The organism is Prosthecobacter fluviatilis, assembly GCF_042655725.1.
Taxonomy (GTDB): Bacteria; Verrucomicrobiota; Verrucomicrobiia; order Verrucomicrobiales; family Verrucomicrobiaceae; genus Prosthecobacter; species Prosthecobacter fluviatilis.
Map to the genome: position 1 here is coordinate 113,372 of NZ_JBHSMQ010000002.1, position 57,671 is coordinate 171,042.

At 61.3% G+C, this 57,671-nt stretch carries 43 protein-coding genes (2 of these 43 running past the window's edge); 23 read left to right on the plus strand and 20 right to left on the minus strand.

Annotated elements, in window-relative coordinates:
• Positions 1-1,638, minus strand: the 5' portion of a protein-coding gene (locus tag ACFQDI_RS05680; protein WP_377164324.1) for a protein kinase domain-containing protein. Its footprint begins 855 nt before the window's first position; the window shows 1,638 of its 2,493 coding nt (coding positions 1-1,638); it begins with the start codon at positions 1,636-1,638; its stop codon lies off the left edge, out of view.
• A 142-nt stretch (positions 1,639-1,780) separates the two neighbouring features.
• Here ACFQDI_RS05680 and ACFQDI_RS05685 point away from each other — a divergent pair, with 142 nt between their 5' ends.
• From ACFQDI_RS05685 to rpsF, 4 genes are read left to right on the plus strand one after another with little or no spacing between them, the layout of a single operon-like run.
• Complete coding sequence (locus ACFQDI_RS05685; protein WP_377164326.1) at positions 1,781-2,719, plus strand: ribose-phosphate diphosphokinase; 939 nt, start codon at positions 1,781-1,783, stop codon at positions 2,717-2,719.
• 60 nt (positions 2,720-2,779) lie between these two features.
• Positions 2,780-3,442 (plus strand): 50S ribosomal protein L25, encoded by a 663-nt coding sequence (locus tag ACFQDI_RS05690; RefSeq protein WP_377164328.1) that lies wholly within the window; start codon positions 2,780-2,782, stop codon positions 3,440-3,442.
• 54 nt (positions 3,443-3,496) lie between these two features.
• A complete protein-coding gene (gene pth / locus ACFQDI_RS05695; protein ID WP_377164330.1) occupies positions 3,497-4,078 on the plus strand; it encodes an aminoacyl-tRNA hydrolase in 582 nt (193 codons plus the stop codon).
• A gap of 18 nt (positions 4,079-4,096) precedes the next feature.
• Positions 4,097-4,387, plus strand: a complete 291-nt coding sequence (gene rpsF / locus ACFQDI_RS05700) for a 30S ribosomal protein S6 (protein ID WP_377164332.1) — start codon at positions 4,097-4,099, stop codon at positions 4,385-4,387.
• 596 nt (positions 4,388-4,983) lie between these two features.
• On the opposite strand, the gene ACFQDI_RS05705 is transcribed toward rpsF, so the two are convergent.
• The 12 genes from ACFQDI_RS05705 to ACFQDI_RS05760 all read right to left on the minus strand — a co-directional run bounded on the left by ACFQDI_RS05705 (position 4,984) and on the right by ACFQDI_RS05760 (position 16,957).
• Positions 4,984-6,207 (minus strand): aspartate kinase, encoded by a 1,224-nt coding sequence (locus ACFQDI_RS05705; RefSeq protein WP_377164334.1) that lies wholly within the window; start codon positions 6,205-6,207, stop codon positions 4,984-4,986.
• A gap of 157 nt (positions 6,208-6,364) precedes the next feature.
• On the minus strand, positions 6,365-6,949 hold the full coding sequence (locus ACFQDI_RS05710) for a pseudouridine synthase (protein ID WP_377164336.1): 585 nt from the start codon (positions 6,947-6,949) through the stop codon (positions 6,365-6,367).
• Positions 6,949-7,368: a hypothetical protein gene (locus ACFQDI_RS05715; RefSeq protein ID WP_377164338.1), complete on the minus strand. Its 420-nt coding sequence runs from the start codon at positions 7,366-7,368 to the stop codon at positions 6,949-6,951. Before ACFQDI_RS05715 ends, ACFQDI_RS05710 begins: the two co-directional genes overlap by 1 nt.
• 111 nt (positions 7,369-7,479) lie before the next feature.
• Positions 7,480-8,139 (minus strand): lysophospholipid acyltransferase family protein, encoded by a 660-nt coding sequence (locus ACFQDI_RS05720; RefSeq protein ID WP_377164340.1) that lies wholly within the window; start codon positions 8,137-8,139, stop codon positions 7,480-7,482.
• Positions 8,140-8,265: 126 nt separating this feature from the next.
• Positions 8,266-8,709: a DUF3592 domain-containing protein gene (locus tag ACFQDI_RS05725; protein WP_377164342.1), complete on the minus strand. Its 444-nt coding sequence runs from the start codon at positions 8,707-8,709 to the stop codon at positions 8,266-8,268.
• A 78-nt stretch (positions 8,710-8,787) separates the two neighbouring features.
• Complete coding sequence (locus ACFQDI_RS05730) at positions 8,788-10,455, minus strand: ATP-binding SpoIIE family protein phosphatase (protein WP_377164344.1); 1,668 nt, start codon at positions 10,453-10,455, stop codon at positions 8,788-8,790.
• Complete coding sequence (locus ACFQDI_RS05735) at positions 10,448-11,659, minus strand: MlaD family protein (protein ID WP_377164346.1); 1,212 nt, start codon at positions 11,657-11,659, stop codon at positions 10,448-10,450. The genes ACFQDI_RS05730 and ACFQDI_RS05735 overlap by 8 nt, the downstream gene beginning before the upstream one ends.
• On the minus strand, positions 11,656-12,540 hold the full coding sequence (locus tag ACFQDI_RS05740; RefSeq protein ID WP_377164348.1) for an ABC transporter ATP-binding protein: 885 nt from the start codon (positions 12,538-12,540) through the stop codon (positions 11,656-11,658). The genes ACFQDI_RS05735 and ACFQDI_RS05740 overlap by 4 nt, the downstream gene beginning before the upstream one ends.
• A complete protein-coding gene (locus tag ACFQDI_RS05745; RefSeq protein WP_377164350.1) occupies positions 12,540-13,286 on the minus strand; it encodes an MlaE family ABC transporter permease in 747 nt (248 codons plus the stop codon). Before ACFQDI_RS05745 ends, ACFQDI_RS05740 begins: the two co-directional genes overlap by 1 nt.
• Positions 13,287-13,302: 16 nt before the next feature.
• Complete coding sequence (locus ACFQDI_RS05750) at positions 13,303-13,653, minus strand: STAS domain-containing protein (RefSeq protein WP_377164352.1); 351 nt, start codon at positions 13,651-13,653, stop codon at positions 13,303-13,305.
• Between the two features lie 15 nt (positions 13,654-13,668).
• Positions 13,669-15,171 (minus strand): xylulokinase, encoded by a 1,503-nt coding sequence (xylB, locus tag ACFQDI_RS05755; RefSeq protein ID WP_377164354.1) that lies wholly within the window; start codon positions 15,169-15,171, stop codon positions 13,669-13,671.
• A 118-nt stretch (positions 15,172-15,289) separates the two neighbouring features.
• Complete coding sequence (locus tag ACFQDI_RS05760) at positions 15,290-16,957, minus strand: ABC1 kinase family protein (protein WP_377164356.1); 1,668 nt, start codon at positions 16,955-16,957, stop codon at positions 15,290-15,292.
• A 92-nt stretch (positions 16,958-17,049) separates the two neighbouring features.
• Here ACFQDI_RS05760 and ACFQDI_RS05765 point away from each other — a divergent pair, with 92 nt between their 5' ends.
• Positions 17,050-17,631 (plus strand): NADPH-dependent FMN reductase, encoded by a 582-nt coding sequence (locus tag ACFQDI_RS05765; protein WP_377164358.1) that lies wholly within the window; start codon positions 17,050-17,052, stop codon positions 17,629-17,631.
• Between the two features lie 52 nt (positions 17,632-17,683).
• Here ACFQDI_RS05765 and ACFQDI_RS05770 read toward each other — a convergent pair whose 3' ends face one another.
• Entirely contained in the window at positions 17,684-19,225 is a 1,542-nt protein-coding gene (locus tag ACFQDI_RS05770) for an FHA domain-containing protein (RefSeq protein WP_377164360.1), read from the minus strand.
• Positions 19,226-19,324: 99 nt separating this feature from the next.
• Entirely contained in the window at positions 19,325-20,248 is a 924-nt protein-coding gene (locus ACFQDI_RS05775) for an FHA domain-containing protein (RefSeq protein ID WP_377164362.1), read from the minus strand.
• A gap of 101 nt (positions 20,249-20,349) precedes the next feature.
• Between ACFQDI_RS05775 and ACFQDI_RS05780 the strand changes: the two genes are divergently transcribed.
• Together ACFQDI_RS05780 and ACFQDI_RS05785 are read left to right on the plus strand one after the other, a co-directional pair.
• On the plus strand, positions 20,350-20,964 hold the full coding sequence (locus ACFQDI_RS05780; protein WP_377164364.1) for a DNA-3-methyladenine glycosylase family protein: 615 nt from the start codon (positions 20,350-20,352) through the stop codon (positions 20,962-20,964).
• A 60-nt stretch (positions 20,965-21,024) separates the two neighbouring features.
• On the plus strand, positions 21,025-22,512 hold the full coding sequence (locus ACFQDI_RS05785; protein WP_377164366.1) for a DEAD/DEAH box helicase: 1,488 nt from the start codon (positions 21,025-21,027) through the stop codon (positions 22,510-22,512).
• Between the two features lie 14 nt (positions 22,513-22,526).
• Here the strand turns inward: ACFQDI_RS05785 and ACFQDI_RS05790 are convergent, their stop codons facing one another.
• Entirely contained in the window at positions 22,527-23,783 is a 1,257-nt protein-coding gene (locus tag ACFQDI_RS05790) for a hypothetical protein (RefSeq protein ID WP_377164368.1), read from the minus strand.
• A gap of 202 nt (positions 23,784-23,985) precedes the next feature.
• On the opposite strand from ACFQDI_RS05790, the gene ACFQDI_RS05795 reads away from it, so the two are divergent.
• The 5 genes from ACFQDI_RS05795 (at position 23,986) to treY (ending at position 34,805) form a co-directional block, all read left to right on the plus strand.
• Positions 23,986-25,257 (plus strand): MFS transporter, encoded by a 1,272-nt coding sequence (locus ACFQDI_RS05795; RefSeq protein WP_377164370.1) that lies wholly within the window; start codon positions 23,986-23,988, stop codon positions 25,255-25,257.
• 99 nt (positions 25,258-25,356) lie between these two features.
• Positions 25,357-26,667 carry a xylose isomerase gene (gene xylA / locus ACFQDI_RS05800; protein ID WP_377164372.1) on the plus strand — a complete coding sequence of 437 codons (1,311 nt, stop codon included), beginning with the start codon at positions 25,357-25,359 and terminating at the stop codon, positions 26,665-26,667.
• Between the two features lie 199 nt (positions 26,668-26,866).
• Positions 26,867-30,151: a maltose alpha-D-glucosyltransferase gene (treS, locus tag ACFQDI_RS05805; RefSeq protein ID WP_377164374.1), complete on the plus strand. Its 3,285-nt coding sequence runs from the start codon at positions 26,867-26,869 to the stop codon at positions 30,149-30,151.
• Complete coding sequence (treZ, locus tag ACFQDI_RS05810; protein WP_377164376.1) at positions 30,148-31,971, plus strand: malto-oligosyltrehalose trehalohydrolase; 1,824 nt, start codon at positions 30,148-30,150, stop codon at positions 31,969-31,971. Before treS ends, treZ begins: the two co-directional genes overlap by 4 nt.
• Positions 31,968-34,805, plus strand: coding sequence for a malto-oligosyltrehalose synthase (gene treY, locus ACFQDI_RS05815; RefSeq protein WP_377164378.1), 2,838 nt, complete (start codon positions 31,968-31,970; stop codon positions 34,803-34,805). The genes treZ and treY overlap by 4 nt, the downstream gene beginning before the upstream one ends.
• 3 nt (positions 34,806-34,808) lie before the next feature.
• Here the strand turns inward: treY and ACFQDI_RS05820 are convergent, their stop codons facing one another.
• Positions 34,809-37,133 (minus strand): M1 family metallopeptidase, encoded by a 2,325-nt coding sequence (locus ACFQDI_RS05820; protein WP_377164380.1) that lies wholly within the window; start codon positions 37,131-37,133, stop codon positions 34,809-34,811.
• Positions 37,134-37,254: 121 nt separating this feature from the next.
• Between ACFQDI_RS05820 and ACFQDI_RS05825 the strand changes: the two genes are divergently transcribed.
• The 6 genes from ACFQDI_RS05825 to ACFQDI_RS05850 all read left to right on the plus strand — a co-directional run bounded on the left by ACFQDI_RS05825 (position 37,255) and on the right by ACFQDI_RS05850 (position 42,936).
• Positions 37,255-38,265: a sugar phosphate isomerase/epimerase family protein gene (locus ACFQDI_RS05825; RefSeq protein ID WP_377164382.1), complete on the plus strand. Its 1,011-nt coding sequence runs from the start codon at positions 37,255-37,257 to the stop codon at positions 38,263-38,265.
• Positions 38,262-39,014, plus strand: a complete 753-nt coding sequence (locus ACFQDI_RS05830; RefSeq protein ID WP_377164384.1) for a TSUP family transporter — start codon at positions 38,262-38,264, stop codon at positions 39,012-39,014. Before ACFQDI_RS05825 ends, ACFQDI_RS05830 begins: the two co-directional genes overlap by 4 nt.
• Positions 39,015-39,098: 84 nt before the next feature.
• On the plus strand, positions 39,099-40,268 hold the full coding sequence (locus ACFQDI_RS05835; RefSeq protein WP_377164386.1) for a M29 family metallopeptidase: 1,170 nt from the start codon (positions 39,099-39,101) through the stop codon (positions 40,266-40,268).
• A 9-nt stretch (positions 40,269-40,277) separates the two neighbouring features.
• Positions 40,278-41,021, plus strand: a complete 744-nt coding sequence (locus ACFQDI_RS05840) for a putative 4-mercaptohistidine N1-methyltransferase (protein ID WP_377164388.1) — start codon at positions 40,278-40,280, stop codon at positions 41,019-41,021.
• Positions 41,022-41,069: 48 nt separating this feature from the next.
• The gene (locus ACFQDI_RS05845; RefSeq protein ID WP_377164390.1) at positions 41,070-42,254 is read left to right on the plus strand and encodes an FG-GAP repeat domain-containing protein; all 1,185 of its coding nucleotides are present in this window, start codon (positions 41,070-41,072) and stop codon (positions 42,252-42,254) included.
• A gap of 193 nt (positions 42,255-42,447) precedes the next feature.
• On the plus strand, positions 42,448-42,936 hold the full coding sequence (locus ACFQDI_RS05850; protein WP_377164392.1) for a L,D-transpeptidase family protein: 489 nt from the start codon (positions 42,448-42,450) through the stop codon (positions 42,934-42,936).
• 59 nt (positions 42,937-42,995) lie between these two features.
• Here the strand turns inward: ACFQDI_RS05850 and ACFQDI_RS05855 are convergent, their stop codons facing one another.
• Positions 42,996-44,087 (minus strand): glycosyltransferase family 4 protein, encoded by a 1,092-nt coding sequence (locus tag ACFQDI_RS05855; RefSeq protein ID WP_377164394.1) that lies wholly within the window; start codon positions 44,085-44,087, stop codon positions 42,996-42,998.
• Positions 44,088-44,185: 98 nt separating this feature from the next.
• Positions 44,186-46,090: an asparagine synthase (glutamine-hydrolyzing) gene (gene asnB / locus ACFQDI_RS05860; RefSeq protein ID WP_377164396.1), complete on the minus strand. Its 1,905-nt coding sequence runs from the start codon at positions 46,088-46,090 to the stop codon at positions 44,186-44,188.
• Positions 46,091-46,222: 132 nt separating this feature from the next.
• Between asnB and ACFQDI_RS05865 the strand changes: the two genes are divergently transcribed.
• From ACFQDI_RS05865 to ACFQDI_RS05880, 4 genes are all read left to right on the plus strand, one after another.
• Positions 46,223-47,557, plus strand: a complete 1,335-nt coding sequence (locus tag ACFQDI_RS05865) for a hypothetical protein (protein ID WP_377164398.1) — start codon at positions 46,223-46,225, stop codon at positions 47,555-47,557.
• Positions 47,558-47,809: 252 nt separating this feature from the next.
• Positions 47,810-51,088 carry a carbamoyl-phosphate synthase large subunit gene (gene carB, locus ACFQDI_RS05870; RefSeq protein ID WP_377164400.1) on the plus strand — a complete coding sequence of 1,093 codons (3,279 nt, stop codon included), beginning with the start codon at positions 47,810-47,812 and terminating at the stop codon, positions 51,086-51,088.
• 94 nt (positions 51,089-51,182) lie between these two features.
• A complete protein-coding gene (locus ACFQDI_RS05875) occupies positions 51,183-51,560 on the plus strand; it encodes a hypothetical protein (protein ID WP_377164402.1) in 378 nt (125 codons plus the stop codon).
• A gap of 125 nt (positions 51,561-51,685) precedes the next feature.
• Positions 51,686-54,202, plus strand: coding sequence for a DUF7133 domain-containing protein (locus ACFQDI_RS05880; RefSeq protein WP_377164404.1), 2,517 nt, complete (start codon positions 51,686-51,688; stop codon positions 54,200-54,202).
• Positions 54,203-54,310: 108 nt separating this feature from the next.
• Here the strand turns inward: ACFQDI_RS05880 and ACFQDI_RS05885 are convergent, their stop codons facing one another.
• Positions 54,311-55,189, minus strand: a complete 879-nt coding sequence (locus tag ACFQDI_RS05885) for a sugar phosphate isomerase/epimerase family protein (protein WP_377164406.1) — start codon at positions 55,187-55,189, stop codon at positions 54,311-54,313.
• 340 nt (positions 55,190-55,529) lie between these two features.
• On the opposite strand from ACFQDI_RS05885, the gene ACFQDI_RS05890 reads away from it, so the two are divergent.
• Positions 55,530-57,671 carry the 5' portion of a beta strand repeat-containing protein gene (locus ACFQDI_RS05890; RefSeq protein WP_377164408.1) on the plus strand. It continues 1,134 nt past the right edge of the window, so 2,142 of the gene's 3,276 nt are visible here — the first part of the coding sequence; its start codon is at positions 55,530-55,532; its stop codon lies beyond the right edge, outside the window.

Genomic DNA, 57,671 nt, shown 5'->3' on the forward strand with positions numbered 1-57,671 from the left:
GAGACTGACCACGGACTTGTGCAGGCTGGCAGGGTCAATGGAGGGCATGAACTTATGCGTGGTGAAGCGCTGCTTTTCTTCACGCAAAGCCAGTGTTTCATCGAGCCGCCCGGCTTTGCTGGCGTCCAGCATGGCGCGATCGAGCGCGGTGGAATAACCTGAGCCTAAAGTGTTGAGCTGATCGGTGTAAGCGGCGTTGACGTCGCGCTCAAAAGCGGTCTGGAACTGGGACTCAAGCTGGGCCAGGCGCAGGACGATGGGCTCGTTGACAGAGGGCGCTGGGGTTGGAGGGGCGGGCCTGACGGTGACTGGTGGCGTGGCCGGGACCATGGCCGGTGGTGTGACCACGACAGGTGTGGGGGCGGGAGGTGCGGGCCTGACCTGAGGCGGTGTGACCGTGGGGGTAGTCTGCGGCGGTTTGGGCTTAGGCTGGGTGGACGGGGACGGGGTGATTTTAGGCGTGGGGACCGGTGGAGATGGCGGGGTGATTTCTGCTGTCTCGAAAGGATTGGGCGGGACTGAGGGGGAATGACGATTCACGACGAACCAGCCGCCGACGCCGAGCATGAGCAGGGCGGCGAGGACGTAGGGCATCGTGGATGCTGGCTTGGCTTTGGACGGAGGCGGTGGCTGATAAGGGTCCTGTCTGGACGGGGTGCGCTGCTGCGTGGAGCCGGGGTTGCGTGAGGAGGGGACCACGGTCCTGCCGTGAGTGTTTGGCTGCTGCCTGGGCAGCACGGCGCTGGATTCCTGACCGGAGATGGCGCGCGGGGTGGTCAAAATCACGTCCAGGGCCTGACGCAGCTCGTGGCTGCTCTGGTAGCGGTCCTCGCGGTCGTGCTCCAAAGCGCGGCGAACGATGGCGTCGAAGCGGGGGTCGATGCTCTGAAATTTCTGCGAGGGCATCTTGAACATGCCGCGAGGGATGTCTCCCGTGAGCATCTGATACAGCATGACGCCGACGGCGTAGATGTCTGCGCGGCCGTCCACGTCCGAGCCGAGCATGAGCGTTTCCGGAGCCACGTAGTCGGGGGTGCCCATGGCCATGCCGGTCTGGGTGAGGCCGGAGTTCTGATTTTTGTCCGAAAGTTTTGCAAGGCCGAAGTCTGCGACTTTGACGCGGCCTTCGACGTCGATGAGGACGTTGGAGGGCTTGATGTCGCGGTGGACGATGCCCTGCTTGTGGGCGTAGCCGAGGGCGTCGCACAAATGGGCGGTGATGGCGAGGGCGTGCTCCGGAGGGAGCTTTCCTTCGCGGGCGATCATGCGCTGGACGTCGGTGCCGTCGACGTACTCCATGACGAAGTAGAGCAGGCCGTCTGCCGTGCTGCCAAAGTCATAGACACTGACGATGGCGGGATGATTCATGCGGCCCATGAGGCGGGCCTCGTTTTTGAAGCGTTCGGCAAAAGCGAGATCCTGCCGATCCATGGCGGGAGGGAGCAGCTTGATGGCCACGGTGCGCTCAAGACTGAGCTGAGTGCCTTTATAGACGGCCCCCATGCCGCCCCTGCCGATGAGCATGTGGACCTGGTAATGGGGCAAAATTTTCTGCAGCTCCGCCGGAGAGGGCGGCTCCCAGCGCCAGCCGCCGCCGGTGGTCTTCGGCGGGGGAGGTGGCATGAAGGAATCACTCATGGCAGATCTAGGTAAGGGGTGGGTAATTTAGCAGCAGATTTACCGCCAGGGCTACGGAAATTTAACCCGAAGCACAAGCATTGAGAGACGGAATGATGCGATGGGTTGATTTCTGTGACAGGCTCGCCTAACTCCGCGCCCCATGAATGAAAGTCTGAAGATTTTAAGCGGCTCCGCGCATCCGACGCTGGCGAAGTCGATTGCCCAAAACCTGAACATCGAGCTTTGCGCCGCTGAGCTGACCACTTTCCCAGATGGAGAGACTTTCGTGCAGATCCACGAGAACATCCGCGGTGGTGATGTCTTCATCGTGCAGCCGACGTGCCCGCCGACGAATCAGAATCTGATGGAGCTGCTGATCATGGTGGATGCCGTGCGCCGTGCGAGCGCCAACCGCATCACGGCCGTGCTGCCGTTTTTCGGGTATGCCAGGCAGGACCGCAAAGACCGCCCGCGGGTGCCGATCACGGCAAAGCTGGTGGCGAACCTGCTGGTGGCCGCCGGGGTGAACCGGGTGCTGACGGTGGACCTGCACGCGGGGCAGATTCAGGGCTTTTTTGACATTCCGGTGGATCACCTCTACGCCGCGCCGGTGCTGATGAAGACGATCCGCGAGCGCGAGATCGGAGACCTGGTGGTGGTCTCTCCCGATGTGGGAGGCATCAAGATGACGCATGCCTTTGCCAAGGCGCTGGGTGCGCCGATGGCGATCGTGGCGAAAAACCGGGTGAGCGCCGAAGAGGTGGAGGCGCACAGCGTGATCGGAGACGTGGCCGGGAAAAATGTGCTGCTGGTGGACGACCTGACGGAAACCGCCGGTACGCTGACCGCAGCTTCAGAGCTTCTGCTGAAGCATGGGGCGAAGAAAATTTACGCCGGGGTCTCCCATGCAGTGCTGGGCGACAAGGGGCGGGAGCGCATCGCCAAATCGCCGATTGTGGAGCTGCTGGCCACGAACTCGACGCCGCAGGCGACGGGGGAAAAAGTCACCGCTTTGGACATCGCCCCCCTGCTGGCGCAGGCGATTGCCCGCATTCACGGGAACGAGTCTGTCACATCCCTGTTTGACACGCGGGGATAGGCGTGTATTCTCCGCGCCCTTTTTCCAAAACTTAATCTCCTCCCCTGAGGAACCCCGACCATGGCCAAAATTCTCGATCTCCAGGCAGAAGTCCGCACCCAGTCCGGTACCGGCGCCGTCAAACGCATGCGCAAAGCAGGCAACATTCCCGCCGCCCTCTATGGTCGCAAGGTGAAGCCTTCCAGCATTCAGGTGCATGGCAAAACCTTCTCGAAGCTTCTCGAAGGCAGCGCCTCGGACAACATTCTCGTCTCGCTGAAGATCGCCGGAGAAGAGCAGCTGGCGCTGGTGCAGGAAGTGCAGCACGACTACCTGCGCGGCGGCATCCTACACATTGACTTCCACGCTGTGGCCGCTGACGAAGAAATCCATGCCAACGTGCCTGTGACGATCGTTGGCGAGGCCAAGGGACAGAAGCAGGGCGGCATGGTGGAAGCCATCCACCACGAAATCGAAGTGCGCTGCCTGCCGAAGGATCTTCCTGAGAGCATTCAGATCGACGTCACCAGCCTTGAAGTCGGCAAAGGCATCCACGTGGGTGAAATCAACTTCCCTGCCGGTGTCACTCCCCGTCTGGGTGGTGATGTCGTCATCGTCATGTGCGAAGAGCCCAAGGTGGAAGCGGAGCCTGAGCCCGCTGCCGCAGCCCCTGCCGCTGGTGCGAAGCCAGCCGCCGGAGCCGCAGCCCCTGCCGCTGCTGCAAAGCCAGCCGCCAAGAAGTAATTTCCGCCCTTTTTCCACGATGTGGCTTCCGGTGCGGATACAAAGAGCAGCGGCGTGAACGCGCCGCGACTCATTGTAGGCCTCGGCAATCCCGGAGAAACCTACCGCGACACACGCCACAACATCGGATTTATGGTGCTGGACGAAATCGCACGACGCCTGGGAGCCGCTTTCCGCGAGGAAAAGCGCTGGGCTGGCATGGTGGCCAAGTTTGCAGGCGGGTATCTGCTCAAGCCGCTGACGTTTATGAACGACAGCGGCCGCTCCGTGCAATCTGTGGGCCACTTTTACAAAGCCACGCCCGAGCAAACGCTTGTGGTTTACGACGATGTCGATCTGCCACTGGGGCGTCTGCGCTTTCGCACGAACGGCTCTGCGGCCGGGCACAACGGAATCCGTTCTCTTATCTCCTCTCTGGGTACGCAGGAGTTTCCGCGCCTGAAAGTGGGAATCTCTCCGGCAGATGGCCGGCCAGCCGGTGACCGCATGGTGGGACACGTGCTGGGAAAATTCCGCCCCGAGGAGCAGGCTGAACTGCAGACGGTGATCCAGCGTGCTGCTGACGCCGTGCTTTCTGCGGTTGATCGCGGGCTGGAAACCGCCATGAATGTCTTCAACCGACAATCCGAATCTTAACCCCGAACCACACCACCTATGAACCGCAAATACGAGGCACTCATCGTGCTCGACACCAAAGGCAAAGAAGAAACCGTTGACTCCCTCGTCAGCACCATCAGCAAGGACATGGAAAAGTCCGGACTGAAGCTTGAGCAGATCGACAACATGGGCAAACGCAAGTTCCCCTTCAACCCACGCCACGTCGAAGGCGGGCACTTCATCAACATCCAGTTCAACGGCGAGCCTGCCGCCCTGGACAGCCTGCGCGCGAAGCTGAAGCTGAACGAGAACGTGTACCAGCAGTATTACCTGAAGCGCAGCGCGTAGTCTGACGCGCCGGTGTTTTTTCATCACCCCGGTTTCGCATGTGAGTGCGGGCCGGGGTTTTGTGTTTTTTTTGGATGATGGCTGGTGCTGGTTGTTCGCTTGATGGTGCGTGGCGAACCGTGGCTTGGTCGAGCCACCCGCAGCCTAGAGAACTGCGTGCGCATCCAGTCTTGCGGTAACGTGGCAGCGGTGTCTGCCAGGTGAGGATTGCAGCGGCTGATAAGGATTGATACCCTGAAGCGATGAAAACGGGTCTGAAGGTGGAGGCGCGAGCCGACGGAGGGGATCATCTTGATCCTCCCACCTGCAGCGTGTTCGCGGATGTGCTATGGCGCTGGATGAAGCGGGGGGCTGGGCTTTGTGGTGACGTGAGAATTCAGGGGCTATGCGGGAGCGTGAGGGATCGGGACGATTCCTCTCCGCCAGAGTGCTGGCTGGCCTCATGGGATGCTGGATTCCATCCATGAGACCCGTCTTCAGGTCTGCGTGGTATGAGTTCCTGCCTCATTGCATTGGGGGCAGAAAAAAGCGTCCCATCTTGGAGCAAGATGGGACGCTCGAATCGCAGGCAGGAGTGCCTGCATCACTTATGATTTTCAGGCGTCGAGGCCGAAGGCGGTGTGCACGACGCGGGCGGCGTTTTCGACTTCGGCTTCGTCCACGATGACGGCGGTCTTGATCTCGCTGGTGGAGATCATCTGGATGTTGATCTTGGCGTCTGCGAGGGCCTTGAACATCTTGGCGGCGACGCCACTGTGGCTGCGCATGCCGATGCCGACGACGCTGACCTTGGCGATGCTGCTCTGGGTGCGAAGCTTGGCCTTGTCTCCAAGGGTGGGCAGGACTGCATTGAGAACGGCCTCGGCCTTGGCGAGGTCTGCCCCGCTGAGGGTGAAGGAGATGTCGGTGATGCCATCAAAGCTGACGTTCTGGACGATCATGTCGATCGTGACATTGGCCGTGGCGATGGCGCCAAAGATGGCGGCGCTGATGCCTGGACGGTCTGCGACGTCGTCGATGGTGACTTTGGCCTGGTTGCGCTCGAGGCTGACGCCGCGGACGACGACGGACTCCATGCCGGGGGATTCTTCTTTCACGATGGTACCGGGGTTGTTGTTCATGCTGTTGCGCACTTCAAAGCGCACACCAAATTTGTTGGCAAACTCGACGCTGCGGCTCTGCATCACCTTGGAGCCGGAGGAGGCCATTTCGAGCATCTCTTCGTAGCTGATCTCGTTGATCTTCTGGGCGGTCTTCACCACGCGTGGGTCGCAGGTGTAGACGCCGTCCACGTCGGTGTAGATCTGGCAGAGGTCGGCCTTGATGGCGGCGGCCATGGCGATGGCGGTGAGGTCGCTGCCGCCACGGCCAAGGGTGGTGATTTCGCCGCTGGCGGTCTCGCCCTGGAAACCGGCGAGCATGACGATGTTGCCTTCGTCGAGCATCTTTTTCACGGCATCCGGGGTGATGTTGACGATGCGTGCCTTGGTGTGGACGCGGTCGGTGGAGATGCCTGCCTGGGCACCGGTGAGGGAGACGGCCTTGCCACCGAGGGCATTGATGGCCATGGCGGTGAGGGCGATGGTGGTCTGCTCTCCGGTGGCGAGGAGGACGTCCATCTCGCGCTCGATGGGTTCACGCTCGGGGGAGACTTCTTTGGCGAGCCTGATGAGATTGTCCGTAACACCGGACATGGCGGAGACAACGGCGACGACCTGATTGCCGGCGCGCTGGGTTTCCAGAATGCGTCGTGCGCAATTGCGGATTCGCTCGGGGGTGCCGACGGAGGTGCCGCCGTATTTCTGGACGATGAGGGCCATGCTAGGGTTGGGGAAAGGGCGCGGAAAATGGCATGGTGGCGCGGGTGTGCAAGGGGGGATTTGGGGCGGCGGAGGGGGGGACAGTGGTTGGCGGGTGTTTCCGGAGGATTGACGATTGTCGAACCATCGATTTTCGATTTCTGAACGCTCGGAGGGCTTAAGCCTGCTTTGAGGTGGGGAGGACTCGGTGCTGTTCTTCGGAGGTCAATCCGCGCCAATGGCCTGCGCTCAGGCCCAGATCCTGAAGGGTGAGGCTGCCGATGGAGACGCGGATGAGGCGGAGGGTGGGGTGGCCGACGGCGGCGGTCATGCGGCGGACCTGGCGGTTTTTGCCTTCGGTGAGGGTGAGCTCGAGCCAGGAGGTGGGGATGTTTTTGCGGACGCGGATGGGGGGAGTGCGCGGCGGGTGAGGGGGCTCGGTTTCGAGGCGGCGGGCTTTGCAGGGGAGGGAGTGGAAGTCTTTGAGGTCGATTCCGGAGCGGAGCTTTTTCAAAGCTTCTTCGGTGACGGTGCCGTCCACTTGGGCGTGGTAAGTGCGGGGGTGGGCGTGGCGGGGATTGAGGAGGCGGTCGTTCCAGCGGGCTTCATCGCTGAGGAGGAGGAGGCCTTCGGAGTCGCGGTCGAGGCGGCCGATGGCATAGACGTGCGGAGGGAAGCCGAACTCGGCGAGGGTGCGGTGGGAGGGATGCTCCTGGGTGAACTGGGAGAGGACGTCGAAGGGCTTGTAGAAGGCGATGAGCATTACTTTTGTTTTAACGCTTCCAACTGGCGCTCCAGTGCTTCACGGCGTTCCCGATATTTGGAATGAGTGGTGTTTTCCTTCAGGACACTGCGCAAGGAAGAAATGGAAATGATGATCCCGAATACGCCCATGCCGAGTGGGACAATGGTGAAAATGCCTGCACCTGCTTTGGAGAAGCCTGTGGCCATGAGAATGCAGACAACGGTGAAAAAGACTCCAAACATGGAGCCCATGATTTTTGAGGCTGGTCCCGAGGCGTCCTTTTTTGCGTCGAGCATGTGATCCATGCCCAGCTCGCGATCCAGTTTCTCAATTTCATTTTGCAGAGCGATGACCTCCAGGCTCTCGGCCATCTTGCCGGTATTTGCGGCGATCCTGGCGACTTCTTCGGTGAAGATGGAGTTGTCCGTGCGCTTCACCTCGAGGCTGCTGTGGCAGAACTGGCAGGTGACGAAGCGTGTGGTGTCGGAGACTTGCAGAGGGGCGCCACAGTGGTTGCAACGGACGGAGAGCGTGTCCATGCCGTGAGGCTAGCGGGAGCGCTGGAGATTTTCAAGGGTGGTTCCAAAACGCATGACATCTTCCAATGCGAGGCGCTTTTGCTCGAACTCCTCCTCGGTCATGCGGCGGGGGATGTGATGGGGCTTGTCGAAGACGAGGGTGACTTTGGAGAAGGGCAGGGGCAGGAGGAATTCATCCCAGGTCTTGAACTGGATGGCGTGGCTGTAGTGCATGTGCACTGGGATGATGGGCACGCCGGTGAGCTGGGCGAGCTTGACGATGCCTGGCTGTACACGGTGCAGTGGGCCGCGCGGGCCATCGGGAGTGATGCCGATCTCGTAGCCTTCGCGTGCCTTGGCCGCGAGGGCGATGAGGGCGCTCATGCCTTTCTCGGGCTTGGAACTGGAGCCGCGCTCGGCCTCGATGCCGAAGCTGGCGCAGACATCGGCGATGATCTGGCCGTCTCCGCTGGGGCTGGTGAGGATGGTGCCGGGGACGTTGGCGAACCACTCATGGTGCAGCCAGGGGATGAGGAACATGCGGTTGTGCCAGAAGGACCAGATCCAGCCTTTGCGCGTGGCGTCAAAAACTCCGGCGTCATCGCGCACTTCCCAGCGCAGGGTGGTGCCGATGCAGCGCATGATTCCTGCGATGATTTTGCCGGCTGACTTGATGCGGATTTTGGCCATGGGAGGGAAGTCACTGCATGGCGGTGTTCTGATCTGTGGTCAAGGTGCGGGATGTTTCTTCCGGGCATGAAAAAGGCGGGAGAAACCTCCCGCCGTGGCAGATGAGATGGGCCAATGCAGGCGCAGCTACTTCTTGAAGAAGAACATGCCAATCGAAGTACACAAGCCGATGGCGAAGGCCCCGATGCCTACACCGAACATGGCTGTCATGTCCGTGGAGCCGCCGACGACAATGGCGCTGTCCTGGATGGCAGAGGGAAGATAGCGTACTTTGACCGCAGGATCGGTGACCGCGGTGTCGCTGGCGTGAGCGGAGAAAAAGTTGGAGGTGACCTGGAAGGTCTGCTTCACCGGGGAGGCATTCTGCGGGGTGTAGGAGACATCAAACTTGTAGCTGCTGGAGCGCCGCCCTTTTTTCCACTCTCCTCCCTCGATAATGCCATCCACCGTGACGCCGTCCTTGTCGAGCGCGGCCAGGCGTTCCTTGTCCTTGTGGCCGTTGTAGGTGAGGATGGGACCTGCAATGATGGCAATGACTGCGAGCAGTTTGATTTTGGTCGGTGTTTCCATGTGATTTTGTGGAATTAGGCTGCCGTTTTATCCAAATCAAACGCAGGGGTCAATACGATTACCGCTATATGCAATTTCTTACAAATGCTTGACCAGCTCGATGACGGAGCGCCCTTCCTCACGGCGGAAATCCACGCGGTCGAAGATCTCGCTGATGACGTGAAGGCCAAGGCCGCCGATGCGGCATTCGATGGAGGGCGGTGCCACGAGCTTCTGAAAATCCTCATTGGTGATGCCTGCGCCGTAATGCTCAATGAGGATGCGAACAGCGCCAGCGGACGACTCCATGCGGCAGGCTGCCGTGCGTTCGGAGCTGGAGGAGCAGTAGGCATATTTGCAGATGTTGCTCATCACCTCGTCACAGCCGAGCACGAGGAGGCCGGTGAATTCGTCGTTGAGGCCATGGTAGGCGGACCAGGTCTCGATGAACTGGCGGACGAGGCGCAGGGTGTCGGGGTGGCAGGAGAGGGCGAGTTCATCCGGTGCGGGCGGGGAGTGGTCAGTGATGGCAAGAATGGTGGCGTCATCCTGGTAGCTGGAGCCTCTGGCGAAAGTGAGCCACTGACTGACGAGGTGTGGCAAAAAGCCCTCACCGCCGCCGGCTTCCTGCAGGGTGGCGGCGAAGGCCCTGTCCTCAAAGTATTCGCCTGCGCTGTTCTGGACTTCGAGAATGCCGTCGGTGTAGAGCATCCACTGACGGCCGGTGCTGAGAGGGAGCGAAGTCTCCGAGTAGCGTGCGGCGCAGGAGATGCCGAGGGGGGCATTGCCTGGAGTGGCGACTTCCCGCCAGGCTTTGCCATCGAACACCTGAGCGCCGGGCAGGCCTGCACAGCAGAGCCACACGCGGCGAGACTTTGGGCACACGAGCATGGCGTTGATGGCGATGAAGCGGCCCGCCTTCATGACGCCGCAGAGGCGCTTGTTCAAAGTCGCCATCCATTCGGCGAGGTTCATCGTGGCACACAGGTGGGCAGTGGAGGCGATGAGGGTGGTGCCGCGCGCCATGTCGAGTGCGGCGGGCAGGCCCTTGCCGCAGACGTCGCCGACGCCGAGAAGGATCTTGCCGTCATCAATCTGATGCCAGAAATAGAAGTCGCCGCCGACTTCGCTGGCGGGCTCGTAGAAAGTCTCGACTGCGACCTCTCCGAGGCGCACCTGGGGAGAGGGGAGAAATGAGTTTTGGATTTCCGAGGCGAGGGAGAGCTGCTGCCGGGTTTCAGCTTCCTGGATGGCTTTTTTCTGTGATTCGAGCCGCATCAAGGTCACGGCAATGAGGCTGCCGAAAGTCTCGAACATCTCGACGTCCTGAGGGGTAAAGGATGAGCCGTGATTGGGATTGATCGCCTGCATGACACCGAGGCAGCGGTCGCCATCGAGAAGGGGGATGGTGACCATGGCACGGGTGACGAGGTCTGACTGATCGGAGGCCGGTCTGAAGTGACGAGGGTCGCTGAGGGCGTCTTCGATGTTGACGGCTTTTTTGGTGGAAAAGACGTCTCCGGCGATGCCCTTGCCCTTGGGGACACGGACCTCCATGGCATTGATGGGGTCAAGGGTTGAGCGGATGAGGAGGTCTTCGCTGGGGCCGTCTGGGAGGAGGACAGAGCAGACTTCACAGTCCATGACCTCGCGGGAGCGCTGGAGGATATGATCGACGAGCTCGACGAGGTTCTGTGTGCTGCTGAGACGGCGTGCCACGTCGAGCAGGACGCTCTGGCGTGAGGCGATGGGCTGGGGGTTACTCATTGCGTTTGAAGAAGTTGAGAAGTCCTTTCTTCTTGTCTTCAGGGGAGGCGCTCTCTGGGGGCATGGGGCCGGAGGCGGCGGGTTTGGATTTTGAGTCGAGTTCTTTGATACGGACGGGGTAGGGGGTGTGGGTGCGGCGCATGTGCTCGATGATCTGCTCCTTGGTGGGGACTTCGTTTTCCTTGCTGCCAAAGATCAGGCGGCTGGGTTTTCCCGCGAGAGTGCCGGTGATGTACTCGCCCCAGACGACGAGGGCGTTCATTTCTTCGACGAGGGTGTTGATCTTGCGCATGGTGGTGTCGAGGTGCTTTTCGAGCCCCGGGCCGGAGGCGTCTTCACCGCCGCCGAGCATTTTGTGGAGATCGGTGGTGATGTCATCCAGGCGTGTTTTCAGGCCGGGCCTGCCGTCCGGTGTGCCAGCGATGGTCTGATGGAGCTCCTTGGAAAAGCTTTCGAGGTTGGCAAGGATGGTGTCTGCGCGGCTGGCGAGGCCTTTGTCTGCCGCGCCCTTGGGGCCTTTGACGAGTTCCTGGATGCCTGTGGCGGTTTCTTCGAGCTTGTCGGCCACGGCATGGATCTTCTGGCCGAAGCCGGGTGTTTTGCCGTCGCCCGCGAAGGTGGTTTTCAGCTGCTGGGTGAAGGCTTCGATGTTGGCCAGCGAGTCGGTGATTTTTTGAGAGGCGTCTCCCTGTCCAAGAGGGCCGGTGATTTTTTTGAGGTCGGCGGTGATGTCCCTGAGATTGGCAAAAATGGCGTCGCCGCCGGGCAGCATCATTTCCAGCATGCTGCCGAGGCTGGTGGAGGTGAGCTGGGCACCGTCTGCCAGCAGACCCTCTTCGTCGTCCTGGCGAATGAGGGCGATGTGCTTTTCACCGAGGATGGATTCGGCGCTGATGATGACTTTGAGCCTGGAGGGAATGGGGGCGGGTTTGAAGACTTCGATGTGAACGCGAACGGTGTTGCTCTGAAGAATGCGGTCTGCGGGGGGCAGGTGTTCGATGCGTTCAACGACGCCGATTTTGTCGCCTGCGAAGAGGACGGTGGTGTTGCGATGAATGCCGGTGACGTCGGCAAAATCGACGGAAAAATGGAGGCGGGGTTTGCGCCAGGGATCGCCCGAGACTGCGAAGACCAGCGCGCCGAGCAGGATCAGGGAGCACAGCATGACCAGGGTGGCCACGGCGGCATCTTGCTTGTTTTTCATGGCTTGGAGGAGTGGATGGCAGAACGTGAATACATGCCGGTATCATTGAGGCCCAGGAGGGCGTCGCGGTAGAGGACCTCGCCTGAGTCGTCGCCGCTGTGGCCCTGGGGATCTCCGTTGATGAACTGCTGAACGGCGGGGTGAGGATGTGCGCGAATTTCTGCGGGGGTGCCTGCGGCAAGGATCTTTCCCTGATGTGCGCCGGTGCCGAGCATGATGATGCGGGTGCCGATACGGAAGACGCTGTTCATGTCGTGGGTGACGACGACGACGGTGGCGCCGATTTTCTGAGTGAGCCGCTGGGTGAGCTCATCGACGACGGCGGTCATGACGGGGTCGAGTCCGGCAGTGGGCTCGTCGCTGAAGACAAGGGGCGGGTCCAAGGCGAGAGCGCGGGCGAGGGCGGCGCGCTTTTTCATGCCGCCGCTGATCTCGGAGGGTTTTTTGTGGCCGTGGCCGGTGAGACCGACCTGCTCGAGCTTCATTTTGACGACGGTGTCGATGAGGCCGGCGTCGAGCTGCGTGTGTTCATGCAGAGGCAGTGCGACGTTTTCTGCGACAGTGAGAGACTGAAGGAGAGCGCCGGACTGGAAGAGCATGCCGTAGCGGCCGCGGAGCTTGTGCATTGCGTCCGGGTGCATGGAGGTGATCTCCTGGCCGAAGATTTTGATGCTGCCGGAGGTGGGCTTTTCGGTGCCGATGAGGTGGCGCAGGAGGGTGCTCTTGCCGCAGCCGCTGCCGCCCATGATGATGAAGGTGTCCCCGGCGTAAACTTTGAAGCTGACGCCGTCGAGAACCTTTTGCCGACCGAAATAGCGCACGAGCGAATCGACCTCGATGATCGGTTCGCCGCCGGAGGGATCTGGAGGAACGGCGTGCATCAGAAAAAGAACAGCGCGGTGAGGAGGGCGTTGGCGATGAAAACGCTGAGCAGAGAGATGACGACAGAGCGCGTGGTGGCGAGGCCGACGCCCTCGGCCCCGCCGGAGACATTGAGGCCGATGCTGCTGGCGATGGTGACGATGAGGATGCCGAAGACGCCGCTTTTGAGCATGCTGATGCCTACATCGCGCAAAGCGATGTAATGCAGAGCATGATTCACGAAGTAGGCGGTGGACATGTGAAGGGAGAAGTGGCCGATGAGCCAGCCACCGGCGAGCCCGACGTAGATGCTGAAGACGGTGAGCAATGGGAGCATGATGACCATGGCGAGGAAACGCGGGACAATGAGCCAGGACATGGGAGAGATGGCCATGACCTCGAGAGCCTCGATCTCCTCCGAGACCTTCATGGTGCCAAGCTCTGCGGTGACTGCGGAGCCGCTGCGACCGATGACGATGACCGCGGTGACGAGGGGGGCGAGCTCGCGCACGAGGCTGGAGGACACGAGGCCGGGAACGAAAACCGTGGCGCCCATCTTGGCAAGCTGGGCTGCCGACTGCATGGCGAGCACCACGCCGATGGTCAGGGCGGTGAGCGCAGACATGGGGACGGCGTGCACGCCGATGCGCACGAGCTGGGCAAAGGTATGACCGATACGCCAGCCCCTGCCTCGAAACGGGGCGATGAACAGCCAGTAGAGCAGGCTTCCGCACAGTCCGAAGTATTGGCGGAACGCTTCGTTCATGGGCGGGGGAGAGGGACTAACGTTTGCTTGTCAGGTCAGCGGCGTCGAGAGCGGCCTCCACGGTGGGCAGGTGGGTGATGAAGTCGCCCAGGCGAACGATTTTGAAAGAGGCATCCACACGGCCCTGGATGCCGGTCAGTGCAAATTCCGTGCCTGCGCTGCTGGCGTGCTGAAAGTACTCCACCACAACCGCCCAGACGGGGGTGTTGACGAAGGTGACCTTGGCGAAGTCAATGATGAGCCGCCTGACGCCGGCCTTCATCTGCTCGCGCACGACTTTCTGGAATTCGGGGACGGTCGCCAGATCGGCCTCGCCCTCAAGTTCGATGACGACGGCGTTTGGGTGTGTGCGGACGGTTGGTTTCATGAAGAAGTCAGGCGTTTAGAGCCAGCCGGTTTGGTTGAGACGGCCGGTGAGCTCCATCTGGCGCTCAAGCTGTGCGGCATAGAGAGCGGCATTTTCGGGGTTGGGTTTGCAGCGTGTGGACTCATCCAGAGTGACGAGCCGCGCGCAGAGCTGCTCGTAGCTGATGCGTTCAGCGCCGCCCTGGTTGGAGTGGGCGTAGGCGGCCTGGATGGCTCCGCCGAGGGCGGCACCTTCGCTGGTGCTGAGGGTGACGACTTCGGCATTGAAGCAGTCTGCGGCGATCTGACGCCAGACGCTGCTTTTGCTGCCGCCGCCGGTGAGGCGGATTTCGGTCGGGTTCATGCCGAGATCGCGGAAGCGCTTGAGACCGTAGGCGAGGCCGAGGGTGGCGCCCTCAACGGCGGCACGGGCGATGTTTGCCGGGGCCATGTTGGTGGGACGGAGGCCATGGATGACGCCGGTGCCATTGGGGAGGTTGGGGGTGCGCTCGCCGTTGAGGTAAGGCAGGAACATGACGCCATCGGCACCGACGGGGGCGGTTTTGACGGCGGCCTCGAGCTGGCTCAGATCCCATTGGAACATCTCGCGCACCTGCTCGGTGACGACGGTGACGTTCATGGTGCAGACGAGCGGGAGCCATTGATCTGTGCTGTCGCAGAAGGCGGCGACTTCGCCCTGACCATCGACGACGGGAGAGCCGGCCACTCCGTAGAGGGTGCCGCTGGTGCCGAAGCTGGCGGTGACGACGCCGGGCTTGATGTTGCCTGTGCCGATGGCGCCCATCATGTTGTCGCCGCCGCCGGCGCTGATGATGACATCGGAGTTCAGGCCCCACTTGACGGCGAGGTCCTTGCGGATGGTGCCGTGGACGGATTTGGAAGAGCCGAGCGGAGGCAGCATGGCGCGCACGGAGGGATCGATGTAATCACAGATTTCATAGGCCCACTGGCGGGTGTTCACGTTGAGGATGCCCATGCCGGAGGCGTCTCCGTATTCCATGCGCTTCACGCCGCTGAGCCAGAAGTTGATGTAATCGTGGGGGAGCAGGATGGTCTTCGTCTTTGCGAAGTTCTCCGGTTCGTTTTGCTTGAGCCAGAGCAGCTTGGGGATGGTGTAACCGGGCAGCATGGCATTGCCGGCGAGGGCGATGACGCCGGGCTGGCCGCCGAACTGATGGGCGATCTCGGCGCACTGAGCCTGGGTGGAGGTGTCACACCAGAGCTTGGCGGGACGCACGGGCCTGTCGTCCGCCCCCAGTGGCACGAGTCCATGCTGCTGGCCGCTGACGCCGATGCCGGCGATCTTGGTCCTGTCCTTGCCGATCTGCTCCAGGCACTGCTGCACGGAGGCGTCCACCGCGTCGATCCATGACTGCGGGTCCTGCTCCAGATGGCCTGGGGGCAGGCCGTCAATCAATTCATAGGAGCTGTGGCCGGCGGCCACGATTTTGCCCGAGTCGAGGTCGAGGACGATGGCCTTGGTGCTTTGCGTGCCGCTGTCGATGCCGAGGAAATACATGGGTGGGGGAGCTAGGTTGGAGTCGGCGAAAGGTTTACGGTGGGGACGGAGGGCAGGTCAAGAGGGCAAGCTGTCAAGAATCGGTCATAATTCGTGAAGATTCAGACATGCATGAAATTCAGTCCTTGGATTGAATGTTCCCCGATTTCTTGATGGCGCGAAGGAGACGCCAGCCAAGGAAGAGAGACAGAGCATAACCGAGGGCGCCAAAGATGGAAATGCCGTAGAGCAGCGGCGCGGCCTGGCGGCTCCACAGTTCACTGGAGCCGAGGAAGATGGCTGCGGTGAGGATGCCGAGGACGAGGCGGTTGACGATGGGGTCGAGGTGGCGGTGGTCGATGTGAACGGTGAAGGAGCCGTCGCGGAAACGGGCGAGCAGGTCGGTGAGATCACGTGGGAGGGCGGTGAGGAGACGATTCCAGACGCGGAAGGAGCGGCGGGCGCGCTTGGCGATGCGGCCTGGGGAAAACCGGCGCAGCAGGAGGCGCGTGCAGTAGGGCTGCATGAGCTCGGCCAGGCTCACGTCCGGGCTGAAGCGCCGGGAGGTGCCTTCCAGCACAATGAGGGTCTTCAGCAGCATCGCGAGCGAGGGGGGGAGGACGATGTGATGGCTGCGGATGATTTCGACGAGATGACTCAAGGCCGCACCGACCTGGATGTCATTGAGAGGATGGCCGGTGTAGTCCTCCATGAACTCCTGGAGGTCTGCGCGCAGTTTGTCACGAGCGCAGTCCGGTGGTACGGAGCCCAGGCGGAGGACCTGCTCTGCGACGAGCTCGGAGTCGTTTTCCACGATGCCGAGCAGGAGGGCCTCGACCTCGTCGCGGAGGTCTTCGTCGATACGGCCGACCATGCCGCAGTCGATGACGCCGACGATGTTTCCTGGGAGGAGGATGAGGTTTCCGGGATGAGGGTCAGCGTGGTAGAAGCCGTCGCGGAAGACCATTTCGAGGTACATGTTGGCGCCGCGTTTGGCGAATTTGCCGAGATCCACGCCGGACTGCTGCAGGGCCTCGATGTCTGTGCCGACGATGCCATCCAGGCGCTGCATGGTGACGACCTGGTGGGAGCAGAGCTCGCCGAAGAGTTCGGGGATGCAGACGGTCGGGTCGTCGGCGAAATTGCGTGCAAACTCCTCCTGATTTTGCCGCTCGTAGGTGAGGTCGAGTTCGCGAAGCAGGGTGCGGCGGAACTGGCGCACAACAGCCAGCGGCTGGTAGGAGCGCAGGGCAGGGGAGTGCTTTTCCAGAAGCTCGGCGAGGGCCTGGACGATCTCCACATCCGTGGCGGCCTGTTCGGCGACGCCCGCGCGGCGCACTTTGACTACGACGCTATGGCCGGTGTGAAGGCGTGCGGCATGCACCTGGGCCACGGAGGCGGCGGCGAGAGGGGTGTCGTCAAAGGAGGCAAAGAGCTGCTCAATAGGCAGGCCGAGCTCAGCCTCAATCGTCGCGCGAGCGACGGCAGCGGTGTCTGCGGGCACATTGGCCTGGAGCTGGGAGAGCTCCTCGGTCAGGTCCGCGCCGAGGAGGTCTGCGCGGGTGCTGAGCATCTGGCCGAGCTTGATGAAGGTGGTGCCGAGCTCTGTGAGGGCCATGCGCACGCGGGCCGCCTGAGTCACGCCGGTGGTGAGAGACTGGCCGTCAGCGCTTTTGAGGCGGTCCTGAAGCCAGGAGTGTTTGAAGCCCCCGAACAGGTCCGCGAGCCCATATTTGCCGAGAACGGCGGCTATTTCCGCGATGCGTTTAGCGTAACGTTCGAGGCGGGCCAGGGCGTCAATCTTCATTATGGGGCCAACCTTCACAGAAAAGAGGTGCCTGACAACGCTGAAAGCTCACTCTTGGCTGGCGGTTTTGGCGTGTGCAGGTATCCATGGGAATGAGCACTCCCAAAGTCCTTGCGTTTGCAGGCAGCACCCGCGCAGCATCCTACAACAAGAAGCTGGTCCGCCACGCCGCCGAGGCGGCTCGTGCGGCCGGTGCCGAGGTCACGCTGCTGGATCTGCGAGACTACCCGCTGCCACTGTTTGACGGTGATCTGGAAGATGAGCAAGGGCTGCCTGAGAATGCGAAAAAATTGAAGGCGATCTTTCGTGAGCATGATGCGCTGCTGATTTCATCGCCTGAATACAACAGCTCAGTCACCGCCGTGCTCAAGAACACCCTGGACTGGGTGTCGCGAGCTGAGACGGATGAGGAGCCTGCTCTGGCGGCCTTTCGCGGAAAAGCGGCTGCCCTGATGAGCGCCTCTCCAGGGGCGCTCGGCGGGCTGAGGGGGCTGGTGCACCTGCGTGCGATTCTGGGCAACATCGGTGTCATCGTGCTGCCGGACCAGGTGGCCGTGCCCAAGGCGCATGAAGTCTTTGATGAGAGCGGCGCACTGAAGGATGAACGTGCGGCCAAGCAGGTGACGCACGTGGCGCAAGGCCTCGTGGGGTTTCTGAAAAAGCACCTGGGGTGATGTGTGACTGACGCGGAGCTGGCCCTGGTGAAGGTGTGAGCTGCTGGCCGGCTCAGGCGCGCGCGGCGGCTTTTTGGGTGCCAGGGCCCCGGGTGCGCTCTGACTTGATCGGGACCGGGGCAAGGCGGATCGTCTCGACGTGGACCACAACGGGGGGCGCAGCACCGGAAGCCTGCTGTGCCGCTGGGTCTGCAGGACCTGCGGCGAGAGGGCGCAGAGATGCGATCTTCGCCTCGAGTTCAGCGAGTTCGCGGCGTGCGGCTTCGACCTGGGAGGTGAGCACGGTGTTTTCTGGTTCGGCAGGAGTGGCCGCATCCTGGGCGGGCTGGCGTTTCGGGGCGGCGATTTGCGAGCTGCCTGCCTGTGCGTCGCGGTAGCGCTGCTCGACAGCCGCGAGACGCAGTCTGGCGTCTGAGAGCTGCTGCTTTGCGGTGGCGAGGTCCTGATTGAGCTGATCCAATTCGACGCGCTTGGTTCTGGCTTCTTCGTGACGGCTGGTTTCAGCTGCGAGCGCGGCGGTGCATGCCGCGAGCTCTGCGGAGCGAGAGGCCAGCTGTTTTTCGCCAGCGGCGAGTTCTTCCTGGAGGCGCTGCAGCGAGGCCTCGGCTGCGGCACAGCGCTGCTCCAGAGACATGAGGAGAGATTCAAGGTCTTTGACGGCAGCTTCCTCCCGCTGGTGCCTGGCAGTGAGCTCCGCAGTGGCGGTGCTGAGAGAGGTGTGCCTGGCCTCCTCTTCTGCGATGCGCTTTTCATGCTCGATGATCTGCTGGCGCAGAGAGTTCAGCAATGCCTCGTCCTGCTCGCATTCATCGCGCACCTGTTTGAGCCGGGCTGCGGCCTCCTCCTTTTGAGCGGCCAGGATTTCGATTTCCTGCTGGGCTGTAGCTGCTGCGGCGGTGAGGCGCTGGACCTCGGTGGACTTTTCGTAATGCTGGGTGTTGAGACGCTCGAGGGCCGCAGTTTTATCCTCGTGCTGGCGCGTCAGGGCGCTGATGGTTTCAAGCCACTCATGGTGTGCCGTTGTCGCCTGCTGCACAGCGGCTTTGACGGGGGCGAGCTTTGCCTCCTCCGCACGCAGGGACTCCACGCGTGCCAGATGCAGTTCGCGCTCTTTTTCGGCGCGCTGCTGCCAGTCGCGAAGCTCCTTTTCAGCGGCAGCGATCTCGGATTTGATCCGTGCTTTTTCGGACTCCAGTCTGGCGATGTCTTCGTGATGGGCCTTGTCTGAAGAGGCCGGTGCTGGCGGGAGGGGAGCTGGAGCCGTGGTGGAAGCCGGAGGAGCGGCGGCCAGGGGGCTGGCGGCGGGGAGCTCAAGATCGAGCGTGCCTACGAGGGGGCCAAAAGCGATGGTGTCTCCATGGAGAAGGGTGCAGCTGAGCTGGGGCTCGCCATTGACGAAGGTGCCTGCGGTGGACTTGAGATCAAAGACCTGGAGGCTGCCGTCGGCGTTTTGGACGATCTCGGCATGATGCAAAGAAATGCGCTCATCATCGACCATGATGTCGTTGTTCTCGTCACGTCCGATGGTGATGTGTTCCTTGAGGGGAACCACCACTTCTTGTCCGTCTTCGAGCACGAAAGTGATTTTGGCCATGGGGGGATTTAGCGTTGAAACTGGCGCAGCAAAGTCGATGAAACGTGTGTAATCAATCAGGCATTTGCATGTGCGGGCGAATGATGCAGAAACAGTGCCTCAATCGGCTGTTTTTTTGGAGATGCGATCAATGGCGGCTTCAAAGTTTTTGAGTTCGGCGTGAGCCAGGTCCGCCTGCTGGCGCAGCTCGCTGCGCTGACGCTCTGCCTCGATGATGTCGGCACGGAGTTCGGCGAGCCTGTGCTCAAGTTCGGCCAGCCGTTCGCGTCGTTTATCCTCCTCAGCCTGAGAGGTTTCGATGCTGCGCTGCAGGGCGGCGGTTTGCTCTTGGTGGCGGGTGGTCAGATCCTGGATGGACTTGATCCAGCCGTCATGTGTCATTTCTGCCTCGCGGATCGCCGTCTTGACGCCGGCCAGGTGCTCTTCACCAGAGCGGAGAGATTCCATGTGGGCAAGATGTTCGGCGCGCTCTGCTGCGGACTGCTGCTGCAGGCTGCTCAGTTCTTTCCGAATGGCGTCCACCTCGGATAGCAGGAGCGTTTTTTCTGCCTCCAGAAGGGCTGTGGCCTCCTGATGGTTCGCATGCCCGGGACCGGCGGAGTCCAGCCTGCCTCTTCTTCTGCGGTTGCGAGTGGCGAGCTTGCCGGCTTTGACCGGCAGATCGAGAGTCACGGCCTGCGTTTCGTCTCCTGATGGCCGGGGGGATGGAGTGTGGTGGGAGCCGTGGGTGTGAGGGGCTGCGAGATCGAAGACGGCGGTGAGCGGGCCAAATGCGAGCCTGTCTCCTGGGTGGATGGTGCGGCTGTGGACACGCTCGCCGTTGACAAAAGTGCCGGCGGTGGAGCTGGAATCAAACAGCTGGATGCTGCCGTCCGCATTGCTCACCAGTTCGGCGTGGTGTTTTGAGACACGTTCGTCATCGACGACGACGTCATTGTCCTCCGAGCGTCCGAGAGTCAGATGGTCCGAAATGGGGACGACGATTTCCTGGCAGTCTTCGAGAACAAAGGTGAGTTTTGCCATGGCTTCGCGTGTGACCGATACTGCGAGAGATACGAGTCAAACCCGAATCCGAGTACTGAATCAACCTTGCATTTGTTTCGATGTCGCAATGATGTCCGCTCATGCATTCTGAGGCTGAAGCCGAACTCTCCAAGCGCTGTCCTGTCATGCGAAGGCTGATCAAGGCCCATGGCCCCTGTCAGCTGGCTGCGCAGAAACGGCCGCCCTATGAGGCGCTGGTGAGTGCGGTGGCGCATCAGCAGCTGCATGCGAATGCGGCGGAGGCGATTTTGCGGCGCTTCAGGGCGCTGTTTCCGAAGTCACGGTTTCCCAAGCCGGAGCAGGTGCTGAATGCGAGGGATGAGGAGCTGCGCGGCTGCGGCTTTTCCACGGGCAAGATGCTCGCGATCCGGGACATCGCCGCCAAGACGCTCAGCGGGCAGATCCCCGGGCGGGCGGCGGCGCTGAGGCTCGGCGACGAGGAGCTGATCGAGAGGCTGGTGGCGGTGCGTGGTGTCGGGCGCTGGACGGTGGAGATGCTCTTGATTTTCACGCTGGGCAGGCCGGATGTGTTTCCGAGCGATGACTACGGGGTGAGGAATGGCTGGCGCGTGGTCAAGGGACTGGAGGAAATGCCGAAGCCGAAGGCATTTCGTGAGCTGGCCGAGCGCTGGCAGCCGCATCGTACGCTGGCGGCGTGGTACCTGTGGCGGGCGGCGGATGCGGCCAAGGGCTGAGGCAAGGGGGCGGAAACGGATGATTGCCAATGCCCCCATCGGGGACTAAGAGGGACGTGCATGTCTTTTAGCTCACTCGGTCTCGACTCCCACATCCTTACAGCCATTCAAGAAGCCGGTTACACGGAACCCACTCCCATCCAGGCGGCTGCGATTCCGACGGTCATCCAAGGAGGAGATGTGATCGGCATCGCCCAGACTGGCACAGGCAAGACTGCGGCGTTCACACTGCCGATCCTGACCCGGCTGGCTGCCAACCCGATTCCGCAGGGGCAGCGGCGGCGCACGCGTGTGCTGGTGCTGGCGCCAACCCGGGAACTGGTGGCGCAGATCGAGGAAAACGTGCTGGCGTATGCGAAGCATCTGCCGCTGAAGATTGCCAAGGTGTATGGTGGTGTGGGTGAAAAACCGCAGAAGGACGCGCTGCGTGCGGGGAGTGACATCGTGATCGCCTGCCCGGGACGGCTGCTGGACCTGATGGCGCAGCGCTGTGCGGACTTTTCCCAGCTGGAGCATCTTGTGCTCGATGAAGCGGACCGCATGCTGGACATGGGCTTCCTGCCAGACATCCGCCGGGTGATCAACCAGCTGCCGAAGAAGCGCCAGACGCTGATGTTTTCAGCCACGCTTTCGAAGGAGATCGAGAGCCTGACGCATGAGTTTCAGCATTCGCCGAAGATTGTGCAGATAGGCAAGCGCTCGAACCCGGCAGAGACGGTGACGCAGCTGGTGTATGAAGTGCAGAAGCACCTGAAGCTGAGCCTGCTCATGCACCTGCTGAAAGACGAAAAAATGCAGATGGTGCTGGTCTTCAGCCGCACGAAGCACGGGGCGGACAAGATCGCGAAAAAGCTGGAGCAGAGCGGGGTGCGCTGCGCCACGCTGCATGCCAACCGCTCGCAGAACCAGCGCCTGCGCGCTCTGGATGATTTCAAGACGGGCACGGTGCGCGTGCTGGTGGCCACGGACATCGCGGCGCGTGGCATCGACGTGGACGGCATCTCGCATGTGGTGAACTTTGACTTTCCGCACATCGTGGAGGACTACGTGCACCGCATCGGCCGCACGGGGCGTGCGCAGGCGATCGGCGACGCGATCAGCTTTGTTTCACAGGATGAGGCTGCGGATCTGCGCAAGCTGGAGAAATTCATCAACCGTGGACTCATCCGCAAGCGTGCGGAGGGGTTTGACTACAGTGCCGCAGCGCCTGCGCCTACCGGCGATGAAAGGCTGGAACGGCGTGAGCAGCAGAGGCAGTTTCAACAGCGCCGCCCGCAAGGACAGGGTGGGCAGCAGCGGCATGGGCAGGGTGGCGGTGGCGGACGCTCTGGTGGACAGGGTGGAAGCCGATCCGGTGGCCAGGGCAGCCAGAGCGAATGGCGTCCGAGCGGCCAGGGCGGGCGCGGCAGACCGCAGGGGGGCGGCGAGCGCCGTTCGTCTTCATCCGCAAATGCTTCGCCGCGGGGCCAGCATGGGCAGGCGTCTCAGCATGATGCGCAGGCCCCATCGACTGCGCGGAAGCTGTGGAACAAGCTGACAGGGAAGTAGGCGGTCGAGGGAGATCACCTCGCAAACCAGCTTTTGGCGAGAGGGTTCGTGGCGAAGAATTCGAGCAACTGGTGAGCGACTTTCTCGCGGCCGCTGTTGCTGGGGTGGGTGCCGTCCGGGCCGAAGTCTTCCTTGGTGTATTTGAGGTCGTCGAACTTGCGGCCTTTCTCGCCATCGGCCCAAAGATAGGGCCCCCAGAGGAGGAGAGGGGATTTGGCAAGGGCGAGGGATTCGTCCCCGCCAGACTGCTGCTGGATGAGGTGGCGGACGGCGAAGGCTCCCTCGTAGGCGTAGGGCTCGGGATTGAGGCCGGTGGTGGCGTAGCCTGCATAGATGCGGCTGCCGAGGTAGGCGATGCGGAGATTGGGGAAGCGCTCTTTGAGAAGGTGCAAGACTTTGACGGTGTCTGCCTCCAGCGTGGCGAGGTGCTCGGTTTTGGACCCTGAGGGGCCGGCATTGGCGAGCTTGACCCAGGCCGCCTGCACTTGCTGAGGGCTGATCCCGGCGCGTTGAAGGCGGTTCATGGCCTCAGGCCATGGGCGGCCTTCGGGCTGGGCCCAGGCGGCCATGGTCTGGCCTCCCTGCGCACAATCGACGATCGTAACTTTGTCGGATTTCCGGGAGTCCTGGTCTGCGATGGTTTTGAAGACGGAGAACTCCTGAGTGGCGTTTGACATGCTGATGGAGACGAGCGCGATCCTGCCGCTTTCGGAGGGCTTGCCCTCGGCATCGAGGGGCTTGATCTGGGCGAGTGCTTCTGTGGCGGATTTTTTGAGGGGTTCGGGTGGCTCGTTGCCGCCTTTGCCGTAGAGGCCGCCGTCTTCGCCTTCATACTTGTCCTCGGCGGTCATGTCGGTGAGGGGCGTTAATGAGTCGGGGGCTTGGCGCTGATTGGAGGGGCGGCCGCCGCCTCCGCGATTGCCGCCGCGACTGCGGACCTCCTTGGCGTGGTCGAGGTACTTCTGGTCTTCCGCGCTTAGTTTCTCGCCGTTCTGCTCGCGGCGGTGCAGGGCTTGGGCCCTCTGCCAGTCGATTCCATCCTGCCCTTGCGCGGATGGCTGGCTGCTGCCGCTTTTCTGCATCTGGGCCTGATGGGCCGCCTTGGCGCGTTCCAAAAAGGCGGCTTCTTCTGAGGTGAGCGTGCCGCCACTCTGGCGTTTTTCGAAAAGCTGGCGGGCTTTGTCGAAATCCACTGGGGCGTCTGCGGACTGGCTGCGAAGGGCGGTGACACCGAGCAGGGAGACCAGAGCAAGTAGGAGGGCAGTCTTCATGGTGAAAGTGGAACACCGCCGGGCCTGTTTGGATTCAGGGACGATGAAATTTTGCAAGAGAGGGAAGCGCATCAAAACTGCAGAGGAGGTGCAGATCATGTGAAAAACCTGTCATCGGTTACCCCGTAGTGATGCCGGAGGCAGTCATGTGCTTTTAGGCTTGTCCTGCGCTCCGCCAGCCTTCAGCCTGAGTGTCAAAGCCATGTCCGATCCCAACAGCACCCGCCGCGTCGTTATCGCCAGCTTCATTGGCACCACCATCGAGTGGTATGATTTTTTTCTTTATGGCACGGCGTCGGCGCTGGTGTTTAACAAGCTGTTCTTCCCGAATTTTGACGCGCTGGCCGGGACGATGGCGGCCTTTGCGACGTATGCGGTGGGCTTCTTTGCGCGGCCGGTGGGGGGCATTGTGTTCGGGCATTTTGGAGACAAGCTGGGGCGCAAATCCATGCTGGTGACGACACTGATGCTCATGGGGGTGGCCACGGTGCTGATCGGGCTGCTGCCGACGTATGCGCAGATCGGTGTGTGGGCGCCGGTGCTGCTGGTGCTGCTGCGCTTCATCCAGGGCTTTGGGGTCGGTGGGGAGTGGGGCGGGGCGGTGCTGATGGCGGTGGAGCATGGGGCCACTGGCAGGCGAGGCTATTATGCGAGCTGGGTGCAGGCGGGCGTGCCGGTGGGGCTGCTGCTGGCGAATGCGGTTTTCAAGCTGACCTCCTCGATGGAGCCGCAGGCTTTTCTTGAGTGGGGATGGCGTGTGCCATTTTTGCTGGGGGTGCTGCTGCTGGGGGTGGGCATGTTCATCCGGCTGAAGATCATCGAGAGTCCGGTTTTTACGCAGGCCAAGGCGGAGGATGCTGGACCAAAGGTGCCCATCCTGGCGGTGATCAAAGATCACCCGCGCAATGTGCTGGTGGCCATGGGGGCGCGGTTTGCGGAGAATGCTTTTTTCTACATTTTCACCGTGCTGGTGCTCAGCTATGGCTCGCAGCAGCTGGGGCTGAAGAATGAGGACCTGCTGAATGCGGTGCTCGCAGGCTCGGCCGTGCAGCTGGCCGCCATCCCGATGTTTGGTGCGCTGTCTGACCGCGTCGGCAGAAGGCCGGTGTACCTGGGCGGGGCCTTGTTTCTGCTGCTCTTTGCGTTTCCGTTTTTCTGGATGATCGAGACGCGGCAGATGGGGCTGGTCATTCTGGGGGTGGTCATCGGTCTCACGGGGCATGCGGCGATGTATGGTCCGCAGGCGGCGTTTTTTTCGGAGCTGTTTGGTACGCGGGTGAGGTACAGCGGGGCGTCGCTGGGGTATCAGCTCGCCTCGCCGCTGGCAGGGGGGCTGGCGCCGCTCATCGCCACCGCGCTGCTGGAGCAGTCGGGTGGCAAACCCTGGCCGGTGGCGGTGTATCTGATCGTGATGGCTGTGATCACCCTGGTGTCTGTGTGGCTGGCGGAGGAGACGAACCGGAAGGCGCTTTGAATGGAGGGGGCGTGTCCAATTTGGCCTAAAAACTGTCCGGCGGTGGGCTGACGAACCAGTTGCACAGCGCCCTGTTTCGTCTCCCTTGCCAGTCCTACCATGAACGACGCCTTCCCAGACATCCCTAAAATTCAGTACGAGGGACCCAAGAGCCGGAACCCGCTCTCCTTCAAGCATTACAATCCTGACGAAATCGTCGGCGGCAAAACGATGCGCTCGCAGATGCGTTTTGCGGTCGCCTACTGGCACGCCATGCGCAACTCGCTGTCCGATCCATTTGGCGGCGGCACCGCGCAGCGGCCCTGGGATGACGGCAGCAACTCCGTGGCCAACGCGCAGCGCCGTGTGTGGGCCTGCTTTGAGTTCATGGAAAAGCTGGGAGTGGACTACTACTGCTGGCATGACCGCGATGTGGCTCCTGAGCTCGACACGCTGGCCGAGAGCAACGCCGCCTTTGACGCGGTGGCTGATGAGCTGGAAAAAGCGCAGAAGCAGACGGGCAAGAAGCTGCTCTGGGGCACGGCCTGCCTCTTCTCCCATGCACGCTACTGCCAGGGTGCATCCACGAGCCCGAACGCCGGAGTGTTTGCCTATGCCGCCGCGCAGGTGAAAAAGGCCATGGATGTGACGCATCGACTCGGTGGTGAAGGCTACACCTTCTGGGGCGGCCGCGAAGGCTACGCCACGCTGTGGAACACCGACATGAAGCGTGAGGTGAACCACCTCGCGCGCCTGCTGCACATGGCGGTGGAGTACAAGAAGAAGATCGGTTTCAAAGGCCAGTTCTACATCGAGCCGAAGCCACGTGAGCCTTCGACCCATCAGTATGATTCGGATGCGGCGGCGTGCCTGAACTTCCTGCGCGAGCACAACCTGCTGGAGCACTTCAAGCTGAACCTTGAAACGAACCACGCCACGCTTGCCGGGCACTCCATGCGTCATGAGATGCAGGTGGCCATCGCCGCAAACGCGCTGGGTTCTATCGATGCAAACACCGGTGACACTCTCATCGGTTGGGACACCGACCAGTTCCCGACCAACATCTACCTCACCACCGAGATCATGCTGGAAGTGCTCAAGATGGGAGGTCTCACCACCGGTGGTCTGAACTTCGACGCCAAGTGCCGTCGCGAGTCTTTTGAGCCGGTGGATCTTTTCCACGCCCACATCGGCGGCATGGACGCCTTTGCACGTGGTCTGAAGATCGCGCACGCGATGATCGAAGACGGCCGTATCGACGCCTTCATCAAGCAGCGCTACAGCAGCTACGACAGCGGCATCGGTGCGAAGATCGAGAAGGGCGAAGTCGGCTTCGAAGAACTCGAAGCGCATGTGCTTGCCAACGGCGAGCCGCTCCTCGGCAGTGGTCGCCAGGAGATGATGGAAAACCTGGTGAACGACTACCTGTAAAGCAGCGGAGAGTTCTTTGGTTGGAGTCTTGAGGCGGCCGGAAACGGCCGCCTCATTTTTTTTGCGCTCAGGAGGCTGCTGCCAGCGGTTTAGAGTGTGGCAAATTTTTGGCTTAGCAGGGCATAAGGGACGGGGGCTAGGATGCGCCAGGGCGGGCATGGAGCCTTGCATCTTTCCGCCGAGTGCGGCACCTGTACCCATGAGCGATCCATTGTGGTTTAAAGATGCCATCATTTATCAGCTGCATGTGCGTGCATTCTGCGATGGGGACGGGGATGGAATCGGCGATTTCCGGGGGCTGATCTCAAAGCTGAATTATCTTGAACAACTCGGGGTGACGGCGCTGTGGCTGCTGCCGTTTTACCCTTCGCCACTGCGGGATGACGGCTACGACACGGCTGACTACCGGGCTGTCAATCCTGTCTATGGGACACTGGCGGATTTCCAGGAATTCCTGGATGAGGCGCACCGGCGCAACATGCGTGTGATCACAGAGCTGGTGCTCAACCACACCAGCGACCAGCATGCGTGGTTTCAGCGTGCACGCAGGGCCGGCCGGGGATCGAGGGAGCGTGAGTTCTATGTGTGGAGTGACACGCCGGAGCTTTACCGTGACGCACGAATCATCTTCAAGGACTTTGAGCATTCGAACTGGGCCTGGGACCCGGTGGCGAACGCGTACTACTGGCATCGCTTTTATGCGCACCAGCCGGATCTGAACTGGGACAATCCAGAGGTGGAGAAGGCCATGTTTGAAACCATCGACTTCTGGCTCGAAATGGGGGTGGACGGTCTGCGGCTGGATGCCGTGCCCTACCTGATCGAGCGGGATGGAACGAACTGTGAAAACCTGCCGGAGACGCATGCCATCCTGCGACGGCTGCGGGCGCACATCGACAGCAAGTTTCCCAACCGCATGCTGCTGGCAGAGGCCAACCAGTGGCCCGAGGAGGCTGCGGCCTATTTTGGCAAGGAGGGGGACGAGTGCTCGATGGCCTTTCACTTTCCGGTGATGCCGCGTCTTTTCATGGCGCTGCAGATGGAGGACCGCTTTCCGATCATCGACATTCTGGAACAGACGCCGGCGATCCCTGCGAACTCGCAGTGGGCGATGTTTCTGCGCAACCATGACGAGCTGACGCTGGAGATGGTCACGGATGAAGAGAGGGACTACATGTACCGTGTGTATGCGGCGGACCAGAGGGCGCGGATCAACCTGGGCATACGCCGCCGGCTGGCACCGCTGCTGCGCAACAGCCGGCGGAAGATCGAGCTGCTCAATGTGCTGCTGCTTTCACTGACGGGTACGCCCATCATCTACTACGGCGATGAGATCGGGATGGGGGACAACATCTACCTGGGGGACCGCAACGGGGTGCGCACGCCGATGCAGTGGAGCATGGACCGGAACGCGGGCTTTTCGAGGGCGAACGCGCAGCAGCTCTATTTCCCGGTGATCATTGATTCGGAATACCACTATGAGGCGGTGAACGTGGAGACGCAGGAGCGCAATCCATCCTCCCTGCTGTGGTGGACGCGCCGCACGGTGGCCATGCGCCAGAGATACAGGGCTTTTGGCCGTGGCAGCATGGTGTTCCTGCCGTCAAGCAATCCGCGAGTGCTTGCATTTGTGAAGGAGTTTGAGGAGGAGAAGATCCTGGTCGTGGCGAATTTGTCGCGCTTTGCCCAGACCGTGGAGCTGGACCTGGCGCAGTGGCAGGGGCTGAGGCCGATGGAGGTGTTCAGCCACAACCGTTTTCCTGTGATTGCCGCGACGCCCTATTTCATGACGATGGGGCCGCATGACTATCTCTGGCTGACGCTGGAGCCGAACGCCGAGCCGCAGCGCATCGGTGTGGCGTTCACGCCGCCGCAGGTGGGACAGCCCCCCACATGGACGAGTGTGATGGCAGCACTCCACAGCCATGCCTTCACCGAGCATGCGCTGCCGGAGTGCCTGCAGCACTGCCGCTGGTTTGGCGGCAAGGCACATGCCCTGCGCAGTGTGCAGGTGACAGAGATGGTCCCCCTGGGACAGGCCACGACGGGCGGTGATGCGGGAAGGCTGGCCTTTCTCCAGGTGAACTACTTTGAGGTGCCGCCTGAACTCTACCTGCTGCCGCTGCAACTGGCCGCCGCTGGCGAGGCCTCCGAAGCTGTGGTGGCGCGCTTTGCCTCAGAGGAGGGGGAAGGGGTGTTGTTTGATGCCCTGGACGACGAGAGTTTTCGTGCAGGATTGCTGGAGATCATTCTGGGGGAGAAGCGGCTGAAGGGGGGCGCAGGCGAACTGGCCGGCATTTGCGGCAGAGCGCTCAAGGAGCAGGCTGCGGACCTGGTGCTGCCGCTGCCATCGCGTGCGCTGCGGGCTGAGCAAAGCAACTCTGCGATCATCTATGACGGGCGTTACTTCCTGAAAATCTACCGCAAGCCGGAGGCCGGCCAGAATCCTGATGCCGAACTGCTGAGATTTCTCAGCGAGCGGCAAGGCTTTGCGAATGTACCCGGGTACTGCGGAGCGATCGAGTACCGGGTGCAGGGCGCGGAACCACGTGTGCTGGCGCTGCTGGTGGCGAATGTGCCAAACGAGGGCGACGCTTGGGAACACACTCTGGGGGCGCTGGGCCGCTACTACGAGCGCGTGCTGACGCATGAGCGCGTGCTGGCACAGCCACCGGGGAGCTGCGAGGTCGTGATGCCGGAGCTGATCGACGAAATTGTAGGCGGGGTGTATCCTGAACGCGTCCGGCAGCTGGGAGAGCGCACGGCGCAGATGCATCTGGCGCTGGCGGCAGACGCGGAGGATCCCAGCTTTGCGCCCGAGGAGTTCACCGGGCTCTACCAGCGGTCGCTTTACCAATCCATGCGCTCAGGCACCAGGCGCATGAGCCATCTGCTGCGTCACCAGCTGGCGGCTCTTCCAGATGTCTGCCGCGAGGAGGCGGAGGCGCTGCTGCGGCGGGAGGATGAAATCCTGGGCCGGCAGGCGCGCATTCTGGAGCACAAGATCAGCGCCGCGCGCATCCGCCATCATGGCGACTACCACCTGGGCCAGGTGCTGAACACGGGGCGGGATTTTTGCATCATCGACTTTGAGGGAGAGCCTGCGCGCCCGCTGAGCGAGCGCCGCATCAAGCGCTCGCCGCTGCGTGATGTCGCAGGCATGCTGCGTTCGTTTCATTATGCGGCGCACACTGCACTGGCGCAGCAGCATGGACTGCGTGCCGGGGAGACGGAGACGCTGGAAAAGTGGGCGGAAATCTGGGTCAGGCGTGTCAGTGACAACTTTCTGGAAGCCTACCTCGGTGCCGCGAAGGGAGCCGCCTTTCTGCCTGAGTCCGAGAAAACGCTGAAAATGCTGATCGATGCATATCTGCTGGAGAAGGCGGTCTACGAAATCTGCTACGAGCTCAACAACCGGCCTCAGTGGATTTACATTCCGGTCCGTGGCATTACGAGCATCTTAAACGGAGGCACCGAGGCATGAGCGGTGGCCTGTCCAGGCTGCGTCCGCAGGGCGCCGATCTGACCACCGGAGGCGTGCGCTACCGCATCTGGGCGCCGGAACGGCGGCAGGTGGAGGTGAGAATACTGCCTGGAGGCGGGGGCAAGGTGCGGACGATGATGCTGACAAAAGATGCAGAAGGCTACCACGCCGCAACGGATGCGGCCGGCATGGCAGGAGACAGATACCAGTACATGGTGGACGGTGACGGGCCGTTTCCAGACCCGGCCTCAAGGTTTCAGCCAGAGGGAGTGCACGGAGTTTCTGAGGTGACCGACCCGCATGCGTACGCATGGGGGGATGCGGGCTGGAGGCGTCCGCAGCTGAGAGATCTCGTCATCTATGAGCTGCACATCGGCACTTTCACGCCTGAGGGTTCTTTTGCCGCTGCGATCAAGAAGCTGCCTTATCTGTGCGAGCTGGGGATCAAGGCGCTGCAGATCATGCCTGTGGCGGATTTTCCCGGCACCCGAAACTGGGGCTATGACGGTGTGAGCCTCTTTGCGCCCGCGCGCTGCTATGGCAGGCCGGATGAGCTGAAGGCGCTGGTGGACGCCGCCCATGCGCTGGGGCTCGCAGTGGTGCTGGATGTGGTGTACAACCACCTTGGGGCGGACGGGAACTACCTCGGGGTGTACAGCCGCTTTTACTTCAATGACGATGTGCACACCCCCTGGGGAGCCGCGCTGAATTTCGACGGCCAGCGGCACGCGGTGGTGCGCGAGTACTTCCTTTCCAATGCGGAGTACTGGCTTGATGAGTTCCATTTCGACGGACTGAGGCTGGATGCGACGCATGCGATTCTTGACAAGTCATCGCCGCACCTGCTCGCGGAGATCGCACAGGCTGCGCATGCGCGTGGCGCGTTTGTGATTGCCGAAGACGAGCGCAATCTGGCGGCGGTGATCACGCCGGAGGGGCTTGGAATGGACGCGGTGTATGCCGACGATTTCTGCCACTCCATCCAGGTGGCTTTGGGGGACAGATCCTACCAAGATGATTTCACAGGAACCGCTGAGGAGATGGCGGACGAACTGCAGCAAGGCTGGCACTACCGAGGCCAGCTGAGCAGGCACCAGGGAAAGCCCCGTGGCAGCGAGGCGGGGCACCTGCCCCCGGAAAAATTTCTCCTCTGCATCAGCAATCACGACCAGGCGGGCAACCGTGCCTTTGGCGAGCGTCTGCATCAGCTGACAACGCCGGAAGCTTATCGTGCTGCGAGCGCCCTGCTGCTGCTGGTCCCGGCCACGCCGATGCTGTTCATGGGGCAGGAATGGGGGGCGAAGGCACCCTTCCTGTATTTCACCAACCATCATGACGAGCTCGGCCACCTCGTCACCGAGGGGAGACGTAGGGAGTTTGCACGATTTCCCGAGTTTCGTGATCCTGAAACGGCGCTGACGATCCCCGATCCTCAGAGCTTTGAGACTTTCACGCGTTCAAAGCTGGACTGGGATGAACGGCTGCGGTCTCCGCATCGCGAGCTGCTGGTCTTGTATCGTGAGTGCCTGCGACTGCGTGCGGGGGAGCCTGCGCTGAGGCCGGCAGGGCGGGAAGGCTGGGAGGTGACGAATGCCGGAGCGGTGATGCTGAGGTATTGCGGCCGAGACTGTGAATGGCTTGTCATGGCGCACCTCTCAAGTGCAGCAGCGGCGGTCGAGCTGCCAGAGGGGCGGTGGCGAATCCTTCTTTCAACCAACGAACCGCGCTTTGGCGGCTGCGAGAGCGTGAGCTTTGATCCTGCGGACGGCCGTGTGGAGCTGACCCGTCCTGAGCTGATCGTGATGCAAAAAATAAAATGATTCCTGACCGCCTACCCATTCCCTCCGCGACCTACCGCCTGCAGTTTAACAAGCACTTCACTTTCCGGCAGGCGCGGGATCTTGTGCCGTATTTGCGAGAGCTCGGCATCAGCCACGTGTATGCTTCGCCTTTTTTCCGAGCGGGTCCCGGGAGCCTGCATGGCTACGACATCGGGGACCACAATGAGCTGAATCCTGAGATCGGCACACGGGCTGAGTATGAGGAGTTTGTGGCGGAGCTGCATGCGCATGGGCTGGGGCAGATTGTCGATTTTGTGCCCAATCACATGGGGATCGGCTCGCCGGTGAATACGTGGTGGACGGACGTGCTGGAGAACGGCCCAAGCTCTGTGTTTGCCCCGCATTTTGACATCGACTGGCGGCCGCTGAAAAGCGACCTCAACAACCGCGTGCTGCTCCCGATTTTGGGAGACCAGTACGGGCGTGTGCTGGAGCGGGGCGAGTTCAAGCTGGAATTCGAGTCGGGGGCTTTTTTTCTGCGTTACTTTGAGACGCGGCTGCCGATCGCTCCGCGCACGTATGCGCTGATCCTTGTGCCAGCGCTGCTCAAACTGGCGGAGATGGGGGTGACTGAGGATTTTCAGGCGGAGTTTCAAAGCGTCATCACCGCGCTGGAGCACCTGCCGCCGCGCACCGAGACAGACCCGGAAAAAATCGCCGAACGTCTGCGTGAAAAGGAGATCATCAAAAGGCGGCTGCTGCGGCGGTGTGATGAATGCCCGCAGCTGGTCGAGGCCATCAACACCACGCTGCGTGAGATCGAAGGCAGGCCAGGGGATGCGCGCAGCTTTGATGCGTTTGACGAACTGCTCACTGCGCAGGCCTACCGGCTGAGCTTCTGGCGCGTGGCGGCTGAGGAGATCAACTACCGGCGCTTTTTCGACATCAACGAACTCGCCGCCATCCGTGTGGAGTTGCCGGAGGTTTTCGAAGCGACTCACCGTCTGCTGCTTGAGCTGATCGCCAGCGGTTCTCTGGATGGCGTGCGCATTGATCACGTGGACGGTCTGTGGAATCCCGCCGAATATCTGGCGCTGCTGCAGTCGCGTGCGTCCGGGCTGCTGCCTGGAAGGGATAAAAAGCTGCCGATGTACCTTGTGGTGGAAAAAATTCTGCTGGGCGATGAGCGCCTGCGCCCTGACTGGCCCGTGCATGGTACCACGGGGTATGAGTTTGCCAACCAGGTGATCCGGCTGCTGACAGATCCGGCTGCTGAAAAAGCGCTGACGGAGAGCTATGCCAAATTCACTGGAAGCCAGGCGAGCTTCACGGAGACCGCCTATCACAGGAAGCAGCTTGTGATGCGGCTCGCGCTTGCGAGCGAGATCAATGTGCTGGCTTTCATGCTGGACCGGCTGTCGGAGAAAAACCGCTGGTACCGAGACTTCACACTGAATGCGCTGACCACGGCTGTGCGGGAAGTCATCGCCTGTTTTCCTGTTTACCGCACCTATGTCACGCCAGATCAGGAGCCAAGCGCTGAGGATGCTCTTGCGGTGAGGCGTGCGGTGAGGCTGGCTGAGCGGCGCAATCCCGGCATCGAGCGTTCGATGTTTGATTTTCTTGGTGAGATTCTGCTGAAGAAATTTCCGGAGAACATCGATGAGCAGACCCGTGCCGAGCACATGCACTTTGTGATGAAGTTTCAGCAGTGCACGGGCCCGATCATGGCCAAGGGGGTGGAGGACACCAGCTTCTACATTTACAACAGGCTCGTCGCGCTCAATGAGGTCGGAGGGGAGCCGCACCATTTTGCGGTGTCCCAGGAGAAGTTTTTCAGCGAGTGCGCCGCACGTCTGCGCGAGCACCCGCACTGCATGCTGGCCACCTCCACGCATGACACCAAGCGCAGCGAAGATGTGCGGACGCGCATCGCCGCGCTTTCAGAGCTGGCCACGGAGTGGCGCAAGGCGCTGCGTCGGTGGCAGACGATCAACCGCCGGCACAAGCGCGAGATCGAGGGAGAGATGGCACCGGATGCGAACGAGGAATATCTCATTTACCAGACACTGCTGGGCACCTGGCCGCTGGGGCCCATGGACAGGGCGGCGAGGGCCGACTACCTCGGCCGCATCCAGCAGTACCTGATCAAAGCCATCAAAGAGGCCAAGGTCAACAGCAGCTGGGTGCAGCCGAACGAAGAGTGGGAGAACGCCGTGCGTGAGTTTGTGGCGAAGCTGCTCCGAGCCGGGGCCAACCGCTTTCTGGACAACTTCAAACTGCTGGCAGAGCGGGTGGCTCAGCTGGGGATGGTCAACTCCCTCGCGCAGACTGTGCTCAAGGCGACTGTGCCCGGCATGCCTGACACCTACCAGGGCACCGAGCTGTGGGACTTCAGCCTGGTGGATCCGGACAACCGACGGCTGGTCGATTATCAAGCACGGCGTGCTGCGCTCTCTTCTCTGGCAGAGGCTGCGCCTGCGGTGCTGCTGAAAGAGTGGCGAGATGGCCGTGTCAAACTGCACGTCACACAGCGGCTTTTGAATTTCCGGCGCAATCACGCCGCTCTCTTCATGCAGGGGAGTTTCAGCTCCCTGAACACCACCGGTGTCTTCAGGGATTCCTGCGTGGCGTTTATGCGCCGGGCTGAAGCCGTGGCGCTGGTCGTGATCGTCCCGCGACTGACCGCCCGCATCGGCTTCCCACCGGTGGGAGAGCTCTGGGGGGACACGGCATTGGAATGGCCGGAGGAGTTTGTTGGCAGGGAGGTGTGCGAGCTTTTCACCGGGGCAAGATTTGTCATCAGTGAAACAGCGCATGCTGTGGCCTCGCTGCTGCGTGAGCTGCCGGTGGCGGTTTACGTGCTGGACTGACGTTTATTTCTTTTCGTCTTCCTTCTCCGGCTTGGTCAGTTCGCGCATGGGGTTCACGGGCTTGTCGTCCTTGTAGAGCTGAAACTTGCTCTTCACAGGGCGGCGCGGCCAGTGGTTGTTTTCGATGTCGGTGTCCACGAGTTCCTGGCGGGGGTCGAAGGTGACAGATTTCAGCTCCTTTTTGGTGAAGAGGAGCTTGGCGGCTTTTTCAGTGTTGAAGCGCCAGATTTCAGCGGGGAGGCTGAGCTCCTCGCTGCTGCCATCGGTGTACTCCACTTTCAAGATGACCGGCGTGACGAGGCCGCCGACGTTGCTGAACTCGATGAGGTAGAAGTTGTGCTTGGTCTGCAGCAATGCGGGATCGATCTTTTCCTCCTTGAGCTCCTTGATGAGAGACTCGAATTTTTTCTTCTCGCTCGGCAGCACGGTGGCCTTGTCGTAGCTGTCGTAGAAGTCTTTGAGCTCAGGATAGCGGTCAATGCGCTTGGAGAGCGAGTAGTTGCGCTCGCGTGTGAGGGTTTTGGGCAGCTCATCCTCCTCCTTTTTCTTTTTTGGTTTTTCGATGGCGGGATCGCGTGAGTCGAGCTGGAGCCATTTCACTTCATCGATGGAGACATCCACGTGGTCGGTGCTGTAAAACCAGCCGCGCCAGAACCAGTCCAGGTCCACACCGCTGGCCTCCTCCATGGTGCGGAAGAAATCGGAAGGGGTGGGGCGCTTGAACATCCAGCGTTTGGCGTAGGTCTTGAAGGCGTGATCAAAAGCCTCGCGGCCGAGGATGTGCTCCCGCAGGATGTTGAGGGCCACGGTGGGCTGGCCGTAGGCATTGGGGCCGAGATCGGCGATGGATTCCGAATTCGTCATCACGGGCACGCGGTCCTTGAGGCGCATGTAGTCCACCATGCCGCGCTCGTTGCGGCGGTGCTTCCAGTCGTTTTCCCATTCCTCCTCCGTGAGGAACTCGACAAAAGAGTTCAGGCCTTCGTCCATCCAGGTCCACTGCCGCTCGTCGCTGTTCACGATCATGGGGAAGTAGTTGTGCCCGACCTCATGGATGACCACGCCGATGAGAGCATACTTGGTTTTTTCGGGATAGGTGCCGTCTTTTTCGGGGCGTGGGCCGTTGAAGCAGATCATGGGGTACTCCATGCCGCCGATGGGGCCGTTGACCGACCACGCGACTGGATAGGGGTACTCGAAGGTGTAGCGTGAATAGACCTGGATGGTGTGTGCGATGGCGTGCGTGGAATATTTGTCCCACAATGGCATGCCTTCCTTGGGGTAGAGGGACATCGCCATCACCGGCTTGCCTTTGACGCTGGCGCCTTCCACGGCCATGGCATCCCAGATGAATTTGCGTGAGGAGGCGAAGGCAAAATCGCGGACGTTGTCGGCCTGAAAGATCCAGGTCTTTTTTCCCTTGGGCTTGCTCTTTTCGGCGGCTTTGGCCTCGTCTGGCGTGACGATGAAGACGGGTTTGCGCTTTTCTTTTTCAGCCTGCAGGAGGCGGTCGCGCTGCGTCTTGGTCAGGACGGCCTCCGGATTCTGCAAGGTTCCGGTGGCGGCCACGATGTGGTCGTCCGGTGTGGTCAGGCTGACTTTGTAGTTGCCGAATTCGAGCGTGAACTCGCCGGTGCCGAGGAACTGCTTGTTGATCCAGCCTGCATAGTCGGTGTAGGCGGCCATGCGCGGGAACCACTGGGCGATGGTGTAGATGGTGTTGCCGTCCTCTTTGAAGAACTCGTAGCCGGTGCGCGCATTGATGCGTTCGCAGTCGTTGATGGGGTAGCTCCAGGCGATCTTGAAGACAAAGTCGGCTCCGGCGGCCAGCGGTTCGTTCAAGTCGATGCGCAGCATGGTTTTCACCACGGCATGCGGCAGCGCGCCGCCTTTGGCATCGGTGAGTTTGCTTATCTTCATTTCGCCGTCGTAGTCTTCATAGGCCAGCAGGCGGTCCAGTGCGGAGTAGGTGATCTTGGACGGGTCAATGCCGCGCTTGATATTTGGCACGGCGCGGGAGTCTGCGGAGTGAGACAGGAAATTTTGATCCAGCTGCACCCAGAGGTAAGTCAGCGGGTCCGGTGAGAGATTGTGGTAGGTGACAGTCGCCTCTCCTTTGATGGTGCGTTTCACATCGTCGAGCTCGACGTTGATGTCATAGTCGGCGCGGTTTTGCCAGTAGGCGGTGCCGGGTGCGCCAGAGGCATTGCGCTGCGGGGACGGTGTGGGGATGGAGGGGTCGAGCTGCTGAAACTTGCCGACTGGTGCGCCGGACTCGGCGGCGGAAAGGGTGAGTGCGGCGAAAAAGACAGGAAGGAGCAGTTTCATGAGAAGGGCGATTCTCCAAATCCAGGAGTCAAAGGCAAGCGCATCCTGCTCGTCTGATCTTGCGAGACGCGGTGAGTTTCTTCCTCTTGCCTTCGTTTGCTGGTTCTGATTGCATCAAACCATGAATCCACCTGCCGACATTCTTTCCCGCCGTGACGCCCTGAAAGCCACCATCGCCTCGGTGGGGCTGGGGGCGCTTGCCTTTGAGCCGGTGCGTGCAGCACCTGCGGCTGCGCCTGATGCGCGGCGGGGAGCGGTGAAGAAATACAACATGCTGAAGTCGATCAACCTTTGGGCCTTTCCGTATCCTGAGCGCATGACGCTGCGGGAGTGCATGCAACTGGCGAAGGATGCGGGATTCGACGGCATCGAGCTGAACTACGATCTCGACAATGATCTCTCTCCGAAGCACGGCACGGCGGACTACGTCAAAATTCGCAAGATGGCGGATGAGATCGGCATCCGGATCAGTGGGCTGTGCTCATTTCTTTTCTGGCCCTATCCGCTGACGAGCAATGACCCCGCCAAACGCGCGCAGGGGATGGAGCTGGCGGGAAAGATCGCGCAATGCGCGCACGACCTCGGTGTGGAAAACGTGCTCGTGGTGCCAGGCGCGGTGCACATCCCGTGGCGCACGGACCATGAGCCGGTGGCGAATGACGTGTGCGACCAGCGCGCCCGCGAAGCCGTGGGGCAGCTGGCGAAGCAGGCGGAGAAGCTGAAGGTTTGCCTGAACATTGAGAACATCTTTTTCAACGGCTACCTCATGACACCGATGGAGATGAACGCCTTTGTGGACAGCTTTGGCAGCGAGCATGTGCGCGTGCATTTTGACACCGGAAACATCAGCATGTTCCAGTTTCCCGAGCACTGGGCCAAGGTGCTGGGCAAGCGCACGAAGAACGTGCACCTGAAGGAGTTTACCAAGAAGGGCACCGACTTCAGCCTGGAGACCTTCCGCCCGCTTCTCGATGGCACCACCAACTGGCCTGCGGTGACGGATGCGCTGGCTGACACCGGCTATGAGGGCTTTCTCACCTTCGAATACTTCCATCCGTATGCCCATTATCCGGAGGCGCTGATCTACCAGACCTCGGATTCGCTGGACCGCATCCTGGGCCGCAAGTCATGAGCGGGGAGACGATCTGTCTTCTATTTGCCGCCGGGCTGAGCGGTGGATTCATCGATGCGATTGCGGGCGGTGGCGGGCTGATCTCGCTGCCTGCGTTGCTGTGGGCCGGGCTGCCGCCGCAGATGGCGCTGGGGACGAATAAGATGCAGGCTGTTTGGGGCACCCTGATGGCGGTGCGGAAGTATGCCAAGGCGGGTCTGGTGTCGTGGCCGCAGGTGCGGCTGACGGCGCTGATCACTTTTGTTTCCGCCATGGCCGGTGCGTGGGTGGTGACGCTGATCAGCAACGCTGTGCTGAAAATGATCGTGCCATGGATGCTGCTCGGCATTGCGTTGTATGTGCTGCTCAGCCCCGGGCTGGGAAAAACAGCTGCGCACGCACGATTAAAAATCGGTGCTTTTGCCTGCCTGGCGGGAGGCGTGCTGGGATTTTATGACGGTTTCTTTGGCCCCGGCACGGGAGCCTTCTGGGCGCTGGCCTGCATCTCACTGCTGGGCCTGGAACTGACACGTGCCACGGCCTTCACCAAGGTCGTGAATCTCACAAGCAACATGGCCTCGCTGGTCATCTTCGTTTTCTACGCGCGGGTTCATTATGAAATCGCGGCTGTGATGATTGCAGGACAGCTCATCGGCGGGCGGCTGGGGGCTGGAATGGCCATCCGGCATGGTGCGCCGTTCATACGGGTCATCTTCATCGCGGTGGTATTTGCGATGGTGGCCAAATTGTTATGGGACCAGATCTCATGAAGCCGGTGAGCAGTTCTGTGAATCCGCCTGAAAATGCAGGGCGTATTTGCCTGACACTCTCCCATGACTATGATCGCTGCTCCCATGACCACCGTCCAAACCACTGCCCAAGGGCGTCAGTTCCCCAAGTTTGATCTCGCGCGCCTGCTTGGTACCGTTTTCAAACCCACCTTTGGCCGCAAGATCTGCATCCTCATCGACCTGCCGGATCTCGCCGAAGCCAAAGATTACGCGTTCCTGAAAAATCCTGCGCGCCCCATTCAGAAGCGTGCGCATGACCACTTCTACCAGGGGCTGAAAAACGGCGTGGCCGAAGAACTGGCGCTGCAGGGCGGCGAGATGTTTGCCTACCAGCAGACGACCGGAAGCAACCTGGACCTGCCTGACCTTTGCGTAGACATGAGCGGCAAGGAGCTGAGCTTGGAGAAAGACATCTATCCCAGCTACGACATCATCCTCTGCATCTCAACCTTCTCTGCCACGGCTCCGCTGACAGCCTTTGCCAAGCAGTATGGCTTCCGCGGCGCGACTCTGCACGGGGTGAATGATGTCATCCTCAACTCCGGTCTTGCCGTCGATTATGAAGTCGTGAGCAAGGATGCCGAAAAGCTGCGCAAAGCGATGACGCGTGCGGACGCGGTGGAAATTGATTTCACGGTGGAAAACGGCCCCGACATGACGGTGCGCCTTGAGCTTGCTCAGCAGGAGGCACAGAAGAGCCACGGACTCTGCCAGGGAGATGCGCCGGACATTGCCAACCTGCCTGCTGGCGAGGTGTACTTTGTGCCGACGGGCGCCGAGGGTACTTTCCCGCTGAAGTACGAAGATGGCACACTGGGCAAGCTCACGGTCACCAAGGGCTGCATCATCAAGGCCGAGCTCATTGCCGGCAATCAGAGCACCATCGACGAGCACAACGCCAAGCTGGCGGATGATCCCATGACCGGTGTGCTTGGCGAGCTGGGTTTTGGCACGCAAGTGCTGCCGGTTTCCGGTGCCGACATTCAGGATGAAAAGGTGCTCGGCACCTGCCATCTGGCCACAGGGCGCGACGATCATCTGGGCGGACACATCACCCCCGCGCAGTTCAAGCGGCACCAGAATGCGACGCATGACGACATCCTCTTCGCGCCGCACAAGACGCCGAACTTTGACATCAAGCAGACGCGCATGTTCCGCGATGGCAAGGTCACCGTGCTGAACGAGCATTTCCAGCCTTCGAAATATCTGCTGGAAGCTCTGGCCGCCGAATAAGCCATCCTGATGAACATCTACGAAACGCGTCGGCTGCTCGACGAATATCTGCTCTTCCACTACGGCCAGCCCTCCGAGGTGTTGCCTTGGGAGAGCGGCCCGCGTGAGGCGCTGGGTTTCCCAGTTCGCACGGTCATGGAGCTGATCGACCTGCCGCGCACACCGTGCGAGGCTGTGGCTCTGGATCTCGGCTGCGCGGTCGGGAGGTCGAGCTTCGAGCTGGCGAATTTTGGTGTCAGCGTGCTGGGCATTGATTATTCGCAAAGCTTTGTGGATGCTGCTGCGACGCTGGCACGTGAAGGCCGCATGCCTTACGAGCGTGTGGACGAAGGCAGCGCCAGGACGGCGCTCGTGGCACGCGTGCCGGAAAATCTGCGGCGCGACCGTGTGCGCTTTGAACAAGGCGACGCCATGAACCTGCGCAGCGATCTTGGCGATTACGACATCGTGCATGCGGCCAATCTGCTCTGCCGGCTTACCGACCCGCTGAAGCTCATCGAGCGCCTGCCCCAGCTGGTGCGTCCGGGTGGGCAGCTCCTGCTGACCACGCCGTGCACCTGGCTGGAAGAATTCACGCCGCGCGGCAACTGGCCGCAGGGCTCGACGCGCGAGTGGCTGACGTCTTTGCTGGAGCCGCACTTCGACCTCAGCAAGACGGTGGACATGCCGTTTCTGATCCGCGAGCACGCGCGGAAGTATCAGTGGAGCGTGGCACTGGGGATGCGCTGGCGGCGGAAAGTCGAGGAGGTGTGAGTTTGTGAGATTGATTCCCTCCAGCGTTTACGTCTAGGCTGGGTGATCATGAACAAAACGTTGCTACTTGCCTTTCTCCTCGCCGCAGCCGCTCAGGCGCAGACTCCGAATTTCAAAGAGCAGCAGATCGACGATGCTGTGGGGGTCGGCTACGGTCTGGCTGTGGCGGATGTGAACGGTGACGGACGCACGGACATCCTGCTGGCGGACAGCAAGGTGATCGTCTGGTACGAAAACCCAACATGGAAGAAGCACATCATCGCCGAGCAACTGACGGAGAAAGACCATGTGTGCATCGCAGCGCGTGACATCAATGGCGACGGCAAGTGCGAGATCGCCGTGGGGGCGGAGTGGAATCCGGGAGACACCGTGGGAAGCGGAGCCGTGTTTTATCTGATCCCGCCAAAGGACCGCACTCAGAAATGGGAGCCGGTGCGGCTGACGCACGAGCCGACGACGCACCGCATGAAGTGGGTGCGCAACCGGGGCGGACGTTATGACCTCGTGGTGGTGCCGCTGCATGGCCGTGGCAATGACAAAAACGGAGAGGGAGAGGGGGTGCGTGTGCTGGCCTACCACATGCCGGAGGATCCGCGCAAGGAGTGGAACACCACGCTGGTGCAGGGGACGATGCACAAGACGCATAACCTCGACATCATTCCGGCGCCGGGCACGGAAGCGGAAAGCCTGCTGCTGGCCGGACGTGAAGGCGTGGTGCGGCTGGACCCGACCGACAACGGCTGGAAGGAGCACTGGATAACCAAGCACCCCAAAGACTCCACCGAACTGCTGGGCGCGGGTGAGGTGCGCTACGGTGCGTTTGCCGGCGGGCAGCCGTATGTGACGACGATTGAGCCGATGCACGGAGACAAGCTGGTGATTTACACCCCGAAGCCGGAAGGGCCCAAAAACGGTGAGTGGCAGCGCCATGTGCTCAGTGATCAGCTCGTCGATGGGCATGCCATCGCCACGCATGACCTGCTGGGCCTGAACAACCGCCAGATCGTGGTGGGCTGGCGTGCGCAGCAGAAGATTGGCAAGGTGGCGGTGAAGCTGTTCTGGACGACGAAAGAGGATGGCAACGGCTGGCAGGAAGCCTTCATCGACGATGGCGGCATGGCCTGTGAAGATGCCGTTTGTGCAGATCTGGATGGAGATCATGACTTGGAAATCATCGGAGCAGGTCGTCGCAGCAAGAATGTTAAGATTTACTGGAATCAGCGAAACCAGTGAAATTTAAACTGGCTGTAACTTCAGGCTGGCAGGTTGCACGGGCGCAGTACGTGCTCATAAAATTGTGCCTGCTATGAAAGCCACACGCCTTTTCATTTCCATCGCCAGTGCACTGCTGCTGTCGCAGTGCTCTTTGCCAGAGTTGCCCTTGTTCTCGTCGCGCACGGAAATGGTTCGGCGTCCCATGATGATCATGCCAGCGCTTGCCTCGCAGCCGGTGATGTATGTGTGGAATGGCAGCAGCAAGCCAGGCCCGCTGAGTGTGAACATCGACCTCAGCGAGCAGAAGGCGTATCTTTTCAAAGGCGGTGAAAATGTGGGGTGGACCTACGTCGCCACCGGGCGCAGCGGCTTCGCTTCTCCGACCGGAACCTTCCACATCATGGAAAAAATTGTGAACAAGCGCTCCAATCGCTATGGCATGATCGTGGACAGCAATGGCGATGTGGTGAACAGCAACGCCACTGCGGGCGTGTCAAGCATACCGCCAGGCTGCCATTTCGTGGGTGCGAAGATGCCCTACTGGATGCGTATTACCGGCTACGGAGTGGGCTTGCATGCGGGGGCGATTCCTCATCCTGGTTCCCCGGCGTCGCATGGCTGCATCCGCCTGCCGATGAACATGGCCGAGACGATCTTCCAGCATGCCCCGATGGGCGCACGGGTGACGATCATGCAGTAAGCTGGTTCCTGCGGGCTATGCCGCATGAGGGCGGCTTTCCGGCTGCACCGCATGGCGGTCTAGGCTGCGAGGGCTCCAGCCAAAATTTCCTCGAAGCGGTTCAGCCAGGCTCGAGGGCTGGTCTCTCGCAGCAGCCATTGCCGTCCCGCGCTGCCCATGACGAGGCGAGCTGTGGCAGGGGTGGCTTCCATGGCCAGCACATCATGGACGATGCCCTGGACATCACCCGGCTCATGCAGCAGTCCGGTGACATCGTGCCGGACGGTCTCACTCAGACCGCCGGACTTTGCGGCGAGCACGGGCTTGCTGTAATCATAGGCCTCATAGACGACGAGGCCCAGGGGTTCCCACCATGTGGAGGGCACGATCACGGCCCGGCAGCGCCGCAGCGCCTCGCGCTTGGTCTCCCCGCCGGTGTGGCCGAGCTGGCCGATGTAGGGGTTGGTGCGGATACGCTGCTGCACGGCATCGCTGAGCGGGCCCTCGCCTGCGATGTGCAGCGGAGGGGTCTTCTTGCCGAGCTGCGCACGCAGGGCATCCCAGGCATCGAGGAGCGGAACGACCCCCTTGTTGTCCACCAGACGACCCATGAAAAGGTAATAGCCCGCATCCTCCACGGCAGGGGGATGGGGCATGGCATCCCAGGCGTGGCGCAGGGTATGGACACGCGCCTCCGGCAGGGCTCCGGCGCTGACCAGTTTCTGCCGCATGAAATCCGAAATGGCGATCCATGCCTTCACGCTTTGCAGCCAGCCGCTGCGGTGCAGGGCCTTGAGCATGACTGCGAAGACGGCGCTTTTTACCACCGAGCCCTGCCATGCGCCTGCGAGGACTTCCTTCCAGTAGCTGCCGTAGATCGCGTCCTGCACCAGCCTGCCGTCTGCATGCAGTGTGCCGCCGACTGAAAACGGCCGGTAATTGTGCAGGTACTGCACCACGGGGAGGCGGCGCTGCAGAGCGGCATGGTACAGGGAAGGGGACCCAACGGGGAAGATGTTGTGAAACAAGGCGGCGCTGGCTCCGCTGGCATCCAGCGCGGCCTCGAAGCGTGCACGCGACTCTTTATTGTAAAAGAGCCGCTTCAGCTGACCTGCGGCTCCAGGCGCGTCCGCGTTTTTCCACTCGGCGCTGTCGAAGAAGCACCGGGACATATCGTGCCGGGCACTGAGATGCTGGAAGATGCGCTCCACACTCATCTCTTCTCCACCAGGGGAAAGGTAGCGGTTAAACACCTGCAAAACCCCCGTGGTCATCGGTGGTTCCTCGTTTCGTCGTAGTTTCGTCGCGCCCATTCCTCGAGCACGTATAGCATCCAAACGCGCTGACTCAACGGCCATGCGGCCGTGGACTCGAGGCTGCTGCTGAAGTATTTTTCACATATTTCCCTCTTCTGCGTCTCGTTTACCCAGCCGCGGTCTCGGCAGCGCCGGGAATCCAGCGTGTCGCGGATGCGCTCCTGCCATTTGGGCAGCCGCATCCACTTCATCAGTGGGAGGGTGAAAGTTTTCTTCTGGCGGTCATCGTAGATCTGCGGGGGCAGCAGGCTGCGGAAGGCCTCCCGCAGCACGCGTTTGCCCCCCAGTGCGTCCAGCTTGGCGTCCGGGGGCAGCCGTCCGGCGAGCGCGAAAACCTCCCTGTCCACAAGGGGGACGCGCAGTTCCAGCGAGTGAGCCATGCTCATCACGTCATTGTCCCGCAGCAGGGTGTTGGCCAGATAGGTCTCGGTTTCACGCAGGAGGAGCTCATGCAGCCACGGATCCTTTGACTGAGGCTCGAGCTCCGCAGGGGCAGGCATCTCGAAATCTCCCTGCAGCAGTCGTGCCACCTGACCTGGCGGCATGATGGTGCGGCCAAAGGACTGCCATTCGCGCACGTTGCGTCCTGCACCACCCAGGGCGTAAAAAAGCAGCTTCCAGGCCCTGTGGCCGCGCACGCCCTGCGGCAGCATGGAATCCAGGCCCCGGATGATGCCACCGGCCGCTAGCAGCGGTGACCGGGCAGCCACAGAGATGAGACGGTGGTAATTGTACCCGGCCCACCACTCGTCGGCCCCCAGCCCGCTGAGCGCCACCTTGACCTCGGCTGAGGCCAGCCGCGAGACCAGCCAGGTATTGAGCGCGTCTCCTGTCGGCTGATCCATCTGGTCCAGATAGCTGTCCAGGCGGGACTCCAGCGCTGCTGCCGTCAGCCGCTCGCGTACGAACTCACAGCCCAGATACTCAGCCGTGCGCCGTGCAGCGTCGGTTTCGTCCGGCACCCCGGCGTTTTCTTCATAGCCAATGGAGAATGCCTTGATGTGCCGCTGGCCGGCCTCGCGCATGCAGGCCACCAGAAGGCTGGAGTCCAGCCCGCCGCTCAGAAACACACCCACCGGCACATCAGAGACCAGATGGGCCTTCACGCTGGCCAGCACGCCGCTGCGCACCATGCGCCGCTGCTCTGCCACATCATGCACCCAGGCCTCGCGTCCGGGCCAGGCCGGCTGAAACCAGCGCCTGATTTCGATCCGGCCCGCCCGCCACAGGAGGAGGTGCCCCGGCGGCAGGCAGTGCATGTCTTCAAACATGGTTTCCGGGCTCTGCACCGCACCCCGCTGGAAGTATTGTGTCAGGGCCAGGCGGGAGATCTGCTCCCCGCCTCCCAGCCTCCGCACGGCGCGGAGCTCTGAGCCGTAAACCAGCTCACCGGTGCTGCTCAGGCAGTAATACAGGGGCTTGATGCCAAAGTGATCGCGTGCCAGCACCACGGAGCCGGTCTCTGCGTCCCGCCACGCGAGAGCAAACATGCCGCGCAGCTCGGCCAGCACCTTTTCGACCGGTGCACGCTCCAGCAGGGCTCCCAGCACCGCAGTGTCTCCCGAGGATGGCAGGTGCACATCTCCGAGCCCCTGGCGCAGTTCGCGGAAGTTATAGATCTCTCCGTTGAAGGTGAGGGTGAACCTCCCGCCCCCCAGGGACATGGGCTGACGGCCGTGGTCGCTGAGATCCAGGATCGAGAGCCGCTGAAAGCCCATCCACCAGCTTTCACCTTCAGCTTCAGAGCGGTCATCCGGGCCGCGATGCAGGATCATCTGAAGGGACTGCCTCCGCAGGGCGCGCTCTTCCTCACGCCACGGCGTGTCTGGCAGACGGAACCATCCGAGAAAGCCGCACATGAGATAACAAATTGAAAAAGAAGGGGGCAGCGGTGGGCGCTATCGCCCGTGGCCGGGTACCATGGCACCCTTTCCGTGCTTTCAAACAGGAAGCATTTGCGTGATCAACATCCGTCATTGTATAAATCAGGCATGAACTTCCGCCCTTCCCGGATCTTTCTGATGATGGCCTGCACGATTGTGCTTAGTGAGCAGGCAGATGCGGGGGAAGGTGTTTTACGGCCCTGGAAAGATGTGCAGGGCCGGATCATTCAGGCGGCCTTGGTCAGTGCTACTGCAGACAGCGTCATCCTGAAAATGGCGGATGGCAAAGAGCACCAGCTCGCGCTTTCCCGCCTGTGCGCCGAGGATCAGGCCTTTGTGAAGAGCCAGAGCGCAGCCACCGCGCCTGCCCCAACCACCGCCCAGGGGGCCACTCCTGCCGTCATGGCTCCCAGCTCGAGCCGGCTTCCCATCGAGAAACGCACCTGGCCTGAAAATGTGGTGGTCCCCACCAAATCCATTGAAATTCAGGTGGTTGAGGAAAATGTGGCGGCACGGAACTGCGTTTACCGCTCCGAGGGTTTTGAATTCACCTCCCAGGCCAAGCTCTCCGGTCTTGTGATGAAGGAGGTGGCGCGGACGTTTGAAGCCACCAAGACACTCGTCTCCTCCCTGCCCTGGGGCGTGGTATGCCAGCCACCGGAGGGTTTTGAGCGCTACAAGGCGGAGCTGTTTGAGACGCGGAAGGACTACATCGCCGCCGGCGGGCCTGAAAATTCAGGCGGCGTGTACATGAGCGGGGACAAGATCTTCCGCGTGCCGTTTCCAAGCATCGGCCTCAAGCTTCTGGGCAAGACTTACGCCAAGGATGAGAACTACGACGGCGGCACGCTGATCCATGAGATCACCCATCAGGTGATGGACGCCTATCTCACCTTCCTCCCCGTGTGGGTCATCGAAGGCACGGCGGAGTACACGGAAATGCTGCCCTACAATGCGGGCAAGTTTCGCGCCGACGCACACCAGAAGGGCCTGAAAGATCACATCCAGGAGATGCAAAAGCGCGACTACGCCATCGAGATCGGCAATCTGGAAGAGCACCTGACGATGAACCGCAGCACCTGGTCAGGCATTGCCAACACGACCAACCGGAAGATGGGGGAGCTTTACTTCCGCTCTGTGCTGGCGGTGTACTTTTTCTGCCATCTGGACGGCGACAAAAAAGGCACGCGTTTCATCAAATTCATGGACGCGGTCTATGGCGAAACCGAGGCTCTGCGCACCTTTTTCAAGGATCCGCGGGTCAAGCACTTCCCGGACGGCCGCTTCAGCTACCCCACCAGCTTTCCACCGCCAGACATGAAGCCCGAGACCGCTCCCTTCAAGCACCTCGATCTTCTCCTCGATGGACGGAGTTATTCACAAATCGCAAAGGAAATGACCGACGCCTACAAGAACATCGGAGTCAAAATATCGGTGAATTGAGCCAGAGGGTGCCAAACAGGCGCTTTTAGCCCGCTTCGGGGCCGCTATTTCGCGTCTTTTCCACCCCTGCGTTTGACGCACCGCATCGACTGTGCAAGATGCCGCGCTTTCCGGCCCCGCGTGGCGCAGCATTAGGATGCTGTGACCTCTCCTCCAGGCTCCGAAAGCGCCCAAATCATACGCTTTCACACCCCGCCAAATCTCCGACACTCGGAGTCCGCACCCGGATTTCGTCATTTTTTCTCCTCCCCCATGCCCAAAGACACCACCATCCATCGCATCCTCGTCATCGGTTCCGGCCCCATCGTCATCGGCCAGGGCTGTGAATTTGACTATTCCGGCGTCCAGGCCTGCAAGGCCCTGCGCGAGGAAGGCTACGAGGTGGTGCTGATCAATTCGAACCCCGCCACGATCATGACGGATCCGGAGTTCGCCTTCCGCACCTACATCGAGCCGATCACGCCCGAGATGGTGGAGAAGATCATCATCAAGGAAAAGCCGGATGTGCTGCTTCCCACGCTGGGTGGCCAGACCGCGCTGAACTGCGCCATGTCCCTGCACCGTGCAGGCACCTTGGAGAAACACGGCGTGCGCATGATCGGCGCGAAGCCGGACGCCATCGAAAAAGGGGAGGACCGCCTGCTCTTCAAGAACGCCATGCTGAAGATCGGCCTCGACCTGCCGCAGTCCGGTGTGGCCCATACGATTGAAGAGGCCCGTGCGATTGCCGAGCAGATCGGCACCATGCCGCTCATCATCCGCCCTGCTTACACGCTGGGTGGCACAGGCGGCGGCATCGCTTACAACAAGGAAGAATTTGAAACCATCACTGCCAGCGGTCTGGATCTCTCCCCTGTGACAGAAGTACTCATCGAGGAATCGCTTCTCGGCTGGAAGGAGTTCGAAATGGAGGTCATGCGCGACAAGGCGGACAACTGCGTGATCATCTGCTCCATCGAAAACTTGGACCCCATGGGCGTGCACACGGGTGACTCCATCACCGTGGCACCCATCCAGACGCTGACGGACCGCGAGTACCAGATCATGCGTGACTTCTCGTTTGCCTGCATCCGCGAGATCGGCGTGGAAACCGGGGGCTCAAACATCCAGTTCGCCATCCATCCGGACACGGGCCGCATGATCGTCATTGAGATGAATCCGCGCGTGAGCCGCAGCTCAGCGTTGGCCTCCAAGGCCACCGGCTTCCCCATCGCCAAGATCGCCGCCAAGCTGGCCGTGGGCTACACGCTGGACGAACTGAAAAACGACATCACCCGCGAGACGCCGGCTTCGTTTGAGCCGTCCATCGACTATGTCGTCACCAAGGTGCCGCGGTTCACGTTTGAGAAGTTCCCGGGTGCCAATGAGACTCTTACCACGCAGATGAAGTCTGTAGGCGAGGCCATGGCCATCGGCCGCACGTTCAAGGAGTCCCTGCAGAAGGCCCTGCGCAGTTTGGAGATCAAACGCTTCGGCCTCATCGGCGACGGTGCCGACAAGGAGGTGGATGACGAGACGCTGACCTCCAAGCTCACGGTGCCGAACGCGGAGCGCATCTTCTTCCTCGGCCAGGCTTTTGCGAAAGGCTGGAGCGTGGACAAGGTCTTTGAGCTGACGAAGATTGACCGCTGGTTCCTGAGACAGATTGAGGAGATTGTGAAGGAGAGCCTGGCCATTCCTAGCCAATCCGGCGAGGCGCTCATCAACGCCATTCCCGAGGCCGAGCGCACGGAGGAACGCAAGGCACAGGTGCTCAGCGCGGCGATGCGTAACTGGAAGCGCAAGGGCTTCTCTGACAAGCAGATTGCCAAGGCCTTTGGCGTGGAGGAAAGCTACATTCGCAGTGGCCGCAAAAAGTACGGCATTACCCCCACCTACCGCCTTGTGGACACCTGCGCGGCCGAGTTCGAGGCGTATACGCCCTACTACTACAGCACCTATGGCGTCGAGGACGAGGTGCGGGACAATGACAAGAAGAAGGTCATGATTCTGGGTGGTGGCCCGAACCGCATCGGGCAGGGCATCGAGTTCGACTACTGCTGCGTGCATGCCAGCTTCGCACTGCGTGAGCTGGGCTATGAGACGATCATGGTGAACTCGAATCCCGAGACCGTCTCCACCGACTACGACACCTCCGACAAGCTCTACTTCGAGCCTCTCACGCTGGAAGACGTGTTGAACATCTACGAGCGCGAAAACCGCAACGACCAGGTGCTCGGCGTCATCGTCCAGTTCGGTGGGCAGACACCGCTGAACCTTGCCAAAGGCCTGGAAGAAAACGGCGTGCGAATCATCGGCACCTCGCCGAAGAACATTGAGCTGGCGGAAGACCGCAAGATGTTCGCCAAGCTGCTCGACGATCTCGGATTGCACCAGGCCCCGAGCGGCACCGCCACCTCGCTGGAGGAGGCGCTGGCCATCACGGCGAAGATCGGTTACCCGAGCCTTGTGCGCCCGAGCTTCGTGCTCGGCGGCCGCGCCATGCAGATCGTTTATAGCGATGCCGAGCTGACCCACTACATGAAGAACGCCGTGGAAGCCACGCCGGACCGCCCCGTGCTGGTGGACCGCTTCCTCGAAGACGCCACGGAGGTGGATGTTGATTGCATCAGCGACGGCGAAACCACCGTCATCGGTGCCATCATGGAGCACATCGAAGAGGCCGGCATCCACTCCGGCGACAGCGCCTGCGTCATCCCTCCCTTCAGCCTCAGCGCGGCCATGCAGGACCGCATTCGTGATGCCGCGAAGAAGCTGGCCAAAGCCCTGGGCGTGCGCGGCCTGATGAACATGCAGCTCGCCGTGAAGGGCGATGATCTGTATGTCATCGAAGTGAATCCGCGTGCCTCACGCACCGCGCCGTTTGTCAGCAAGGCCATCGGCGTGCCGCTGCCGAAGCTGGCCGCCAAGATCATGGCAGGCAAGACGCTGAAGGAGCTTGGTTTCACTGAGGAGGTGACGCCGAAGCACCACAGCGTGAAGGAGGCCGTGTTCCCCTTCAGCAAGTTCCTGGGCGTGGACATCATCCTGGGTCCTGAAATGAAGAGCACCGGCGAAGTCATGGGCATCGACGACGACCTCGGCATGGCCTTTGCCAAGAGCCAGATGGCCGCCGGCGGCACCCTGCCGACGAAGGGCAATGTCTTCATCAGCGTCAAAGAGGCCGACCGCCCCAACGTGGTCCGCATCGCCAAAGGCTACGCCGATCTCGGCTTCACCATCTACGCCACCAGCGGCACCGGTGGTGTGATCAAAGAGGCTGGCATTGCAGTGAACATCCTTCCCAAACTGGCCAGCGGCCAGCGCCCGAATGTCATTGACCTGATGAAGAACAAGGACATGGCGCTGGTGATCAATACGCCGAGCGGCAAGAATCCGCGCGAGGATGAGATCAAGATCCGCACCGCCTCCATGCAGAATCGCATTCCGATCATGACGACGCTGCGTGGTGCTGATGCGGCGCTGCGGGCGATCAAGTCATTGCAGCAGAGCGAGGTGCAGGTGCGGGCGCTGCAGGAGTATCATCAGTAAGACGACGCGTTCTCAGAGACCTTCGAAAGCGCGGACGAAAGTCCGCGCTTTTTCGTTTCTGGCAGGCGTAGCCATCTTGCAGTATGAAACGCTCATGAACGACCATCCTCTGCCAACTCTGCGCAATCATCTCCTCGCTCTCCACAAGCTGCTCATGAATGCCGAACGTGCGGCCTATGAAGCAGAGGGAAATGAGATCCGGTCGCCGATGGAGTTTCTGAAGCTGCTCATGGAGCATGAGCGGTTTGCGTGGCTGAGGCAGCTTTCGCAGCTGGTGGTGATGATGGACGAGGCGATGGAGGAGAAGCCGCCGGTCACCAAGGAGCGCATGGATGCACTGGTGGCGGATGCCAAGCATCTTCTCCTGGGCTCTGAGGAGCCGGGGAGTTTTGCCGTGCGCTATGCCAAGATGAGAAAGCATGCGCCGGCAGTGGCGGCGGCGCATGCGGAGATCTGCAAGAGCTTGGGATAGGTCCGCGGAAGGCGGTGATCGAGGGGAGTGCCCGCGCTCCCTTAGAATGCTGCGATTGGCTTATGATGCTGAAGATCGCAGGGTGTATGGCCGTATGGCAATGGTAGCCTCGTTCGCAGTCACCCATGAATTTCACACGTGCCCCTCTCTCCCGGATCCTCGCTCTGCCTTTCTTGTTTTTTGTCTCATCGGTCTGCGCCCAAAATGGGGACGCAATGGCGAATGTGCCGCCCTCGCTGGTGCCGGCGGAGCTTGTTCCGCCTACGCGGGCTTTGTCTGCGGATGAGGAATTGAAAACCTTCCAGGTGGCACCGGGCTACCGGGTGGAACTGGCAGCCTGTGAGCCGCTGGTGGGGGATCCGATCTTTGCGCAGTTTGGTCCGGATGGGCGGCTCTGGGTGGTGGAGATGCTCGGGTACATGCCGGATATTCAGGGCAATCGTGAGGATGAGCCGGTGGGCCGGATCGTGATTCTCAAGGACACCGATGGCGACGGGCGCTTCGATCAAAGCAAGGTCTTCCTCGATCAGCTCATCATGCCCCGAACGGTCCTGCCGATTGGCGAAGGCGCGCTGGTGGGCGCGCCACCGATGCTGTGGTATTGCCCGGACAAGAATGGCGATGGCAAGGCGGATGAGAAGATCGAGGTGGCGAAGGATGCTGGCGCACAAACCATCCCTGGCCGCCCCGAACTGGCGAACCCGGAACATGGCGCGAACTCGCCGCTTTGGGCGCTGGACAACTGGATCTACTTTGCGGAATACGCGGCACGTTTTCGCTGGCGTGGCGCGGGCACTTTCGAACGCAGCCTCTCGTCCATGCGCGGTCAATATGGACTCAGTCAGGATGACTTTGGCCGTCTCTATTACAACTTCAACTCGGGCCACTTGCAGGGCGACATGTGGCCCTCCCATTACCGTCTGCGCAATCCGCACTATGAGAAGTCAGGAGGCCGCATCAACCCGCCGGTGAACCAGGCCGTGTGGCCCATCCGTGTGACCCCCGGCACGAACCGCGCCTACATTCCTGAGAACATGGCGGGTCACAAACTGAAGAACTTTACCGCAGCGTGCTCACCCTGGATTTACCGGGGCGATCTTTTCCCCGCAGATGCCCTGGGCAATGCCTTCGCCTGCGAGCCGGCCCTGCATCTGGTGAAGCGGGACATCATGACCCTTGAGAAAGGGAAGCTCGTGGCGCGTGAGGCCTACGAGAAGCGTGAGTTTCTCGCGTCCACGGATGAACGCTTCCGTCCTGTGAGCATGACCACGGGACCCGATGGAGCGCTTTACGTCATCGACTTCTACCGGGGCATCATCCAGCACCGCATCTCCCTCAGTCCCTATCTGGAAAAGTATATCCAGGAGCACGATCTGGTGAATCCACGCGGCCTGGGACGTATCTGGCGCATCGTTCCTGAAAATGCTAGGACACGTCCTGCAGCCAATCTGGCGAAGCTTGGCAATGCAGAGCTCGTCCCCATCCTCGCGCATGCCAATTCCTGGCACCGGGAAACCGCCCAGCGCCTGCTTGTTGAGCGTGCGGATGCAGGGGTTGTGTCCGCACTGGAAGCTCTCACGCGCGGCGATGTCGCGCTCGGCCGCATGCATGCCTTGTGGACGCTCGATGGCATGGGCAAGACCACCTGGCCGGTTATCGAGGCAGCGCTCGCTGACGTCGATGCCCGCGTGCGCAACAGTGCCGTGCGCATCGCTGAAGTGTTCCTGGCCGGGAAAGGGCGCGCCGCTGCGGTGACCAGTCTCATCGCCCTATCCGCCACCGAACCGGATTCGCAGGTGCAGACTCAGATCGCGCTGACGCTTGGCGAGTGCCAGGACCCGGCGGCCGATCTGGCCATGGCTGCGATGGCCAGCCGCGTGCCGGATCACCCTTATCTGACCGAAGCCATCCTCAGCGGGGTCAATGGCCGCGAGCTGGAGCTGCTGGAGCATTGCCTTGCCACTGGAAGCGGCAAGGCTCTGATCCCAAGCCTGGCGGGCTGTGTGGCCAGCGAACGCAATCCAGCCCGTGTCTCACGGTTGCTGGCACTCGCGGAAAAGGCCGGGGCCACGCCTCGCAAGACGCTGCTCGCCGGCTTCACCGCCAATGCGGCGGACTTCACACGCCGGAAAGTAAAGCTCGAAGCCAAGCCTGCTTTTCTCGACACTCCAGGCACCGAAAAAGTGGCGGACATGCTTTCTTGGCCGGGCAAGCCTGCGCCCGCAGGGTTCAAGCCGCCGCGCCCGCTAACGGCAGATGAGCAGAGCCGTTTTGAGATGGGCAAGGCGCTGTACTCCGGCATCTGTGCTGGCTGCCATCAGCCAAGTGGTTCAGGCCTCGATGGCATCGCCCCACCGCTGATTGATTCCGAATGGGTCAATGGCTCGCCCGAACGGCTCAGCCGCATTGTCCTCCACGGTGTGCGCGGCTACATCACGGTCAAAAAGAGGCGTTACCAGCTCGACATGCCTCCGCTGGGCGCTTTGGGCGATGAACCTCTGGCGGCCATTCTCACTTATCTCCGGCGTGAGTGGGAGCACGGTTCGGATCCCATCTCACCGGACTTTCTCAAAGCGGTCCGTGAAAAGGAAGCGCGACGCACCGATTCCTGGACGGAGCAGGAGTTGCTCAAGATTCCGTGACCGAGCGTCTCGCCGCCCTGCACCTTTCGGCGTTCTCCAAAACAACAGGCCTCGGAGCCGCATCAAGCGACTCCGAGGCCGTGACTTGCTGATAGGATCAAGGCTTGCTTACGCCAGCGCCTCTTTGCAATACTGCACGCACTTCTTCACCTCAGCGATGGCGTCAGAGCCTTCGGGGATCTTGTATTCCAGCTCGATCTCAGCAGGGAAGGTCCATTTCTCTTTTTTCATGAGCTGCAGCACTTCCTTGATCGGGGTCTGGCCCGTGCCCCAGGGGACATTGCCGCCGTCGGCGGTGCGGTCCTTGAGGTGCAGGTTGGTGATGCGGTCGTGGTACTTCTCCAGCACGGGGATGGGCGACTTGCCCTGAGTGCCGGCGACGTAGTGGCCGATGTCGAGGTTGAAACCGATGTACTGGCCGAGGTCCAGGATGGAGTCGAACTTGTCCATCTCCGGCAGGTTGTTGGTGTGGTTGTGAAAGCCGACCCAGATCTTGTGCTTGTCCGCAAACGGGGCGACGCGCGCGGCGAGGATGGCGTTGCGCTCCGTGGTCACGGCGGCGCAGCCGAGGGCCTTGGCCACGAGGAAGTTGAACTCGATCTCCTCGTCCGACTGACCGAAGCCCATCTTGTGGATGTGGATGTTCACGCCTGCGTCGTTGTACATTTTCCGCATCTCGGCGCACTTGGCGAGCTGCAGCTCACGCTCGGCATCGGTGATCTTGCCGCCTTTGAGGCCTGCGTAAAGCTGGGTCGGTCCGCCCATGAGCTCGGTCTCGCTGAGGCCGTCCTCGACCAGCGCCTTGAGCGTTTCCTCGGCGGTCTTCGCCATGCTGCGGTAGCTGTAGGTGATGCAGCCGATGCGCACGCCGTTGAAGACAGAGTTCGGCTTCTCAACGGCGGAAGCAAAACGAGGAAGCGTGAAGCCGGTGGCGGCGGCGACTGCGGTGCCGAGGAAGGAGCGGCGGGAAACGGGCTGTGATTTCATGGGAAGGTTGGATACAGGAGGGACTTGGAGTGTGGCAGAGCGGGGCTAGCCGGCTGCCAGGTAGAGCAATGCATCCTTGCTGCCCATGTGGAGATCAGCAAGAGCTTTGAATAAAGATAAGGCGACGACGTTGATGGTCATGTCTTTAATTTCAATGCGGTTTTTGATCTCGATGTGACAGATTTGCAGCAATCGAGGGGGGCATCATTGCATGGGCGGCATGAAGGCGTTGCAGAAGGTCGAGTTTGGGTCAACGTCCTGCCCCCCCCAAAAAAAAATCAGAATGTTTTGCCATCGTCAGGGCCCCCTTCAGGTCCTCGCAGCTCTTGCTTGTGCCCTCATGTTTGGAGCACCAGTTCCTCTTCGCGCCGCCACCCTGCTATGGGTGGGGGATGTGGATGCTGCCTGGAATACGAACACCGCAGGAAACACCAACTGGTCTGCGGATGCGCTGCCCGCCATCAGTGGCGACACGCTCACTTTCGGCAGTGCCGGAACGAGCGGTGCATCTTTGACCAATGACATCACAGGTTTGACGGTTTCCGGCCTGACGTTCAATGCGGGCGCGAGTGCGTTTACGCTGGCAGGCAACGCCCTCACCCTGAGCGGCAGCCTGACGAACAATTCATCCGCCCTGGAGACGCTGAGCATGGCGCTTTCCCTGGGAGCGACGAGTTCCATCAACGCCACCGGCGGTGCTCTCACGTTCAATTCGGCAATCAGCAGCGCTGCGAGTGATCTGAGCATCACGGGCTCGGGAGTGATCATCTTCAGCGGACTGAGCTTTTCCTCCACGGCCAACAAGATCACATCCACGGGGGCCGATGTACGCTTCGTGGGAGACAGCACTCTCTTTGCGGATGTGCTGATCAGCAGCGGCACCGTGAAACTGCAGTCTGGCACCCAGGTCTTCAACAATGGCCTGAAGGTGGACGGTGCCAGCAGCGTGCTCAATTTCACCGGGGCGACGGTGACGGTGAACGGCATCGGCGGCGGGAGTTCGGGCGAGCAGGACAGCCTGGAGATTCTCAATGGCGGCACGATCAATGTGAGCGCGGGCACCGTGGACCTGACGCCGAGCCGGTTCTGGATGCAGGGCGGCACACTCAACATCACGGGTGGCACGGTGAACATGAACAACACGCTCATCGCGCAATTGGGCAGCGTGACGGCGAGGATCAATGCTTCCGGGGGGACTTTGAGCGTGGGCGCCGCCAGCCGTTTTGCCAACAACGGAACGGCGATTCTGACCGTCAGCGACAGCGGTGCTGTCACCTGGGCGGTAGGCGGCTACGGACTGTCTGAGAACGGAACGGGCAGCATCATCATGAACGGTGGCACGCTGAACATGACCAGTTCGGGAACCACCTACCTGTTTCTCAATGGAGGCAACGGTGTGAACTTTAACACGGGGGTGACCAGCAGCATCACCTTCAATGCCGGGGTGTTCTCCACGCGTGGCTTTGCCATGAACACGGGGGCGAACTCGACCAACCGGCTGGCGGCGCTGAACTTCAACGGTGGCACGCTGAAGGCCACGGACAACAACAGCGGCACGAACTTCATCCCCTACTCCGTCAACCTCACGTCGAAAGTGCAGGCAGGTGGCGCGGTCATTGACACCAACGGCTTTAACATCACCATCGCCGACAATCTGGAGCACGACAGCGCGCTGGGTGCCACCGTGGATGGCGGCCTGACCAAGAATGGCACGGGAACCCTGACCCTCAGCGGTGCGAACAGCTACACCGGCACCACCGCGCTGAACGCAGGCACGCTGGTGATCGCGAACAACACGGGCGGCACCGTGACATACGGCGGTCTTGTCAGCGGACTGGGCGGCACCCTGACCCTCAGCGGCGCCAACACGTTGAACTTCACCGGCGGGATCTCCATGACCAATCTGGCCAGCACGCTCCTGGTGACAGGCGGTGATGTGAGGGTGAACAGCGACGGAACCTTCAATGCGGCGTCTGTGACGGTGAACAGCGGCGGGGTGCTGCGGTTTCAATCGGGCACGCAATCGTTTGTGAAGGGGCTGGTCGTGAGCGGCGCGGGAAGCATTTTGAGTTTTGAAGGCGCCTCGGCCACCCACAGCGGCACCGGAGATGGGAACGGAAACAACGGTCTTCAGCTTGATAACGGAGCCACCATGAATGTCTCTGCCGGCACCGTGGTCTTTGCCAACAGCAACCGCGCCTTCATCCAGACCAGTACCATCAATGTGACTGGTGGGGCGCTGACGATCAACAATGCCCTTTTTGCACAAGGCCCGGGCACGGTCTCCAGTGTGAATGTCTCCGCCGGAAGCCTCACGCTGGGCAGCAACACGCGGTTTGCCAACAATGGAACGGCGACGCTGACGGTGAGCGGAACGGGCGCGGTGACGTGGGCGAACGGTTCCTACGGCTTGTCTGAAAACGGCACGGCGAACGTGGTGATGAACGGCGGCACCCTGAACATGACGAGCTCCGGCTCCAGC

Bases quoted from the DNA above. Each gene is read 5' to 3' on its own strand.
- ACFQDI_RS05705 (WP_377164334.1), bottom strand. From the start codon at position 6,207: ATGGCCCTCATCGTCCAGAAATACGGCGGCACCTCCGTCGGCACCCCC.
- xylB (WP_377164354.1), bottom strand. From the start codon at position 15,171: ATGTATTTCCTCGGCATCGACAGCGGCACGCAAAGCACCAAGGCCATC.
- rpsF (WP_377164332.1), top strand. From the start codon at position 4,097: ATGAACCGCAAATACGAGGCACTCATCGTGCTCGACACCAAAGGCAAA.
- ACFQDI_RS05780 (WP_377164364.1), top strand. From the start codon at position 20,350: ATGCATTCTGAGGCTGAAGCCGAACTCTCCAAGCGCTGTCCTGTCATG.
- ACFQDI_RS05765 (WP_377164358.1), top strand. From the start codon at position 17,050: ATGAGCACTCCCAAAGTCCTTGCGTTTGCAGGCAGCACCCGCGCAGCA.
- treS (WP_377164374.1), top strand. From the start codon at position 26,867: ATGAGCGATCCATTGTGGTTTAAAGATGCCATCATTTATCAGCTGCAT.
- ACFQDI_RS05785 (WP_377164366.1), top strand. From the start codon at position 21,025: ATGTCTTTTAGCTCACTCGGTCTCGACTCCCACATCCTTACAGCCATT.
- ACFQDI_RS05745 (WP_377164350.1), bottom strand. From the start codon at position 13,286: ATGAACGAAGCGTTCCGCCAATACTTCGGACTGTGCGGAAGCCTGCTC.
- ACFQDI_RS05760 (WP_377164356.1), bottom strand. From the start codon at position 16,957: ATGAAGATTGACGCCCTGGCCCGCCTCGAACGTTACGCTAAACGCATC.
- ACFQDI_RS05720 (WP_377164340.1), bottom strand. From the start codon at position 8,139: ATGGCCAAAATCCGCATCAAGTCAGCCGGCAAAATCATCGCAGGAATC.
- ACFQDI_RS05710 (WP_377164336.1), bottom strand. From the start codon at position 6,949: ATGCTCATCGCCTTCTACAAGCCCTTCGACGTCCTCTCCCAGTTCACC.
- ACFQDI_RS05795 (WP_377164370.1), top strand. From the start codon at position 23,986: ATGTCCGATCCCAACAGCACCCGCCGCGTCGTTATCGCCAGCTTCATT.
- treZ (WP_377164376.1), top strand. From the start codon at position 30,148: ATGAGCGGTGGCCTGTCCAGGCTGCGTCCGCAGGGCGCCGATCTGACC.
- ACFQDI_RS05825 (WP_377164382.1), top strand. From the start codon at position 37,255: ATGAATCCACCTGCCGACATTCTTTCCCGCCGTGACGCCCTGAAAGCC.
- treY (WP_377164378.1), top strand. From the start codon at position 31,968: ATGATTCCTGACCGCCTACCCATTCCCTCCGCGACCTACCGCCTGCAG.
- ACFQDI_RS05845 (WP_377164390.1), top strand. From the start codon at position 41,070: ATGAACAAAACGTTGCTACTTGCCTTTCTCCTCGCCGCAGCCGCTCAG.
- ACFQDI_RS05885 (WP_377164406.1), bottom strand. From the start codon at position 55,189: ATGAAATCACAGCCCGTTTCCCGCCGCTCCTTCCTCGGCACCGCAGTC.
- ACFQDI_RS05735 (WP_377164346.1), bottom strand. From the start codon at position 11,659: ATGAAAAACAAGCAAGATGCCGCCGTGGCCACCCTGGTCATGCTGTGC.
- ACFQDI_RS05740 (WP_377164348.1), bottom strand. From the start codon at position 12,540: ATGCACGCCGTTCCTCCAGATCCCTCCGGCGGCGAACCGATCATCGAG.
- ACFQDI_RS05770 (WP_377164360.1), bottom strand. From the start codon at position 19,225: ATGGCCAAAATCACTTTCGTGCTCGAAGACGGACAAGAAGTGGTGGTT.
- carB (WP_377164400.1), top strand. From the start codon at position 47,810: ATGCCCAAAGACACCACCATCCATCGCATCCTCGTCATCGGTTCCGGC.
- ACFQDI_RS05790 (WP_377164368.1), bottom strand. From the start codon at position 23,783: ATGAAGACTGCCCTCCTACTTGCTCTGGTCTCCCTGCTCGGTGTCACC.
- ACFQDI_RS05835 (WP_377164386.1), top strand. From the start codon at position 39,099: ATGACCACCGTCCAAACCACTGCCCAAGGGCGTCAGTTCCCCAAGTTT.
- ACFQDI_RS05725 (WP_377164342.1), bottom strand. From the start codon at position 8,709: ATGGAAACACCGACCAAAATCAAACTGCTCGCAGTCATTGCCATCATT.
- ACFQDI_RS05750 (WP_377164352.1), bottom strand. From the start codon at position 13,653: ATGAAACCAACCGTCCGCACACACCCAAACGCCGTCGTCATCGAACTT.
- ACFQDI_RS05855 (WP_377164394.1), bottom strand. From the start codon at position 44,087: ATGTCCCGGTGCTTCTTCGACAGCGCCGAGTGGAAAAACGCGGACGCG.
- ACFQDI_RS05840 (WP_377164388.1), top strand. From the start codon at position 40,278: ATGAACATCTACGAAACGCGTCGGCTGCTCGACGAATATCTGCTCTTC.
- xylA (WP_377164372.1), top strand. From the start codon at position 25,357: ATGAACGACGCCTTCCCAGACATCCCTAAAATTCAGTACGAGGGACCC.
- ACFQDI_RS05730 (WP_377164344.1), bottom strand. From the start codon at position 10,455: ATGAGTAACCCCCAGCCCATCGCCTCACGCCAGAGCGTCCTGCTCGAC.
- ACFQDI_RS05685 (WP_377164326.1), top strand. From the start codon at position 1,781: ATGAATGAAAGTCTGAAGATTTTAAGCGGCTCCGCGCATCCGACGCTG.
- ACFQDI_RS05820 (WP_377164380.1), bottom strand. From the start codon at position 37,133: ATGAAACTGCTCCTTCCTGTCTTTTTCGCCGCACTCACCCTTTCCGCC.
- ACFQDI_RS05865 (WP_377164398.1), top strand. From the start codon at position 46,223: ATGAACTTCCGCCCTTCCCGGATCTTTCTGATGATGGCCTGCACGATT.
- ACFQDI_RS05875 (WP_377164402.1), top strand. From the start codon at position 51,183: ATGAACGACCATCCTCTGCCAACTCTGCGCAATCATCTCCTCGCTCTC.
- ACFQDI_RS05775 (WP_377164362.1), bottom strand. From the start codon at position 20,248: ATGGCAAAACTCACCTTTGTTCTCGAAGACTGCCAGGAAATCGTCGTC.
- ACFQDI_RS05830 (WP_377164384.1), top strand. From the start codon at position 38,262: ATGAGCGGGGAGACGATCTGTCTTCTATTTGCCGCCGGGCTGAGCGGT.
- ACFQDI_RS05880 (WP_377164404.1), top strand. From the start codon at position 51,686: ATGAATTTCACACGTGCCCCTCTCTCCCGGATCCTCGCTCTGCCTTTC.
- ACFQDI_RS05690 (WP_377164328.1), top strand. From the start codon at position 2,780: ATGGCCAAAATTCTCGATCTCCAGGCAGAAGTCCGCACCCAGTCCGGT.
- ACFQDI_RS05850 (WP_377164392.1), top strand. From the start codon at position 42,448: ATGCCAGCGCTTGCCTCGCAGCCGGTGATGTATGTGTGGAATGGCAGC.
- asnB (WP_377164396.1), bottom strand. From the start codon at position 46,090: ATGTGCGGCTTTCTCGGATGGTTCCGTCTGCCAGACACGCCGTGGCGT.